General features: G+C 58.2%; 57 protein-coding genes and 1 rRNA gene (1 of these 58 running past the window's edge). 19 read left to right on the forward strand and 39 right to left on the reverse strand.

The features are described from left to right. Both rrf and ACNKH3_RS02990 read left to right on the forward strand, forming a co-directional pair. Positions 1 to 99 (forward strand): 5S ribosomal RNA (gene rrf / locus ACNKH3_RS02985); the annotation flags it as partial. Positions 100 to 359: 260 nt separating this feature from the next. Further along, positions 360 to 1,067: a hypothetical protein gene (locus ACNKH3_RS02990; RefSeq protein ID WP_417915750.1), complete on the forward strand. Its 708-nt coding sequence runs from the start codon at positions 360 to 362 to the stop codon at positions 1,065 to 1,067. A 68-nt stretch (positions 1,068 to 1,135) separates the two neighbouring features. On the opposite strand, the gene ACNKH3_RS02995 is transcribed toward ACNKH3_RS02990, so the two are convergent. After that, positions 1,136 to 5,035, reverse strand: coding sequence for a DUF3418 domain-containing protein (locus ACNKH3_RS02995; protein WP_420208193.1), 3,900 nt, complete (start codon positions 5,033 to 5,035; stop codon positions 1,136 to 1,138). 168 nt (positions 5,036 to 5,203) lie between these two features. Continuing rightward, a complete protein-coding gene (locus tag ACNKH3_RS03000; protein WP_417916793.1) occupies positions 5,204 to 5,368 on the reverse strand; it encodes a hypothetical protein in 165 nt (54 codons plus the stop codon). 355 nt (positions 5,369 to 5,723) lie between these two features. Between ACNKH3_RS03000 and ACNKH3_RS03005 the strand changes: the two genes are divergently transcribed. Continuing rightward, positions 5,724 to 6,800, forward strand: a complete 1,077-nt coding sequence (locus tag ACNKH3_RS03005) for a hypothetical protein (protein ID WP_417916794.1) — start codon at positions 5,724 to 5,726, stop codon at positions 6,798 to 6,800. Positions 6,801 to 6,836: 36 nt separating this feature from the next. Here ACNKH3_RS03005 and miaB read toward each other — a convergent pair whose 3' ends face one another. From miaB to ACNKH3_RS03050, 9 genes are all read right to left on the reverse strand, one after another. Next, on the reverse strand, positions 6,837 to 8,183 hold the full coding sequence (miaB, locus tag ACNKH3_RS03010) for a tRNA (N6-isopentenyl adenosine(37)-C2)-methylthiotransferase MiaB (RefSeq protein WP_420208194.1): 1,347 nt from the start codon (positions 8,181 to 8,183) through the stop codon (positions 6,837 to 6,839). Positions 8,184 to 8,765: 582 nt separating this feature from the next. Further along, on the reverse strand, positions 8,766 to 9,248 hold the full coding sequence (locus ACNKH3_RS03015) for a DUF3368 domain-containing protein (RefSeq protein ID WP_420208195.1): 483 nt from the start codon (positions 9,246 to 9,248) through the stop codon (positions 8,766 to 8,768). Next, the gene (locus tag ACNKH3_RS03020; protein WP_420208196.1) at positions 9,245 to 9,508 is read right to left on the reverse strand and encodes a UPF0175 family protein; all 264 of its coding nucleotides are present in this window, start codon (positions 9,506 to 9,508) and stop codon (positions 9,245 to 9,247) included. Before ACNKH3_RS03020 ends, ACNKH3_RS03015 begins: the two co-directional genes overlap by 4 nt. A gap of 33 nt (positions 9,509 to 9,541) precedes the next feature. After that, a complete protein-coding gene (locus ACNKH3_RS03025; RefSeq protein WP_420208197.1) occupies positions 9,542 to 10,021 on the reverse strand; it encodes a DUF3368 domain-containing protein in 480 nt (159 codons plus the stop codon). Beyond that, a complete protein-coding gene (locus ACNKH3_RS03030; RefSeq protein ID WP_420208198.1) occupies positions 10,018 to 10,284 on the reverse strand; it encodes a UPF0175 family protein in 267 nt (88 codons plus the stop codon). The genes ACNKH3_RS03025 and ACNKH3_RS03030 overlap by 4 nt, the downstream gene beginning before the upstream one ends. 55 nt (positions 10,285 to 10,339) lie before the next feature. Beyond that, positions 10,340 to 10,705 (reverse strand): type II toxin-antitoxin system PemK/MazF family toxin, encoded by a 366-nt coding sequence (locus ACNKH3_RS03035; protein ID WP_420208199.1) that lies wholly within the window; start codon positions 10,703 to 10,705, stop codon positions 10,340 to 10,342. After that, positions 10,699 to 10,917 (reverse strand): hypothetical protein, encoded by a 219-nt coding sequence (locus tag ACNKH3_RS03040; RefSeq protein ID WP_420208200.1) that lies wholly within the window; start codon positions 10,915 to 10,917, stop codon positions 10,699 to 10,701. Before ACNKH3_RS03040 ends, ACNKH3_RS03035 begins: the two co-directional genes overlap by 7 nt. Positions 10,918 to 11,103: 186 nt before the next feature. Then, on the reverse strand, positions 11,104 to 11,640 hold the full coding sequence (locus ACNKH3_RS03045; RefSeq protein WP_420208201.1) for a hypothetical protein: 537 nt from the start codon (positions 11,638 to 11,640) through the stop codon (positions 11,104 to 11,106). Positions 11,641 to 11,751: 111 nt separating this feature from the next. Further along, on the reverse strand, positions 11,752 to 12,207 hold the full coding sequence (locus tag ACNKH3_RS03050; protein ID WP_420208202.1) for a hypothetical protein: 456 nt from the start codon (positions 12,205 to 12,207) through the stop codon (positions 11,752 to 11,754). Between the two features lie 120 nt (positions 12,208 to 12,327). Here ACNKH3_RS03050 and ACNKH3_RS03055 point away from each other — a divergent pair, with 120 nt between their 5' ends. Next, the gene (locus tag ACNKH3_RS03055) at positions 12,328 to 12,540 is read left to right on the forward strand and encodes a hypothetical protein (protein ID WP_420208203.1); all 213 of its coding nucleotides are present in this window, start codon (positions 12,328 to 12,330) and stop codon (positions 12,538 to 12,540) included. Positions 12,541 to 12,546: 6 nt separating this feature from the next. On the opposite strand, the gene nifJ is transcribed toward ACNKH3_RS03055, so the two are convergent. Beyond that, entirely contained in the window at positions 12,547 to 16,122 is a 3,576-nt protein-coding gene (gene nifJ, locus ACNKH3_RS03060) for a pyruvate:ferredoxin (flavodoxin) oxidoreductase (protein ID WP_420208204.1), read from the reverse strand. Between the two features lie 520 nt (positions 16,123 to 16,642). Between nifJ and cmoB the strand changes: the two genes are divergently transcribed. The 7 genes from cmoB to ACNKH3_RS03095 all read left to right on the forward strand — a co-directional run bounded on the left by cmoB (position 16,643) and on the right by ACNKH3_RS03095 (position 21,059). Then, positions 16,643 to 17,653 carry a tRNA 5-methoxyuridine(34)/uridine 5-oxyacetic acid(34) synthase CmoB gene (gene cmoB, locus ACNKH3_RS03065; protein ID WP_420208205.1) on the forward strand — a complete coding sequence of 337 codons (1,011 nt, stop codon included), beginning with the start codon at positions 16,643 to 16,645 and terminating at the stop codon, positions 17,651 to 17,653. Between the two features lie 27 nt (positions 17,654 to 17,680). Then, positions 17,681 to 18,232: a hypothetical protein gene (locus ACNKH3_RS03070; protein WP_420208206.1), complete on the forward strand. Its 552-nt coding sequence runs from the start codon at positions 17,681 to 17,683 to the stop codon at positions 18,230 to 18,232. Between the two features lie 81 nt (positions 18,233 to 18,313). Continuing rightward, positions 18,314 to 19,384: a calcium/sodium antiporter gene (locus ACNKH3_RS03075; RefSeq protein ID WP_420208207.1), complete on the forward strand. Its 1,071-nt coding sequence runs from the start codon at positions 18,314 to 18,316 to the stop codon at positions 19,382 to 19,384. Next, positions 19,366 to 19,803: a hypothetical protein gene (locus tag ACNKH3_RS03080; protein WP_420208208.1), complete on the forward strand. Its 438-nt coding sequence runs from the start codon at positions 19,366 to 19,368 to the stop codon at positions 19,801 to 19,803. Before ACNKH3_RS03075 ends, ACNKH3_RS03080 begins: the two co-directional genes overlap by 19 nt. Then, entirely contained in the window at positions 19,800 to 20,132 is a 333-nt protein-coding gene (locus tag ACNKH3_RS03085) for a CGGC domain-containing protein (protein ID WP_420208209.1), read from the forward strand. The genes ACNKH3_RS03080 and ACNKH3_RS03085 overlap by 4 nt, the downstream gene beginning before the upstream one ends. Position 20,133: 1 nt before the next feature. After that, positions 20,134 to 20,769, forward strand: coding sequence for a class I SAM-dependent methyltransferase (locus ACNKH3_RS03090; protein ID WP_420208210.1), 636 nt, complete (start codon positions 20,134 to 20,136; stop codon positions 20,767 to 20,769). Then, the gene (locus ACNKH3_RS03095; RefSeq protein WP_420208211.1) at positions 20,766 to 21,059 is read left to right on the forward strand and encodes a J domain-containing protein; all 294 of its coding nucleotides are present in this window, start codon (positions 20,766 to 20,768) and stop codon (positions 21,057 to 21,059) included. Before ACNKH3_RS03090 ends, ACNKH3_RS03095 begins: the two co-directional genes overlap by 4 nt. Before the next feature lie 18 nt (positions 21,060 to 21,077). Here ACNKH3_RS03095 and ACNKH3_RS03100 read toward each other — a convergent pair whose 3' ends face one another. The 4 genes from ACNKH3_RS03100 to ACNKH3_RS03115 all read right to left on the reverse strand — a co-directional run bounded on the left by ACNKH3_RS03100 (position 21,078) and on the right by ACNKH3_RS03115 (position 25,939). After that, positions 21,078 to 21,536 (reverse strand): CBS domain-containing protein, encoded by a 459-nt coding sequence (locus ACNKH3_RS03100; protein ID WP_417916823.1) that lies wholly within the window; start codon positions 21,534 to 21,536, stop codon positions 21,078 to 21,080. After that, positions 21,530 to 23,164, reverse strand: coding sequence for an NAD(P)H-hydrate dehydratase (locus ACNKH3_RS03105; protein WP_417916822.1), 1,635 nt, complete (start codon positions 23,162 to 23,164; stop codon positions 21,530 to 21,532). The genes ACNKH3_RS03100 and ACNKH3_RS03105 overlap by 7 nt, the downstream gene beginning before the upstream one ends. 109 nt (positions 23,165 to 23,273) lie before the next feature. Further along, positions 23,274 to 24,908 (reverse strand): NAD+ synthase, encoded by a 1,635-nt coding sequence (locus ACNKH3_RS03110; RefSeq protein ID WP_417916821.1) that lies wholly within the window; start codon positions 24,906 to 24,908, stop codon positions 23,274 to 23,276. After that, positions 24,905 to 25,939 (reverse strand): DUF1176 domain-containing protein, encoded by a 1,035-nt coding sequence (locus ACNKH3_RS03115; RefSeq protein ID WP_420208212.1) that lies wholly within the window; start codon positions 25,937 to 25,939, stop codon positions 24,905 to 24,907. Before ACNKH3_RS03115 ends, ACNKH3_RS03110 begins: the two co-directional genes overlap by 4 nt. A gap of 204 nt (positions 25,940 to 26,143) precedes the next feature. Between ACNKH3_RS03115 and ACNKH3_RS03120 the strand changes: the two genes are divergently transcribed. Beyond that, complete coding sequence (locus tag ACNKH3_RS03120) at positions 26,144 to 26,590, forward strand: hypothetical protein (RefSeq protein ID WP_420208213.1); 447 nt, start codon at positions 26,144 to 26,146, stop codon at positions 26,588 to 26,590. On the opposite strand, the gene ACNKH3_RS03125 is transcribed toward ACNKH3_RS03120, so the two are convergent. Together ACNKH3_RS03125 and gatB are read right to left on the reverse strand one after the other, a co-directional pair. Continuing rightward, complete coding sequence (locus ACNKH3_RS03125; protein ID WP_420208214.1) at positions 26,579 to 27,988, reverse strand: NACHT domain-containing protein; 1,410 nt, start codon at positions 27,986 to 27,988, stop codon at positions 26,579 to 26,581. The two genes, ACNKH3_RS03120 and ACNKH3_RS03125, sit on opposite strands and share 12 nt — an antisense overlap. A gap of 31 nt (positions 27,989 to 28,019) precedes the next feature. Then, complete coding sequence (gene gatB / locus ACNKH3_RS03130; RefSeq protein ID WP_417916584.1) at positions 28,020 to 29,462, reverse strand: Asp-tRNA(Asn)/Glu-tRNA(Gln) amidotransferase subunit GatB; 1,443 nt, start codon at positions 29,460 to 29,462, stop codon at positions 28,020 to 28,022. 729 nt (positions 29,463 to 30,191) lie between these two features. Between gatB and ACNKH3_RS03135 the strand changes: the two genes are divergently transcribed. The 4 genes from ACNKH3_RS03135 to minE all read left to right on the forward strand — a co-directional run bounded on the left by ACNKH3_RS03135 (position 30,192) and on the right by minE (position 32,737). Further along, positions 30,192 to 30,530 (forward strand): cell wall hydrolase, encoded by a 339-nt coding sequence (locus ACNKH3_RS03135; protein WP_420208215.1) that lies wholly within the window; start codon positions 30,192 to 30,194, stop codon positions 30,528 to 30,530. Positions 30,531 to 30,862: 332 nt separating this feature from the next. Further along, positions 30,863 to 31,600 carry a septum site-determining protein MinC gene (gene minC, locus ACNKH3_RS03140; RefSeq protein ID WP_417916586.1) on the forward strand — a complete coding sequence of 246 codons (738 nt, stop codon included), beginning with the start codon at positions 30,863 to 30,865 and terminating at the stop codon, positions 31,598 to 31,600. A 30-nt stretch (positions 31,601 to 31,630) separates the two neighbouring features. Continuing rightward, complete coding sequence (gene minD / locus ACNKH3_RS03145; protein ID WP_417916587.1) at positions 31,631 to 32,446, forward strand: septum site-determining protein MinD; 816 nt, start codon at positions 31,631 to 31,633, stop codon at positions 32,444 to 32,446. Then, the gene (gene minE, locus ACNKH3_RS03150) at positions 32,447 to 32,737 is read left to right on the forward strand and encodes a cell division topological specificity factor MinE (RefSeq protein ID WP_417916588.1); all 291 of its coding nucleotides are present in this window, start codon (positions 32,447 to 32,449) and stop codon (positions 32,735 to 32,737) included. Here minE and ACNKH3_RS03155 read toward each other — a convergent pair. Continuing rightward, on the reverse strand, positions 32,734 to 33,423 hold the full coding sequence (locus ACNKH3_RS03155; protein ID WP_420208216.1) for a ferredoxin--NADP reductase: 690 nt from the start codon (positions 33,421 to 33,423) through the stop codon (positions 32,734 to 32,736). The two genes, minE and ACNKH3_RS03155, sit on opposite strands and share 4 nt — an antisense overlap. 189 nt (positions 33,424 to 33,612) lie before the next feature. Between ACNKH3_RS03155 and ACNKH3_RS03160 the strand changes: the two genes are divergently transcribed. From ACNKH3_RS03160 to ACNKH3_RS03170, 3 genes are all read left to right on the forward strand, one after another. Then, positions 33,613 to 34,251 carry a hypothetical protein gene (locus ACNKH3_RS03160; protein WP_417916151.1) on the forward strand — a complete coding sequence of 213 codons (639 nt, stop codon included), beginning with the start codon at positions 33,613 to 33,615 and terminating at the stop codon, positions 34,249 to 34,251. Positions 34,252 to 34,266: 15 nt separating this feature from the next. After that, a complete protein-coding gene (locus tag ACNKH3_RS03165; protein ID WP_420208217.1) occupies positions 34,267 to 35,085 on the forward strand; it encodes a hypothetical protein in 819 nt (272 codons plus the stop codon). A 121-nt stretch (positions 35,086 to 35,206) separates the two neighbouring features. After that, a complete protein-coding gene (locus ACNKH3_RS03170) occupies positions 35,207 to 36,079 on the forward strand; it encodes a M23 family metallopeptidase (RefSeq protein WP_417916153.1) in 873 nt (290 codons plus the stop codon). Here the strand turns inward: ACNKH3_RS03170 and tmk are convergent. The 20 genes from tmk to ACNKH3_RS03270 all read right to left on the reverse strand — a co-directional run. Next, entirely contained in the window at positions 36,033 to 36,638 is a 606-nt protein-coding gene (gene tmk, locus ACNKH3_RS03175; protein ID WP_417916154.1) for a dTMP kinase, read from the reverse strand. The two genes, ACNKH3_RS03170 and tmk, sit on opposite strands and share 47 nt — an antisense overlap. Beyond that, complete coding sequence (gene pdxA, locus ACNKH3_RS03180; protein ID WP_420208218.1) at positions 36,635 to 37,624, reverse strand: 4-hydroxythreonine-4-phosphate dehydrogenase PdxA; 990 nt, start codon at positions 37,622 to 37,624, stop codon at positions 36,635 to 36,637. The genes tmk and pdxA overlap by 4 nt, the downstream gene beginning before the upstream one ends. Positions 37,625 to 37,626: 2 nt before the next feature. Then, entirely contained in the window at positions 37,627 to 39,129 is a 1,503-nt protein-coding gene (locus tag ACNKH3_RS03185) for a right-handed parallel beta-helix repeat-containing protein (RefSeq protein WP_420208219.1), read from the reverse strand. Positions 39,130 to 39,384: 255 nt separating this feature from the next. After that, positions 39,385 to 40,053, reverse strand: coding sequence for a methylenetetrahydrofolate reductase C-terminal domain-containing protein (locus ACNKH3_RS03190; protein ID WP_420208220.1), 669 nt, complete (start codon positions 40,051 to 40,053; stop codon positions 39,385 to 39,387). Positions 40,054 to 40,081: 28 nt separating this feature from the next. Beyond that, the gene (locus ACNKH3_RS03195; RefSeq protein WP_420208221.1) at positions 40,082 to 40,504 is read right to left on the reverse strand and encodes a hydrogenase iron-sulfur subunit; all 423 of its coding nucleotides are present in this window, start codon (positions 40,502 to 40,504) and stop codon (positions 40,082 to 40,084) included. A gap of 10 nt (positions 40,505 to 40,514) precedes the next feature. Further along, a complete protein-coding gene (locus ACNKH3_RS03200; RefSeq protein WP_420208222.1) occupies positions 40,515 to 41,078 on the reverse strand; it encodes a 4Fe-4S dicluster domain-containing protein in 564 nt (187 codons plus the stop codon). Between the two features lie 141 nt (positions 41,079 to 41,219). Then, on the reverse strand, positions 41,220 to 42,587 hold the full coding sequence (locus ACNKH3_RS03205) for a hypothetical protein (protein WP_420208223.1): 1,368 nt from the start codon (positions 42,585 to 42,587) through the stop codon (positions 41,220 to 41,222). A 46-nt stretch (positions 42,588 to 42,633) separates the two neighbouring features. Then, positions 42,634 to 44,367, reverse strand: a complete 1,734-nt coding sequence (locus ACNKH3_RS03210; protein WP_420208224.1) for an ABC1 kinase family protein — start codon at positions 44,365 to 44,367, stop codon at positions 42,634 to 42,636. Positions 44,368 to 44,373: 6 nt separating this feature from the next. Continuing rightward, on the reverse strand, positions 44,374 to 44,712 hold the full coding sequence (locus tag ACNKH3_RS03215) for a phasin family protein (protein ID WP_420208225.1): 339 nt from the start codon (positions 44,710 to 44,712) through the stop codon (positions 44,374 to 44,376). A gap of 174 nt (positions 44,713 to 44,886) precedes the next feature. Beyond that, positions 44,887 to 45,939, reverse strand: coding sequence for a leucine-rich repeat domain-containing protein (locus ACNKH3_RS03220; RefSeq protein ID WP_420208226.1), 1,053 nt, complete (start codon positions 45,937 to 45,939; stop codon positions 44,887 to 44,889). Positions 45,940 to 45,951: 12 nt separating this feature from the next. Then, positions 45,952 to 46,353 (reverse strand): RapZ C-terminal domain-containing protein, encoded by a 402-nt coding sequence (locus tag ACNKH3_RS03225; RefSeq protein WP_420208227.1) that lies wholly within the window; start codon positions 46,351 to 46,353, stop codon positions 45,952 to 45,954. Between the two features lie 10 nt (positions 46,354 to 46,363). Further along, a complete protein-coding gene (locus tag ACNKH3_RS03230; RefSeq protein WP_420208228.1) occupies positions 46,364 to 48,145 on the reverse strand; it encodes a chloride channel protein in 1,782 nt (593 codons plus the stop codon). 16 nt (positions 48,146 to 48,161) lie between these two features. Continuing rightward, entirely contained in the window at positions 48,162 to 48,605 is a 444-nt protein-coding gene (locus ACNKH3_RS03235) for a hypothetical protein (RefSeq protein WP_420208229.1), read from the reverse strand. Further along, complete coding sequence (locus tag ACNKH3_RS03240; protein ID WP_420208230.1) at positions 48,506 to 48,781, reverse strand: DUF2442 domain-containing protein; 276 nt, start codon at positions 48,779 to 48,781, stop codon at positions 48,506 to 48,508. Before ACNKH3_RS03240 ends, ACNKH3_RS03235 begins: the two co-directional genes overlap by 100 nt. A gap of 57 nt (positions 48,782 to 48,838) precedes the next feature. Next, entirely contained in the window at positions 48,839 to 49,171 is a 333-nt protein-coding gene (locus ACNKH3_RS03245) for a HigA family addiction module antitoxin (RefSeq protein ID WP_420208231.1), read from the reverse strand. Continuing rightward, complete coding sequence (locus tag ACNKH3_RS03250; RefSeq protein ID WP_420208232.1) at positions 49,168 to 49,443, reverse strand: hypothetical protein; 276 nt, start codon at positions 49,441 to 49,443, stop codon at positions 49,168 to 49,170. The genes ACNKH3_RS03245 and ACNKH3_RS03250 overlap by 4 nt, the downstream gene beginning before the upstream one ends. Positions 49,444 to 49,488: 45 nt before the next feature. Further along, positions 49,489 to 52,248, reverse strand: a complete 2,760-nt coding sequence (locus tag ACNKH3_RS03255; RefSeq protein WP_420208233.1) for an NACHT domain-containing protein — start codon at positions 52,246 to 52,248, stop codon at positions 49,489 to 49,491. A gap of 9 nt (positions 52,249 to 52,257) precedes the next feature. Next, the gene (locus ACNKH3_RS03260; RefSeq protein ID WP_420208234.1) at positions 52,258 to 52,449 is read right to left on the reverse strand and encodes a ferredoxin; all 192 of its coding nucleotides are present in this window, start codon (positions 52,447 to 52,449) and stop codon (positions 52,258 to 52,260) included. A gap of 12 nt (positions 52,450 to 52,461) precedes the next feature. After that, a complete protein-coding gene (gene purF / locus ACNKH3_RS03265; protein WP_420208235.1) occupies positions 52,462 to 53,892 on the reverse strand; it encodes an amidophosphoribosyltransferase in 1,431 nt (476 codons plus the stop codon). Positions 53,893 to 53,992: 100 nt separating this feature from the next. Next, positions 53,993 to 55,004, reverse strand: the 3' end of a protein-coding gene (locus ACNKH3_RS03270) for an AsmA family protein (protein WP_420208236.1). The gene runs 3,971 nt beyond the window's last position; the window shows 1,012 of its 4,983 coding nt (coding positions 3,972-4,983); the start codon falls outside the window, past its right edge — the gene reads right to left on this strand; it ends in the stop codon at positions 53,993 to 53,995.

Raw genomic sequence — 55,004 nt, forward strand, 5'->3', positions numbered from 1 at the left:
GAGGATCCACCCGTTCCCATTCCGAACACGGAAGTTAAGCTCTCCAGCGCCGATGGTACTGCACGGGAAGCTGTGCGGGAGAGTAGGCCGCTGCCGAATCCTTGTTCAAGCCGTTCATCACAGCCCTCGCAGGCTGCGGTGAACGGCTTTTTTGCGTTCTGCGTAAGTGGGAGCAGGGGCAGAAGAAGCCTGCCGGGGCATCGAGGAAGCTGCTGGATTTGATGGAGAGGAAGGGTGTGAAAATTTTCCTGTAGCAAGTTCAAGTTTCGTATCTTTTTTATTGACATTCTCCCTCAAAAGGGGAAGAATGCAGTCTTCACGCAGAATGTCCCTCATCAAAACGAACAAGGTGAATCAAAATGAAACGTATTGTTCTGTCGATAGGTTGTGCGTTATTCCTTTCATTATCTATGACACGCCTCTCAATAGCGGCAGAAGCAAAAATTGCAACTGCGTTCATCTCCAAAGATAATGGCAAGTTTGAAATTCATGTCGAAGGAATTTCACCCAGTGATGTCGTCGGATTTTACGTGGATAACAGTAATATTGACAAACAATTGGCAAAAAAGAAAGCCATAGTCGAAAAATTTGGAGAGGGGTTCATAATGACCATAGATTATAACTTTGTGAAACAAGGGAAAATTTTTTATATAGATACGACACAGGGGTGGTTGAGCTACGAAATCAACGATGCGCTTGTTAAGATTGAACAGCCAGCTAAATATTCAGTGCAACCGCAGGCTCAGGCTTCATCAGTATCAAATAATGTTACGATTTATGGCCATACAAATTTCTATACGCCAAATAAATGGTGGGGATGTTCAAAATCAAACGCAAGTGGGGCATATATCAGAATACGGCGTGATCTTTATCCAGCGGTTGATTACGACACATATGCAAATAGTTCAGGAGACTACACCAAAACATATCCGAACCGCAGTGGGAGTAAAATCATTTTTAGTGTTAAAAAAAGTAGCGTGTCAAACTGGACGACCAAATATGTTTGCACCAAAGGGCCATGCGCATACAAAATTAATCTTGACCTTTACTCTCCTGGATGTAGGTAGCACCTAATTACATAGGCTGCGCAGATGAACATCTGCGCAGCCTATGTCCACCCATTTTCTTTTGTTTCTCACTCCACCCTCCGACACACCTCCTCGGCCTGCTTCCTCTGCGCGTCCAGCCGCTTTTCTGACACGGGAAACGCCGTGCCGATTTCCGGGGCGAAGACCGAGACCTTGAACTCTTCCACCATGCGCCGGAACAGGGCCAGCTCCTCGCGGCAGGCAGGGCAGCGCGGCCCGCTGTTCTCCTGCGTCAGCCGCCGCAGCTGCTCGATAAACGGCTGCACCCGCTTGGCTTTTTCGGCATCCTTCAGCGGAGCGTGCTCGGCCCGCTCAATGCGCTTGGCGAGGGCGAGCAGCCAGCGTTTACGCTCGGCCAGCTCCGCCAGTGGCAGCGCGGCGAGAAAATCCTGCGGCATCAGGCCCTCAAGGAGCTGCTGATATTCGGCAAAGCGGACATGTCCGCCGCCAACAGTGCCGCTGCGCTGGCGGCTCTGCGTCAGCACAGTCTGCGCCTGCCGCCGCACTGCGAGCAAGTCCATAATTTGATTGAGCAGGGCACGCGCTTGGCGCAATAAGCCCTGCTCCTTCAGGGCGGCGACAGTGGCGGCAAACTGCGCCTTGCTCGGCAGGCCATCCATCGTGTCTATCTGAAACAAGCGGTCAAGGACAGCAGCTCGCAGCAGTTCGTTGGCCGCCGCCGCACCGCCCTTCAAGCCCAGCGAGAGCCACGCTGCCGTCTGCCCGGCCACTGCTGCCTTGCACTCCCTGCTTATCGCCGGAATATCGCCCGGAAACTGGAGTCCGAAGAGGAAGCGCAGCCCGGAGCGGTTGAGCTGCTGTGCCTGCTCCGGGTCAGGGATATAGCGGAGCGCGACGCTCTGCGGCTGGCCGTTCTTTTCCTCAAGAAAAAGCGCAGGGTGATGCAGCCCGGTCATACGTTTCTGCGCATCGTGAACCGGCATGGGCGCAGGCGGCGTGTCAAACTCCCAGCTCGTCAGGCCCTTGCTTGCGGGCAGATTCGCGCCGCTGCTGGCAGGCGGATTGCCTTTCACGTTGGCTGTTTTCGGCAAGACGCACTGCTGCGCCAGCTCGTGGAAGCTGCGCGTGCAGAGCACAGGCTGGCCCTGTTCGTCGCACAAGCGGAAGCGCATCCGCAGATGTTGCGGCAAAGCGTCCAACTGCCAGTCCGCCCGCGTCACGGTCATCTGAAAGCGGCGGAGAATGGCCTGCTCCAAGGCCGGATAAAGCGAGCCATGCCCGACGCTGAGGCTGTCCAAAATGGCATCCGCCGCGTCTGGCAGCGGCACAAGCTGGCGGCGCAGACGCTTGGGCAGGCTGCGCAGCAAGGCCAAGACCTTCTCCGGCAGCAGGCCGGGCACCAGCCATTCAAACAGCGCGGGCGAGAGGGCCGCGCAGCAGGACGCGGGGATGTCCACGGTCACGCCGTCGTCCTCCTGCCCAGGCTGGAAGGAGTAGTGCAGCTTCAGGCGGCCCTGCGGCGTTTGCAGGGTCTCAGGAAAGCGATAGAGTGCCTCGCTGTCGGGCTGGTTGCGGCGGACATCCTCCTCTTTCATCCGCAGAAAAGCGTCCGCCTCCGCGCCCGGCTGCCGCTGCTTGGCCTTGTCACGGAGAAAGCGGTTGAGGGTGAAGCGGTCATAGACTTGGCCAAGCCGCTGCTCATAGAAATCGTACTGCGCCTGCTCGTCAACAAGCATTCCGCGCCGCCGCAGCCGCTCCTCCAGTTCTTCCAGCCGCCGCAGCAGGTCGAGATTGTGCTGCAAAAAGGGATACACCCCCTCCAGCCCGCCAGCAACCAGCGCGTCGCGGATGAAGATGGTGCGCGCCTCCTCAGCCGCCTGCTGGCTGATGCGCCCGTAGTTCACCTTGCGGTCGGCAGCGATGATCAGGCCGAAGAGCGAGACCTTTTCAAGGGCGACCACCTGCCCGGCCTTCTTCTCCCAGTGCGGGTCAGAGTACGACCGCTTGCACAAGTCACCGCCAAGTCGTTCCAGCCAGGCCACGTCTATGGTCGCGGCCATGCGGGCAAAGAGCTGCGAAGTCTGGACAAAATCCGTGGCCACCAGCCATTGCCCGCCCTTGTTGTACAGGCAGGAGCCGGGGAAGATCACTGCCTCGCGGTTGCCGCTGATGAGGTAGCTGTTCTTCTCCTTCTTCGTGGCGATGTTGCGCAGGAAACCGGCAGTGACGGCCTGATGCACCGCTTCCGGCGAGGCAGGCGCAGCCTCGTCCCCGCTCATCCGCATCAAGGCTGGGGCAAACTCCTCATGCTGCTTGAGAATGCGCAGGATTTGCTCATGGATGTCGAACCATTCCCGCATTCGCTGCCAGGAGCAGAAGTTGGTCGTGCAGAAGCGGCGCAGTTCACCGGATGATGGGGCGGAACCTGTAGGGGCAAAAGATTTTTTGCCCCTGCCATCCCGGCACGCATCCCCATCCATCGTAGGGGCGGTTCGCGAACCGCCCCTACACGCATCCCACAAGTTCACCAGCGTCAGCAGATCAGACCCCGGCGCGGCAAACTGGAGATGCGCCTGCCGCGCCTTCTCCTTCTTCTCCGCCGGGACAATGCGCGGGTCTTGAATGGCCAAAGCCGCCGCGATGATGCTCACTTCCCGCAGCGAACCCAGGTCCGCGCTCTCAATGATCATCCGGGAGATGCGCGGATCGAGCGGCAGCCGGGCCATGATCTTGCCGCGCTCGGTCAGGCGATGTTCAGGCGTGAGCGCGCCCAATTCCCGCAGCGTCCGGTAGCCGTCGCTGATTGACTGCGCTGCGGGCGGATCAAGGAAGGGAAACTGGCTGGGCGGCGGCAGATGCAGCGCGGTCATCTGGAGGATGACTTCCGCTAAGTTGGAGCGCAGCAGCTCCGGCAGCGTGAACTCTGGCCGTGCAAGGTAGTCCTCCTCGCTGTAGAGACGGATGCAGCGGCCCGGCCCGACGCGCCCGCAGCGGCCTTTGCGCTGATCGCAGCTCGCCCGCGAGACACGCGCCACCGGCAGGCTGGTGGTGCCGGAGCGCGGGCTGTAGCGGGAGATGCGGGCCAGGCCGGTATCAATCACCGTCTCGATGCCCGGCACGGTGATGGAGGTCTCGGCCACGTTGGTGGCGACAATGATCTTGCGCTGCTGTGCGGGCAAGAAGATGCGCCGCTGCTCGCCGCCTTGCAGACGGCCAAAGAGCGGCAAAACCAAGGCTTGACTCTCAAGCTGCTTCTTCAGCGCATCCGTGGTCTCAAGGATGTCGCGCTCGGTGGGCATGAAAACGAGGATGTCGCCGCCCGGCCTGCTCATCACCCGCCGCACCTGCTCGATGACCAGCCCGCTCAGGTCTTTGTCCGCCTCGTCCTCCTCCGAATCCGCGCCCGGCGGACAGTATTCGATGCTGACCGGGTACGTCCGTCCCTCCACCCGCACTATCGGCGCATCATTGAAATGCCGACTGAACTTCTCGGTATCTATGGTCGCGGAAGAGATGATCAGCTTGAGGTCGGGCCGCCGGGCCAGCACTTGGTGCAGGTAGCCGAGGAGGAAGTCTATGTTCAGGCTGCGCTCATGCGCTTCGTCAATGATCAGGGTGTCATAACGGCGCAGGTCGCGGTCGCCCTGCGTCTCGGCCAGCAGCACGCCGTCGGTCATGAACTTGATCTTGTTCTGCGGGCCTGTGCGGTCGCTGAAGCGGATCTTGCATCCGACCAGCTCCGGCGCGGCCAGCTCCTCCTGCACGCGCTCGGCCACTGAGATGGCGGCAATGCGGCGGGGCTGCGTGCAGCCGATCAGGCTCCTGCTTGCGGCCCGGCCTGCCTCCAAGCACATCTTGGGCAATTGCGTCGTCTTGCCGGAGCCAGTGTCGCCCGCGACAACCACGACTTGCTGCTGCTGAATGGCCCGGATGATCGCATCCTTGGCGGCGGAGATGGGGAGCTGAGGTGGGTAGTTTATGCGCATGATAGTCTGGACAGAGTGCGGTGCAGGATTCAGGCTGCCACTATACGGCCTTCCGCAGCAGGAGGCAAAGGAAATGAGGGCGTTGCTTCGTGGTTCTTGGTATTATATGGCAAGAAGAAGTGACTTTCTATCTTGAAGCCGATTATATCTGAGGAGAATATCATGGCATCACTGTCCATCCAGAGCGTTGACGAACAGCTTGCGGCTCTGCTGCAACAGCGGGCCGCAGCAGCGCGGAAGAGCGTCAGCCAGTTTGTTATAGACACGCTGCGGCAGCATCTCGGCCTTGATATGCCGTTCATCTGGAGGAGAAGTACAGATGAAGCGGGCCAAGATCTTTCTGGATGCCGATATCATACTCGATTTGCTCACACAGCGTGAGCCGCAACCACGTTGACAGCAAGAGCGGAGAGCAGATCATCAAGGGTTTCCTCTGCACGCTAACCCACCTCACCTGAACCCCTTTATGTCATCCGCCTGAACCTCTTCAGGCTGTTCACCTGAACTGCTTCAGGCAGATGATATGAACCCCTTCATGCTGGCAGCCTGAACCTCATCAGGTGAAACCGCCCTGTATCTGCCAGGCTGCCGCGCATTTTCGTTGACAAAAACCGCTGACCTGCTTAGGATGTTTTTTTACAGCATTTGCAAGGTCGTGTCACGCAGTCAACTCAACCGGAGAAGAGCTATGGCAACGATACAATGGCGGCCCGAAATCAATCCCCTGACCACACCGCAATCCTACCGCATCCGCTTTGCGCCCCGCAATGCGGCAGGCATCGAGGACATCGCCGCCGACATTGCCCGGCAGCATCCGAACTTCAGCAAGGCGGACATCCTGACCATACTCCGCGCCGAGGACGAGGCTGTTCAGGCCCGGCTGCTCAACGGCGAGCAGGTGACGAAAGAGGGCAGCTTCAGCTGGTATCTCTCCTTCACCGGCAGACTGGAAAGCCCGGACGAGCCGCTGCCGCCTTTGGACGACTGCCTTCAGGTCAATGTCCGCGTCTCGCCGCCGTTTCTCGCCGCCATCCGCCAGAACGCGCAGACCGAACGCCTGCCGATGGAGAAGAAGCTGCCGCTGATCAGCACGGCCAAAGACACCCTGCTGGAGCTGAAGGATGTGCTCAACCCGGCAGGCGCGCTCCAGCTCAACGGCGCTGACCTCTACTTTGACCGCACGCAGGACGGCAGTGAATGCGTGATTGAGGGCACCCAGAGCGGCAAAATCGTGCAGAAGCGGTTCATCAAGATCGAGGCCAGCGAGATCATCCTCATGCCGGAGCTGCCTGCGCAGGCGCATCCGTGGAACAACGAGCACACCATCTCTGTCACCACCCGCTACACTGAGCACGGCACGCTGCGCACCGGCGCCTACGAGCGGATGCTGCGCTCGCCGCTGACCTTGACCAACATGGGCCATCCGCATCCGCCGGAAACCGGCATTCTCACCGGCAGCGCGGCCAGCGCGTATGTCAGCGTCACCGGCGGCAGCGTGAGCGCGGATGAAACTCTGCGCATTCAAGTCATTCTTGATCTGCGGGCAGACGCGCTGCTCTTCAGCTTGCTCGACATGAAAGAAGGCGGCAGGGCAGGCGCGGCAATGACGGTCACTGCCAACGGCGAGCTGACCTTGCAGGGCTTTGCCGACTCAGCTGTGAGCAGCCTGACGGTGCGGGTGAATAATTACGCCGGATTGAAGGAGATGATCAGGAATGATTATGGCGGCAGGCTGGTGGATGTGCTGGATGTGAGAACGGCATAGGAGGCGCATTGCTGAAGTGGCGGCTGAACTTCTCAATTACTTTTCATGCGCCGCCAGCTCCCCCTTCAGTGAATGCTGCCCCGCATGATTGATCGTCACCATGACCAGATCACCGGGCTGGAGAGCATCCGGCCCGGCGAAATGCACAATGTGATTGCTGCCGGTGCGGCCCTGCACGCCTGATTCGCTGCGCCCTTCCACCATCACCTCGACGCTTCTGCCAAGGAAGTCCCGGTTGCGCTCCAAGCTGATCTCATCCTGCCGCGCCTGAAAGCGTTCCAGCCGTTCGCTCTTGACCTGCTCGTCCACCTTGTCGGGAAAGGCGGCGGAGCGGGTGTTGGGCCGGTCAGAGTATTTGAAGGAGAAGGAGCCGTGGAAGCGCACTGTCTCCAGCAGGCTCATGGTCTGCTCGAAATCAGCCTCAGTCTCGCCGGGAAAGCCGACAATCACATCCGTGCTCAGAGCGATGTCCGGGCGGAAAGAGCGCAGCTCGTCCACTTTCTCTAAGTACAGCTCACGGGTGTACTTGCGGTGCATCTGCTTCAGCACGGTGTTGGAGCCAGCCTGCACCGGCAGGTGGAAATGCGGACAGAGCTTGGGCAGCGCCGCAAAGCACTGCATCAGCTCTGTGGATAAGTCCTGCGGATTGGAGGTGGTGAAGCGCAGCCGCCGCAGGCCGGGCACTGCCGCTGTCATCTTCAGCAGCTCGGCGAAACTGACTGGCTGCTCCGCCACCGGATTGGTCGTGCCGTAGGAGTTGACGTTCTGGCCAAGCAGGGTGATCTCCCGCACGCCCCGGCTGACGAGCAGCTCCGCCTCCTCCAGTATGTCCGCGACCGGGCGGCTGATCTCGCGGCCCCGCGTGGTCGGCACAACGCAGTAGGCGCAGTAATTGTCGCAGCCCTGCATGATGGTGACGAACTTGCGGAATTCGGGCAGGGCAGGGGTGCTGCGCAGCAGCTTCTGGAAGGGCGGAATGACGAAGTGCTTGTCCAAGCCGCAGGCGGTCTCGCGCTTGCTTTTCCCCTGTTCCAAGCGTTGCAGCAGCTCCGGCAGCCGCCATATCTGCTGCGTGCCGATAACGATGTCCACGTGCGGCATCCGCTCGAAGATGCGCTCGCCCTCCTGCTGGGCCACACAGCCAGCCACAGCGATGCGCAGGCCGGGCCGCCGCCGCTTCTCCTGCCGCAGCGAGCCAAGCAGACTGAAGAACTTCTGCTCCGCCTTGGCCCGGATCGAGCAGGTGTTGAGGATGATCAGGTCGGCCTGCTCCGCGTCCGCGCCTGCAATGTAGCCATGCTGCGCCAAAAGCTGCTCCATGATCTCGGAGTCGCGCTCGTTCATCTGGCAGCCGAAGGTCTTGATGTGAAGATGTTTAGTCATGATGTCGTCGCCAAAAAAGAGGGCGGGCCAAGCAGCCCGCCAAAGCTCCGTCTCGCTGCGAGACACCTTCCTGCTGTGTCTCAGCCGCAAAACAGGAAGGTATTCTGATCTGTCTTTCCTGTCAAGGAAAAGCAGGGGCAGAGAGAGAGCATCAAAGACAAAAGCCCCTCCCGGTTTCCCGGAAGGGGCTTCTTCACCTCAGTCAGTCAGGACTTACGCCTGCTCCAGCGACTTGAACCTGCTCTGGAGGAACTTCCAGCTTCTCTCCACATCCTTCTGCGATGCTTCCATCAGCGCGTCGCACTGCGCTGGGTTTGCCAGCAAGTTGCCGCCCTAAATCGAGGAGCATCCGGTCGCCGAAAAGCTGAGTGACTACTATTGTTGCAACGTTAAGCTGACAGGTGTTGCAGGAGCAATGAGCTGCCTGAGCGAAGCCGAAGGCAGCGGCGGTTTCGGCTCCGCTCAACCGCCTTGACGCAATGGAGAGGGAACATCAACGTAACGTTGCAGGAACAGTAATTTGATGTACGGGGTCTCGCCGCAGCCGCACCGGAGCTGGCTGCCCTTGACCGTGGCCAGCTCCTATCGCACTGCTTCGCCCGCCATCTTCAGGGCATGATCAAGCAGAGTTGAGCTGAAATAAATCGTGGAGGCACGAAGGATTTCAATCTGCGGCTTGATGGACGAAAAGATTCCTTTTCTCTTCGCTTCAATCAGCACACCGAGGCTGCCGATCACTTTGATGTCGTTTAATTTCGCAATTCTCCTGCCTAATTTTTCGTCTATCAGCAGATAATCCGCCTGAAGTTTCTTGTATAAAACCATCGAACTCAATTCGCCTCTGTCCAATGAGCTGCCTTCAATGACTAAATAGGCAAGTTCTGCATTGACAACTTTACCGTGCAAATATTTTTCGAGCTGTTCTGAGCCGATTCTGTCTTCTACAGTTACTTCTTCGTAAACAGTGTCAGACACTTTGACTTCACCGAAAAGTTTATCAAGAACTTCCAAACAATCGCAGTTTGCCAAAGCTACAAGCGGCGAGGCATCAGCCACCACTATCATATCAATTCCTGATCAAGCATGGCGACTTCAGCTTCCAGCTCGTCAATGCTTTCATATGTCTGAGGTTCAACGCCTCTTTTTTTGCATTCATAGAGAAATTCAAAGCGATCTATCTCACCTATGAATTCAACTGCTGCGCCGGAGGAGATTTGTCCTGATCGGTACATATCTATGGCTGTGTTCAGCTTGAGCAATAGCTTCAATTCGTCAGGAGAGTGGTTGAGGACGTATTTCTCTGGGATATTTACTATTAATTCCATATAAATCTCCTTTAATTCATTCTGTCAAAAAGACTAATTTTCCCCCGCCGCCTGCAACGTCATCTCTATTATCTTCGCGCTTATTCTTATCTCGTTCAGCAGCAAGGTTGCGATTAACGGCTTTATCTCTCTGACTAATCCATCTTTTTTCGCTTTCAGCAAGATTCCCATCGTGCCGATCACATCAAGGTTATTCATTTTAGCGAATCTTCTTGCTTTTAAATCGTCAATTACGACGACAGAAGGCCGCTGTTCCAAGGCTAAGACTATTGCCTCCGCCTCTCCAGCTCCTATATCGTTTGACAGCATTGCAACTGCCAATTTGTTTTCCACATTTTTTATCTTGCCGTGCAAAAACAGCTTCAATTCTTTGGCGAATGGTTTCTCGGCTTGGGCTACTTCTTCAAAAACAGCAGCGGGAACATAGAATTTTTGATAGAGTTTTTCGAGCATGTCCAGCTTACCTATGACAGCTAAAGCTATCAAGGGCGAAGAATCAGCGATAACAATCATTGGTTCATCACTTGATTCACTTCTTCCGCAAAATCCTCTTCTTCATAGTTTATGGCTGGTATTTCGCATTTTCCAAGCTCAAACATGAAGTCAACTTTATTCATTCCGGCCAGCTCGGAAGCCTTTCCCATGGATAGCTTTTTTAGTCTGTAAAGCTCAATTGCGGCATACAGCCGCATATTTTTTATGAAATCGTTTTTCGTTTCATTCAATGTGTAGAGTATGTCTTCAGGCACATACAGCCTTAGCTCTGTTGTTTTCATACTCTTGTCTTTTTAGTAGTTACCGAAAAAAGTAGAGCTTCCAGCAGCCTGCGAACTATATTTCAATCAGCCCCAAGCTGATTTGCAAAGCGGCATCCACCTTTTTCATTGTTGATTGCTTCAACGTCCCCAGTTTTTTTATCAGCCGTTGCCTGTCAATTGATCGTATCTGATTCAGGAGGACGACAGAATCTTTCGTCATGCCTCCTTCAGGCGGGCGAACAAGCACTTCGGTTGGATACAAGCTGTCATCAAAGCGGCTGGTTATTGCGGCGACTATTGTTATCGGGCTGTATTCGTTTGAAACATCATTTTGGAGAATCAACGCAGGCCGTGTCTTTTTGATTTCAGTTCCAACTGTTGGATCGAAATTGACCAGAAACACCTCTCCTCTTTTTGGGCTTTCAGGATGAGCTACCATATTTTATCTTCCAGATTGTCCCATTCCTGAGAAAGCTTCAAGTCTCTTTCTGCCCGTTCCATTGCGCCTTGTTTAAGCTGTTCACGAATCTTTGATTTTCCGATATGATCGATGTAATACTTAACCGCATCTTCAATAAATCTTTTCTTGCTCATTCTGTCCGTCAGTTGTTCAAGCAGGTACGCAGTTTGCTCTGACAACGTGATATTCATCTTGTGATACATTGCATCCTCTTGGCAGGAAAGGCGGTTGAGCTACTGGCTGCAAGTATTATAGCAACAGGGGAGATTGAGGGCAACGGAAGGCGTGCAAAAGAGCGGGAGAAGAAGCTGCGGTGGTGAGTTTAGGCAATAAAAGCTGGGCTTCCAGTAAGAGGAAGCCCAATCTATGATATTGTATTACATAATCCATCCTTCAAGCGACACGCCGTTAAACTCACCGGTTACACTAGGTTTTGTACGTGTGATGACAACTTCAACCCAATAAAGATTGTCATTCATTTTTATGGAACCACATTTATCTATGCTATACGCCCATTGGCCCGATTGAGCAGAAGTTACTTTGCATACTTCCTTTCCGAGTGCACCATTTTCTTTGTTAAAAGAAAGGAGTCGTGCTTGCACTTTGAAATCATTTCCTGCACCGTCTGAGTCCTGATAAAAGAGTCGTAAAACAGTAGCATCACCTCCTGATACATTGTAGTTAAAGCTATTAATTGGACAAGTAAACACAAGAGGTTTAGTGCCATTTCCCTTGTACTTAACACGACCTCCACCTGTTACAGTCCAATAGTCTTGATTCCTAATGGTCTCATCAGTAGGAACGCATCCACCGCCGTTTGATTGCCAGTAAACTGAGCCGACGGCTTGGGCTAAAGCTGTCGATGCCAATAAAAAAAGAGTAAATACTATGCAACATATCCATTGCAGCTTCATTTTGATTACTCCTTACTTTGGTGAAAGTGATGTGGAAAAATCAATTTAACGTGATCAACGAAAAGAATAAAGCCGACTGTACTTCTGGGAGAAAAACAGGTAATCCATCCCCTACTCCCCGCCCGCCCCCGCCTCCTTCTTCTCCTTCTTATGCCCCGGTTTGAAAGCCTTCATGAAATCAAGCAACGCCTGCCCTTCCTCGGCAATTTCAGGATACGCCTCGGCGAAGTCGCGGATGCGGCGCGTGGTGTCGTACATCGCCTCCATGCACCTGTCCGTGGCCTGAAGCCGCTGATGATAGACGGAAAGATGGAGTTTGTCCAGCAGATGCTCGGCAGGCTCAAGCCGCTTGACCTCGGCCAGCCCATCCTCCAGACCGGCAAGTACGGCATCATCCAGCTTGAGGGTTTCCTTGTGCTTTTGGACGAAGCGGGCGGCATCATCGGCTATTGCTTGATAGCCGGGCAGGGCTTTGTGGAGGGACAGGATGTCGCCGCTGTCGAGCGGGGGCAGGATTTCCACGTTGAGCAGCTCGGCGACTTTTTCAAGATCGGTTTTTTCTGGCATAACGGGCCTCCTTGGCGGGATTTTTTGGAGAATGGCCAAGCGTAACTCTGCGGACTTGCTCTGTCAAGAAAAAAAGAGGCGGTTTCGCGGCAAGGGCAGGCGGGGCGCAGCGGCGGAAAAGTGTCTTCCGACTATGAGAAAATAGAAAAAATATACTTCCTCATAGGAAAAGCCTATGAGGAAACAGGCGCGGGCTATTTGCTCATCTCTTTTTCCTATGAGCAGACAGCGGCGGCCTATGAGGAAACAGAAAAAATTGATTTCCTCATGCTCGAAAATAAAAAGCCCCTCCCGGTGTTCCGGGAAGGGCCGTCCGCTTCAGACCTGCTTTAAGCCAGCTTACGCCTGCTCAAGCGACTTGAACCTGCTCTGGAGGAACTTCCAGCTTCTCTCCACATCCTTCTGCGAGGCTTCCATCAGCGCGTCGCACTGCGAGGGGTTCGCCATCTTCAGCTGACGGTAGCGGTTCTCGTTCAAAGCATACTCCGCGAATTTGAGGCTCGGCTCTTTTGAGTCAATGATCAGCGGATTTTTGCCCTGCTCTTCCAGAGAAGGATTGTAGCGGTAGAGCGGCCAATGCCCGCAGGCGACCGCCTTCTTCTGCTGCTCCAAGCCATGCGCCATGTTGATGCCGTGGTTGATACAATGCGCGTAAGCGATGATGATCGACGGGCCGTTGTAGGCTTCAGCCTCGTTGATCGCTTTCACGGCCTGCTGCGGGTTCGCGCCGAAGGCGATGCGAGCCACGTAGATGTTGCCGTAGGTGGAGAAGATCATGCCCATGTCTTTCTTGGCCATTTTCTTGCCGCCGGCGGCGAACTGCGCGACCGCCGCACGGGGCGTTGACTTGGACATCTGGCCGCCGGTGTTCGAGTAAACTTCCGTGTCTAAAACCAGCACGTTGATGTTCTCGCCGGAAGCCAAGACGTGATCCAAGCCGCCGTAGCCGATGTCATAGGCCCAGCCGTCGCCGCCGAAGCACCAGACTGATTTCTTGACTAAATAATCAGCGACTGGCAGCAGGCGGGCAGCAACCACGCTCTTGCTGTTTGCCAGAGCCTTCTTCAGCTCCTCAACCCTGCCGCGCTGGGCCTCGATCTCATCCTGGGTCGTCTGCGCGGCCTTGAGCATGGAATCAGCAAATTCCTGATTCACAATGCCCTCGGTCGCGGCGAGCTGAAGCAGCTCGGCGGCCTGCATGGCCAGCTTGTTGACGCTCTGCCTCATGCCGAAGCCGTACTCGGCGTTGTCCTCAAAGAGCGAGTTCGACCAGGAAGGCCCGCGTCCGTCAGCGCGCTTGCAGTAGGGCGTGGTCGGCAGGTTGCCGCCGTAAATCGAAGAGCAACCGGTGGCGTTGGCGATCAGCATCCGGTCGCCGAAAAGCTGGGTGACTAATTTGATGTACGGGGTCTCGCCGCAGCCGCCGCAGGCGCCGGAGAACTCGAACAGGGGCCGCTTCAGCTGGCTGCCCTTGACCGTGGCCGGGTCAATCAGACTGCTCTCCACTTCCGGCAGAGCCATGAAGACCTTCCAGTTTTTGCCGGAGGCAAGACGGACTTCCTCGCTGTTGGGGATCATCTTCAGCGCGGATTCCTCGGTTTTGTTGCCCTCGGCATCCTTCTTCCGTGCCGGGCAGACCACTGAGCAGAGCGTGCAGCCCACGCAGTCGGCGGTGGAAATCTGGATGGTGAACTTGCGGCCTGCGAACTGCTTGCCAACCGCGTCAACTGTCTTGAAGGACTCGTCGGCTCCGGCGGCAGCCAATGCCTCTGGCGTGGCGATCTTCATCCGGTTGCAGCCGTGCGGGCAGACCAAGGAACACTGGCCGCACTGGATGCAGGTTGCAGGATCCCACTCCGGCACCATCACCGCGATGTTGCGCTTCTCCCACTGAGTGGTGGCGGTGGGCCAGCGGCCATCGGCAGGCATCTCGGAAACTTTGATCTGATCGCCCTTGCCCTGAATCATCTTCGCGGTCACTTGCTTGACGAAATCAGGAGCCTCGGCAGGCACGGTCTCCGGCAGCGCGTGGCCGGTGATGGTGTTGGGCAGCTCAACTTGGACAATGTTGTTGACCGCCGCATCCACCGCGCCGTAGTTCATGTTCAGAACTTTGTCGCCCTTCTTGCCGTAGGTCTTCTTGATCGCGTCTTTGATCGCCTTGACTGCCTCATCCTTGGTCAAAATGCCGGAGATGAGGAAGAAGGCTGTCTGCATGATCATGTTGATGTGCGCGCCCAGACCCAAAGCCAGAGCCAGCTTGACCGCGTCGATGATGTAGAACTTGACCTTTTTCTCCAGCATCTGCTGCTGCACTTTGGCAGGCAGGTGATCCCAGATCGTGTCCTTGTCAAAGGAGGTGGTGAGCAGGAAGGTGCCGCCCTCTTCCAAGTTGGCCAGCATGTCGTAGCTGTCCAAGAAGGTGAAGTTGTGGCAGGCGACAAAGCTGGCCTTGCTGATCAGGTACGGAGCAACCACCTTGTTCTCGCCGAAGCGCAGATGGGAGACGGTCATCGAGCCGGACTTCTTCGAGTCATAAACGAAGTAGCCTTGGGCGGAGTTGCTGGTCTCGCCGCCGATGATCTTGATGGTGTTCTTGTTCGCGCCGACCGTGCCGTCTGAGCCAAGGCCGTAGAACATGGCCCGGTAGACATCCTCGCCCTCGATGTTGAAGGACTTGTCGTAGCTCAGGGAGCTGTAGGTCACGTCGTCGTTCGGACCAACACAGAACTTGTTCTTTGGCGCAAGCGCAGCCATGTTGTCATACACAGCCAGCACCATGGCCGGGCTGAACTCGGCTGAACCAAGGCCGTAGCGACCACCAACGATGATCGGCATGAACATGGCCGGGTTCGCCTCGGCAGCCTCGCTGACTGCGGCGCGGACATCGAGATAGAGCGGCTCGCCCGGCGCGCCCGGCTCTTTGCAGCGGTCAAGCACGGTGATGCGCTCAACAGTGGGCGGCAGGGCGTTGACCATTGCCTTGACATCAAAGGGCCGGAACAGGCGGACAACAACCATACCCACCTTGCGGCCTTCAGCCACCAGATGATCAATGGTGGCGGCGACAGTCTCGGCACCAGAACCCATGATCACGATCACATCGGTCGCGTCCGGTGCGCCGTAGTAATCAAAGAGGCGGTACTTGCGGCCAGTCAGGGCGGCGAACTTGTTCATCGTCTCCTGAACAATGCCCGGCACCGCGTTGTAATACTTGTTGACCGTCTCGCGGCCCGTGAAATACACATCCGGGTTCTGCGCTGTGCCGGACATGGAGGGCCGGTCAGGGGTCAGGGCGCGCATTCTGTGCTCGGTGATCAGCTTCTCGTCGATCATCGCCAGCATGTCCTCGTTGGTCAGCTGCTCGACCTTCTGAATCTCGTGCGAGGTGCGGAAGCCGTCAAAGAAGTGCATGAAGGGGATGCGCGAAGCCAGCGTGGCCTGGGTGGAGATCAGGGCCAAATCCTGCGCCTCCTGCACATTCTGCGAGCAGATCATGGCCCAGCCGGTCTGCCGCGCGCTCATCACGTCGCCATGATCGCCAAAAATCGACAGACCTTGGCAGGCCAGAGAACGGGCGGTGATGTGGAATACAGTCGGGGTCAGCTCGCCTGCCAGCTTGTACATGTTCGGCAGCATCAGCAGCAGGCCCTGCGAAGCGGTGAAGGTGGTGCAGAGTGCGCCGGTGGCTAAAGAACCGTGCAGCGAGCCGGCCACGCCGCCTTCAGACTGCATCTGGGAAATGGCCGGAACTGAACCCCAGATGTTCTTTTGGCCAGCCGAAGCCTTGACATCGGCCTCCGCAGCCATCGGCGATGAGGGAGTGATGGGGTAGATGGTGATGACTTCACTGGTGGCATAGGCGACGTGCGTGCAGGCCTGATTGCCGTCAATGGTGACCATTTTTCGCGACATGTAAATCTCCCTTAATCCTGAAGTTGACGTTCCGGCAGGGCGCCGTAAAGTATACAAACTGGACGCAAGTCTGCTGCGGTTCTGCAATTTGCAGCTTGCGGTGATTGCGTTTTGATGCTACAGAGAAAGACTGCGTTCCGGCGCGGCGGGCCGGACAGGCTGAAAAGAGCAGAATTTTATCATTATAGAGCATAATCGCCGTTTGCGCAAGAGAAAGAAGATTGCGGCAGACAGGTGCTCAATTTGCCTGTTGAATTCGTTATTTGTTTGTATTGTTAGCATTTTTTTGCCGCCGCCTGCTGAAGCCCTGCTTCAGGGAATTATCTGTGGAGTCGGCTTCTTTTTTGCAGATCATGTATCGGCATATTTACAATTTATTGTTTCATTTTTGATGAAATTAAATCAAAATACCTGAATCTGGCATTAAGCCAAGGCTTATATCAGCACTTTGGTCTGCTTTTTTATCTTCTCCATCCGTATTTTTTTAAAATTATATTTTTTCTAAAACTTGCTGACTCCCATGAATCTTTTTCAGCCCTTGTATCTCGACTTTTTTCCCACCGCTCTGAAGAACAGCATCAGCCGCCTGCATGAGGAAAAGCAGGCCTGGATCAGGCAGCCGAAGAAGGGTTTTCTCCGCTACCGCGAGCCGATGGAAGCTGCCGCGCATCTGCGGGCTTCCGGTCTTGATCTGAGCGGCGACGTGGTGCGCATCGGCAGCCGTGCTGATCTGAGCGAAAGCGAGCACGAGCAGGTGCTGCGTCTGCTGCGGACGCTCATGCCGTGGCGGAAAGGGCCGTTCTCTGTCTTCGGCATTGATATTGATGCGGAATGGCAGAGCTGGCGCAAGTGGAACCGCCTCCTGCCCGCCATGCCCGACCTGAAGGACAAAGTGATCGCTGACGTGGGCTGCAACAACGGCTATTACATGTTCCGCATGGCCGCACAGCAGCCGCGCATGGTGCTCGGCTTCGAGCCATACGCGCAGCATTATTTCACCTTCAATGCCCTCAACCGCTTTGCCGGGCTGGAGAATCTCTTCATCGACCTGCTCGGCATCGAGCATCTGCCGCTCTTCCCGGACTGCTTTGACGTGATTTTCTGCCTCGGCATCCTTTACCACCGGCCTTCGCCGATTGACGCGCTGCGCGAGCTGCACACCGCCCTCAAACCGGGCGGCTGCCTGCTGCTGGAATCGCAGTCCATCAGCGGCGAGGAGCCAGTCGCCCTGTTCCCAGAGAAAACCTATGCCAAGGTGCCGGGAACCTGGTTTGTGCCCACGCCGTCCTGTCTGCACAACTGGCTTCTGCGGGCTGGATTCACAGAGATCGAATGCTTCTGCCAGCATCCGATGAGCAGCGAGGAGCAGCGGCGGACAGACTGGATGGTTTTTGAATCCTATCAGGATTTTATTGACAAAATGAACCCGCTGCGTACAATAGAGGGGTATCCCGCCCCGTGGCGGGTTTTCTTCAAGGCCAGCAAGGCGGAACCGAAAAACCACGCCTGCCCCCTGCGGCGCAACCAATAACTTTCATTATTTATTCAAGGTGATTGCATGAAAGCGGCAGAATGCACATTATACCACGGCGGCCTCAAAGGCGCGGAAACTCTGTTCGGCGAGCTGGCCGAGCAATACGGCGCGGGCGAGGTCATTTTCACCTTTGAAGGCCACCGCCTCAACCGCGACCGCAACGCCGTGCTGCTCACCGAGGACGATCTCCAGCGCGGCGACATCAGCATGGAAATCGCCTCGCGGATGATGAACCGCACCTACTACGAGACCGAAAAGATCCGCCGGGTGCTGCAAGCCATTTTTCACATGGTCAACAAGGGGCATCAGGTCTTTGTCATCGGCGCGATTCTGGAGGACAACTCGGTCAAGGGCGGCACGGGCTGGGCGGTCGAGCTGGCCAAGCTCTTCAACCGGCCTTTGCATGTCTATGACCAAAGCCGCATGGGCTGGTTCACGTGGAAGGACGGCGCGTGGCAGCCGGAGGAGAAGCCGCGTATCTCCTACGACACTTATGTCGGTTCCGGCACCCGCTATCTCAGCGACGAGGGCAAGGCGGCCATCGAGCAGCTTTACGCCGACAGCTTCGGCGACTGAACGGGCTGCCTGTTCCTCCTTCCCAGCACGGGGATGCCTTCCGCGCATCCCCGAATTCTCAAATTTACGCAATAAGCGATCATGGTTATTCTGATGTTCATTCTCGGCTTGGCCTTTCTGATCATCGGGGCCGAAGTCTTGGTGCGGGGCGCGTCGCGGCTGGCGGCCCTGTTCGGCATTTCGCCTTTGGTCATCGGCCTGACCGTAGTCGCCTTCGGCACCAGCTCGCCGGAGTTCGCGGTCACCATCAAGGCCGCGATGACCGGCCAGGCCAGCCTGGCCTTGGGCAATGTCATCGGCAGCAACATCTGCAACGTCCTGCTCATCCTCGGCGTGGCGGCGATGATCGCGCCGCTGACCGTGGCCGCGCAGCTCATCCGCTTTGACGTGCCGCTGATGATCGGCTTGTCCGCGCTGACCGTGTTCTTCGCGTGGGACGGCAGCTTTAGCCGGGGCGAAGGAATCTTCTTCGTTCTCGGTTTGATAACCTACACCAGCTTTCTTGTCGTGCAGAGCAGAAAGGAAAGCGCGGCTGTGCAGGTGGAATACGCGGAGGAGTCCGGGGCGGTTGACAGCAGTTCCTTCGGCTGGCTGAAAAACCTCGCCTTTGTGGTCGGCGGCCTAGCTCTGCTGGTGCTCGGCTCGCGCTGGTTAGTGAGCAGCGCGGTGGTCATGGCCCAGCATTTCAAGGTCAGCGAGGCGGTGATCGGCCTGACCGTGGTCGCGGTCGGCACTTCGCTGCCGGAAATCGTCACCTCAGTGGTCGCCTCGCTGCGCGGCAAAGTGGACATTGCTGTGGGCAACGTGGTCGGCAGCAATATTTTCAACCTGATGGGCGTGCTGGGACTGGCCGGCATCATTGCGCCGGACGGTGTCGCCATCTCCTCCGGCATTCTCGGTTTTGATCTGCCGGTGATGCTGCTGACCACCTTCGCCTGTCTGCCGATTTTTTTCACCGGCAGCCGGATCAGCCGCTTGGAGGGCGCACTGTTTTTCGGCTATTACTGCGCCTACACCCTGCATCTGATCCTCACCGCCGCCGAGCATGAGCTGCTGCCGGGCTTCAGCATGGCCATGCTCTATTTCGCCCTGCCGCTGACCGCCGTGACGCTTTTCACTGTGGCGGCGCGGGAATGGAGAAAGAAAAAATGAGACGGCGGCTGCATCCGCTGCTGCTGGCCGGGCTGATTGGCACGACGGTGTCCGGCTCCCTTTTCGCCGGACAGTACGGCGCGGCGGTCTGGGGCCGCAGCGACATCTGGTGGACACCAATGGAGCTGGCCCTGCCGCTTCCGGCAGCAGCCAATGAATTTGAGCTGTATCTCGGCGGCGAGCTGATGCAGCGGCAGGTGGAGCGCGGCGCGCTGGCTGTGCAGAATGAAAACGGCGCCATGCGCCCGGTCGCGCCTGCTGAAATCAAAGTCCGCCTTAACAACTGGCAGAAAATTCGGGCAGAGCGGCTGCACGGCGCAGTCTTTGCCGCATTTTCATTGGGAATTTCGCTGACCTGCCTTGTCTTAGGCATTATAGGGCAAGTGCGGAGCAGAAAAGAAAACAGGAGCGCATCATGAAAAAAGTAGGCATCATCCGCTGTCAGCAGACCGAGGACATCTGTCCGGGCACCACGGATTTCAAAGTCGCGCCGATGGGCGAGCTGGGTTTTGAGCCGATCGGCCCGGCGGAGATCATCGGCTTTGTCAGCTGCGGCGGCTGTCCGGGCAAACGGGCCGTGGCGCGGGCGAAAATGCTGGTCGAGCGGGGCGCGGAGGCGGTCGCCTTCGCCTCCTGCATCAGCCTCGGCAAGCCGCTGGGCATGGTCTGCCCGCATTTTGAACTGATGAAAGAGGCGGTCGCCAAAAAGTTGGGGCCGGAGATTCAAATTCTCGACTACACGCACTGAATTGGAATCCAGCCCCTATCAGGAGCACGCTGTCCGCTACGACCGCTGGTTTGAGGACAAGCCGCTGGTTTATGCGGCGGAGCTGCGGGCACTGCGCTCCATGCTGCCGGATGACCGTACTTTGAGCGTCGAGATCGGCGCGGGCACGGGCCGTTTTGCCGCACCGCTGGGCATCCGCTTTGGCGTGGAGCCGTCTGCGGCAATGGCCGTCCTTGCCCGCCAGCGCGGCGTGGAGATCATCAGCGGCGTGGCCGAGGCCCTGCCGCTGCGGGACAGCTCGGCGGATTTGCTCCTGATGGTCACGGCGATTTGTTTCTTCCGCGATGCGGAGCAGGCCTTCCGCGAGGCATGGCGGGCGCTGAAGCCGGGCGGCCAGATCGTCGCGGCCATTCTCGACCGCAGCAGCCCGCTGGGGCAGATCTATGAGGCGAACAAGGCGGCCAGCCCGTTTTACCGGCAGGCTGTTTTCCGCACTGCCGGGGAAACCGCTGACTTGCTGGCGGCGGCGGGCTTTGCCAAGTTCAGCTTCTGCCAGACACTCTTCGGGCAGGATTTGGCCGCTGTCACTGAAGATGAGCCGATCTGCGCCGGACACAGCCAAGGGCTGTTCGCGGTCATCCGGGCGGCAAAGCCATGAAAATTGCTGAGGCCAAAGAACTGCTCCGTCTGCCGGAGCGGGCGACGATGGCGGAAATCAAAGCTAACTACCGCCAGCTTCTCCGCCAATGGCACCCGGACATCAGCGGCGGCGATCCGGCGGAATGCAATGAAATGACCCGAAAAATCGCCATTGCGTACAAGGTGGTCCTGCGTTATTGCAGCCAGTACCGCTACTCTTTCAGCGAAGAGGACATCAAAGAGAACGCCTCGGACGAGGAGTGGTGGGCCGGGCGTTTCGGTCGGGATCCGCTCTGGGGGAGAGGGTGACTGCGCTGAGGGACGGTTCTATTTTCCCTCCGCAATCATACGGATGAGGTCGGCCTTGCCGATCACCCCGACAAGCTGGCCGTTCCCGTCCAGCACCGGCAAGGTGTGCACTTTTTTTTCAGCCATCAGCGTGGCGATTTCCTCCACTGGACTGTCTTCACGCACAGTGATCGGATTGGCAGTGCAGATGTCCGCCACTTTAGTGCCTGCCATTTTCATCAGCTCCTGCTCCATTTTTTCCGGATCTTCCAAAAAAATAAAGGAGTCGAGAATGGCGAAGGCGGTGGGGATGTGCACTTTTTTGTTTTGAAAGATGAGATCGCTTTCCGTGACCACGCCGATCACCCGGCCCGCGCCGTCCAGCACCGGCGCGCCGCTGATCCGGTTGGCGGCCAGCACCTTGGCCAGCTCGCGGATTTCAGTGTCCAAGGTCACGGCGATCACATTCGCGCTCATCAGATCTTTCGCTGTCAGCATCTTGCTCCTCTCGGTCGCGCATGGTGTTCAAGCTGCATAAAGGCCAGCGGGAGTGCCGCCGCCACTTCTGAGGCAGTGTAGCCTAAGCGGCGGTTTTCAGCAAGCAGGTCTGCGGCTAGGCCATGCAGAAAAACGCCTGCCGCAGCCGCGTCCCGGAGCGGCCAGCCTTGAGCCAGCAGCCCGCCGATGAATCCGGCCAGCACGTCGCCCATGCCGCCGACAGCCATGCCGCTGTTGCCGCTGCTGTTGACCGCCCAGCCGCCTTTGTTCGAGCAGACCACTGTGCCAGCCCCTTTCAGCACGGTGATGATCTCCCGAGCATCTCTGATTTCCGCCTCGGCCAGCCAGTCCGCCGCCTTGAGCCGGTCGGCCTGAATTTCAGCCGGACTGAGGCCGGTGAGACGGGCCAGCTCGCCGGGATGCGGCGTGAGAATGCGCGGCCCGCCGCTGTCGGCCAAGGTGAGAACATCCTGCGCCAGCAGGTTGAGCGCGTCCGCGTCCAGCAGCATGGGCAGGCTGATCCGCCGGTGCAGCCGCCGCGTCAGCTCGCCGGTCTCCACGGCTGTCCCGAGGCCGGGACCAAGAACTACTGCGTCTTTGTCCGCAGCCAGCTCGACGATCAGCTCCCAGTCAGCGGCAGACAGGCAGTTGTTTGAGTGCGGCAGCGGCACGGTCATGGCCTCGGGCAGGGCGGTTGCAAAAATCGGGTTGAGATTCTTCGGCACGGCCAGCGTCACAAGGCCGCAGCCGCTGCGGAGCGCCGCCTGCGCCGCCAGCAGGGCGGCCCCGGTCTTGCCTTCGGACCCGGCAAGCAGCAGCAGGTGGCCGAACGTGCCTTTGTGGCCTGCTTTGGGCCGAGGCCGGAGCAGCGGGGCGACGCTGCGCCGGTCCAGCAGCCTGCCTTTCAGGCCGGCCTGTTCCACCGCCTGCGGCGGAATGCCGATGTCAGCCACAATCAGCCTGCCGACCGCCCCGGCGGCTGAACTTGCCGCAGCCCCGCCGTGCAGATAATGCCCTGGCTGCGGCAGGCTGAAGGTCACGGTCAACGCCGCTTCCACTGCGCCGCCCAGCGGCATTCCGGTCTGGCCGCAGAGGCCGGAGGGGATGTCCGCCGCCACAACCGACCAGCCCTGCTGGCTGCGCAGGCGGTTGATGAACTGGACAGCGGCTGCGAAGCGGCCTTCCAGCGGGCGGCTGAGGCCGATGCCGAAGAGCGCGTCAACCAAACTGTGCATGGGCCGGTCAAAATGCAGCTGACGGATGCGCTCTTCAAGCTGAGGCAGCTCATCTCCGCTGCGGACGACGCAGCGCGGCATGTCCAATTTCAAGCAGATGGAGGCGTTGACCGCCGCGTCTCCTGTCAGCTGCTCCGGCTCAACGAAAAAAATCAGCAGCGGCAGGCCGCCCCGTTGCAGAACGTGGCGGGCGATCACCAATCCGTCGCCGCCGTTGTTGCCCGGCCCGATGAAAATGCAGACGCTGCGGTCTGCGACCGGGCCGAAACAGGCTTCCATCTGATCAGCGGCGGCGCGGCCAGCGTTTTCCATCAGCACAATGCCGGGAATGCCGAAATCTTCCATGGCGGCCCGGTCAAGGGCCTGCATCTGCTTGGGTGAGGCAAGGCGCATCGGAATGTCTTGTCAGGATATTTTTTATTCGGCAGCGGTTTTGACATCAAAATGCCCTTCGTGACGAAGGATTTAAGCATGTCCTCAAGAACAGCAGCCTGCTCTCTGTTTAATCCAAAACCGCTATATGCGCCGCCACCGGCCAGCGTCTGCCATAGCCAAAGGCCTTGCTCGTCACCTTCAGGCCCAAGGCCGCCTGCTTGCGTTTGTGCTCGTTGCGGAGTATGCGGCGGATGATGCCGCGCACGGTTTCAGGCGCAAAGCCCCGCGCCGCAATTTCCTCCGCGCTGCAATGCTCCTCCAAATATGCGGCCAAGATCGGATCAAGTATCTCGTAGGGCGGCAGGTCGTCCTGATCGAGCTGATCCGGCTTCAGCTCCGCCGTGGGCGGTCGGGTAATGATTCGCTCCGGGATGACTTCGCCGTTGCGGTTCATCCAGCGGGCCAGTTCATAGACCATCACCTTGGGCAGGTCGGCCAGCACAGCGAGCCCGCCGCTCATGTCGCCGTAGAGGGTGCAATAGCCCACGGCCATTTCCGATTTATTGCCGGTGGAAAGCAGCATCCCGCCGAACTTGTTCGACAAGGCCATGAGCAGATTGCCCCGGATGCGGGCTTGGATATTCTGCTCAGTCACGTCCTCAGCCATCCCGACGAAGAGCGGCGCGAGGGCCTGCTGATAGGCCGTCATCGCCCCGGCAATCGGGATGATCTCAAAACCGCAGCCGAGATTGCGGCTCAGGGCCTGCGCGTCGTCAATGCTCATCTGCGCGGTGTAGGGCGAGGGCAGGGCCACGCCGAGCAGGTTCTCCGGGCCAAGGGCGAGCGCGGCCAAAACCGCTGTCACCGCCGAGTCTATCCCGCCGGACAGGCCGATCACCGCCTTGCGGAAACCGGTTTTGTGGAGATAATCCCGCAGGCCGAGCACCAGCGCAGCCTCGACTTGAGCGATGGAGTCTTCCGGCGCGGCGCAGACCGGCCCGCCGTGGCGCAGCTCGTCCGTGTCAATCAGCAGCATATCCTCGCTGAAACCAGCCGCAGCGGCGCAGATTTCGCCCTGCCGATTCACCGCCGCTGAATGGCCGTCAAAAATGAGCGAGTCTTGGCCGCCGACCTGATTGACATAAAGCAGCGGCAGGCCGTGCCGCTGGCAGAGGCTGCCGAAAAGCCGCCTGCGCTCGCCGAGCTTGCCGTGATGATAGGGCGAGGCGGAGATGTTGATGAGCAAATCCGGCGGACGGCCTGCCCGGCACAGGGCCTCCACCGGGTCTTGGCTGTATTGCCCCTGCTGCCAGATGTCCTCACAGACAGTCAGGCCGAGGCGCAGGCCGCCGAAGCTGACCGGCAGCGCAGGGCCGCCCGGCTCAAAATAGCGGCTCTCATCAAAGACATCGTAAGTGGGCAAGAGCTGTTTTTGCATCCGCTGCACGACCTTGCCTCGGTGGATGAGCAGGGCGGAGTTGTGCAGCGGCTTGCCCGGCCCGCTGCGCCGCTCAACCGCGCCGACGATCACGCCAGTTTCGCCGACAGCGGCAATCAGCTTGTCCAAAGCCTGATCGTGGGCCTGAAGAAAATCGCGGCGTTCGAGCAAATCCTGGGGCGGATAGCCGCACAGGGCCAATTCTGGGAAGATGGCCAAGCCGCAGCCAGCCTGCTCCGCCTGTTTAAGCCGTTCAAGCAGCAGGGCAAGGTTGCGCTCGAACGCGCCGATGGTCGGGTTGGTTTGAATGAGGGCGGTTTTCATTTTGGCGGCTCGTTTTTGTTCACCACCTTGTTGACAAAAGTCGGCAAGTCCCACGCCCCGCCAGCAAAAAAATTCCTGCACATGTCTGTTGAGCTTTCTTCGGCCTTCTCAAACGTCTTGCCTGTCCATACCCATGAGGCGGTATACCAGCAATCCCCCAGCCCTCTTCTCTTTTGGGCGGCGTATATAACGCCATCACTGTAGTCATTGGCACTGTCTTCCGCAACAGGCTGAGGATTGAATGGTGCTTTGTCATTAATAATCCAGAACGAAAACCCTTGGTTGTAGGCACTTCGCCAAGCCAGCTGGCTCACAAGCAGCATGTTCTTGCTCAGTCGGCTAATTGATCTGGATTCCTTGCACGTTGCCTTGTCTATCAGTTCGTCACAGTTAGCATCCAAAAATGTTGTCAGCGCAGCGAGTGTCTTTTTATCTTGCTTTGTCGTTGGCGGGATATGCGGAACAGTCAGCGTTTTCATAGGCAGCGGCGGCAGCACCGCCTCTTCCGGCTTGCGGCCTTTGCCGATCAGTGCGCCAGGAGTGCCAGTCCGCCCCTGCTTTTCATCCATTTTCAGCAGAACCGCCTTCATTCCAGCCAAAGAGAGCACCCATTTCTGAATGCCAGAACTGAGCAGGAGTTCATCGCTGTCGGGCATGATTGCCAGCAGCTTGTCCGCCTCGTCCTGCGCGACCTTGCCGATTTTAAATTTTGGAAAAATCAGACTGCCGACTTGCAGGAGCAGTTCCGTTGGTTCTCCGCCGCCGCCTTCCGCATTGGCAAGAAGTTGCAGCTCCATCGAGACAGGCGTGTTCGGCCCTGCCGTGCGGGTCAGCAGCATCGAAACCGGCATCTCGTAATTGTCTTCTGACTGATAGCCAGCGGCGCGGCAGGTTCTGGTGTTGTCGCAGGCCAACTCCCAGTCCTTATGACTGAAAATGCCCATGTCATCATCGGCGGCACTGTTCTGCGCGGCAGCAATAATACAGAATGCTGCCGCAATTCTGACCGAACAACTCGTTGCTGCATCCATGCTGACCTCAGGGAGGAATGATGAGACCGCTGACACAATACATGGGACATAATTACCGTTGCGCGGCTGGAGATGTCAACTGAATTTCAGATGAATGCGTGATTCAGCGTAAGATGCTGACAGGTGACGCAACATGCCAAGCGAAGAGGCTTTCATCTTGTTCCCATTCTGTTATGAAGAACCTAACACTATAGCGAAGCACTATTGAAATTTATTGAAAAATATGCAGCAGCTTGGTCTGTTGCAAACCATCGCCCATTTCGATCAGGAAAAGACGGGCGCAACAAAGTGCAGATCGAGGTAAACACCGCCTTTGCGCCGCTTGCTGTTTGGCCGCATAAAACTTCAGTTCGGCAAAATTCCTCTGCGGTACGGCAGAACTCTTTTGCTGCCGAACAAAACCCGTCTTCAGCTCGGCAGCATCTCTTTGCTGTCAAACAGCATCCTTTTGGCACTCGGCCAAACTTCTTTGCATCTTGCCCAAAGCCATTTTCTGCCGAGCAAGATCTCTTTCCGGCTCGGCAGAACTTCTCTTTTGTTTGGCAGAAACCTTTTGCGGTCAAGCAGAACTTCTTTCTTGCCGAGTGCAATTCGATGCGGGTTTCGCAGGGGCGGTTCGCGAACCGCCCTTACTTTCCGTCAGTATGCTGAATATGTTCCATGCGGGCGCGTCCAGCCTGGAGCAGGTCTTCTAATATCAAATAGTTTTTTTGAGATAATGGCATCATCTGTCATTTCGATAAGATTCCAAGGAATAATACCGTTTGAAAGTTCAAGAAAGCGCAGAAGTTGATCAGTTGGACGGACAGGTTCTAATGCAGATAGAGCGTTGTTAATTATGCCATAGGCAACAAGATATTCCTGAATGGTGTAGTGACTGAAACGAAAGGCTCGTTCAGAATTCCGGTTCAGCAACGAACGTCCGCCCAGCTCGAATTTTTCGAGCCAAGCAATATTTTCGTCAGCAAGAATCAATTTCTGAAGTTCTTCCTCAAAAATTACTCGCGTTTCCTGCCGCTGCATCCGTTCTGCAACCAACATGCAAGCCCTTAAAAGTTCTTTTCGTTCTGGCAATCGCTCGCGACCAAAGATCCAATCATTACTCCGTGCCCGCAGCTTGCGTACCTCGCGGTCAAGCCACTCATTGACAAGGGATTGATATACAGTGTAGGCATTCCACTCTTGCTGTGGATTATCTACCTCAAGCAATTTGTCTAAATGCTGTAGTAACATAGGGCGTATCCGCAAATCCTGCATCTGCTTGATCAGATGCGCTGCTTTCTGCCGCTGCTGGCGGATTTTCTTCGCCTGCAAGAACAGCCGGTGCCAGAACGTCAACGGCAGCTTTTTCTCTATGAACTCCTGCACCTGCTCATTGCTGAACGGCGAGAGATAGAGCACCGGGCAGTGATAACCGGACAGCACCTTGATTTCCGGCCTGCCAAGGCTGTCCGTCTCCATCTCCGGGAAAAACTGGGTGCGGCTGGAGATGATCACCCGGCGGAAATCCTCGCTGGCGGCAAGCAGCTCCAGCAGCCGCTCCTTGATCCGCTTCCACGCCTGCCGGTCTTCGTCCAGCGCGTCGAGGAGCAGAAAGGTCTCGCCTTTGTTCGGCAAATCGCGCACCCGCTGCAAGGTGTCGTCGCCGAGCTTGAAGAGCTGGCAGCTGTATTTCTGCGGCCAGAAGCTGGTCAGGTGCATCAGCTTGAGCATCAGCAGGAGCGAGGTCTTGCCCATGCCCGCGTCGGAAAGGATGAACATCTGATGCCGCCCGTCTTTCTCCAAGGGCAGCTTGCCCTGAAAGAAACCGTTGATGCGCTCAAAGGCGGACTGCTGTGCGCACACCACCAAATCATCTTGGCGCGAATCTGCCGGGTTTCTGTCCTGAAGCTGCGGCACCACATAGACATCCTTCAGCACGTTCGGATCAACGAACTCATCCCGCAGCCGGTCAAACTCCTTGGCCCGCTCGCCGCTGATCCGCTCAAGCTGCTTCCAGAGCGGCTTGACCCATTCCGCTTTGACAAAGGCCATTGCTTCCAGAGCCATGATTTCCCCTCCGTGCCGCGCTTCTGCGAACTTACGCGCCTGTCTCTGTCCCCTGTCCCAACGCCTCCAGCAGCAACTTGTTCGCCAATTGCGGATTGGCCTTGCCCTTGGTCTGCTTCATGAGCTGGCCGACAAGGAAGCCCATGACCTTGGTCTTGCCCTCGCGGTACTGCTGCACCTGCTCCGGGTTTGCGGCGACCACCGCCTGAACCGCAGCCAGCAGCTCGCCCTCGTCACTCATCTGCACCAGCCCTTTCTCTTTGACGATTTGCTCTGGGTCGGTTCCGCTGGCGAGCATCTCGGCAAAGACGGTCTTGGCAATCTTGCCGGAAATGGTGCCTTTCTCCTCCATCGCCAGCAGGGCAGCTAACTGGATAGCCTGCACCTTGCATTCGCCGATCTGCTCCGGCGCATACTCCCGCAGCAGCTCCGTGCAGATGAAGTTGCTCACCTTTTTGGGGTTATTGAAGGCAGCGCAGACCTGCTCGAAGTAGTCCGCCAGCTCGCGGGAAGCGGTGAGAATAGCCGCCGCCTCTTCCGGCAGGCCAAGCTGTTCGATGAAGCGCAGCCGCCGCTGCTTGGGCAGCTCCGGCAGGCTCTGCCGCAGCCGCTCAATCCACGCCTCGTCAATCACGACCGGCACCAAGTCAGGGTCGGGGAAGTAGCGGTAGTCGTGCGCCTCTTCCTTGCCGCGCATCGCCTCGGTACGGTTTGTATCTGGATTCCAGAGCAAGGTGGCCTGCGTCACCTTGCCGCCGTCAAGAAGGATGTCCCGCTGCCGCCGCTCTTCGTATTCCAAGGCAAGCTGCACATTGCGGAAGGAGTTCATGTTCTTCAGCTCGGTGCGGGTGCCGAGCTTCTCTTGGCCTCTGGGCCGCAGGGAGATGTTGGCATCGCAGCGGAAGCTGCCTTCCTGCATGTTGCCGTCGCAGATGTCCAAGCAGCGGACTATGGCGTGCAGCTGCTTGAGATAGGCCGCCGCCTCTTCCGGCGAGCGCAAATCCGGCTCGCTGACGATCTCCAGCAGCGGCGTGCCGGTGCGGTTGAGATCAACGTAGCTCTTCGGCTCGCGTTCGTCATGAATCAGCTTGCCTGCGTCCTCCTCCATGTGGGCACGGGTGATGCCGATGGTCTTCTTCTCGCCGTTGACTTCGATCTCCAAGCGGCCATGCTCGGCAATCGGCAGCTCGAACTGAGAAATCTGATAGCCCTTGGGCAGATCGGGATAGAAGTAGTTCTTACGGGCAAAGCGGTTCTCTCGGTTGATCTGCGCATCCACGGCCAAGGCCAGCTTGATGCCGTTCTCCACCACCTGCCGGTTGAGCACGGGCAGCGAACCCGGCATTCCGAGACAGACCGGGCAGGTCTGGGTGTTGGGCGGCGCACCGAACTCTGTCGAACAGCCGCAGAATATCTTGCTCTTGGTCTTCATCTGGGCATGGACTTCCAGCCCGATCACGGTTTCAAATTCCATAATGTTATCCTATTAAAGAGTGGCAGCTTGTTTTTAAAACATTTCGGCAACCATATACTATTTTCAAATTAAGCAGGAAAAAATTGAAGGGTGTATTTTATAAAAAAATTTTACGTGCAACGCACTATAGCGGCAGTGTGCTGCGCCTTTGTGCGCAATTTTATTTTATGCAGATATCTTTTTATCGAAGCAAGCAAAAATTCCATCGCCGTTTGCGCAGAGACAGGCTAGTGCCCATAACAATGGATTTTAATTGCGATTGACAAAACTTACAAGAAAAAACGAAAAAATTGATATTGTTATTTGCATCTGTGCTGCGTTTATTTTGTTGAATGACTTGCCTCTGGCCCCAATGTGCTGATTTTGCAGCAGCCTGATGTCAGCCAAACAGCAGGCCGAACTTCAAGTTTTTTCATTTAATGGTTTGGAATTAAAAGGAAAAAAATAAACAGAAACAACTCTTCGGCCTGTGTTTAATTTAAAAATATTTAATATTTAAACAAGTTGCATAATTTTAGCCCGCAAAAAATCTGCGTCTGCGTGCAGTTCAGATGAATTGTTTCGCGAAAAACAAAATAATGCTTGTTTTTCATAAAAAAGCAAGTATAATTTTCACGCAGATTGTGACAAAAAGTGATCAAACGGTGATCAGGCGATGACCGAGAATGATCGAAGATGAGCAGAAAATAACGGTTTGTTTTTATGAGTTTTCTTGAAGGACTGCTGTGGTTGAGCCTGAATATCTATCATGAAGCCCGCAGCGAGCCCCAGATCGGTCAGCTTGCCGTCGCCCATGTCACCCTCAACCGGGCCAGCCAGAGCAAGCAGACCGTTGAGCAAGTGGTCACGGCGCCAAAGCAGTTCAGCTGGACTTTTCTGCAAAAGTCCTACGTGCCAAAGGAAACCGACATCTTCGTGGACTGCATTCAGACCGCGATGAAGGCCATGACCAGCAAAGATTTCACTAAAGGCGCGACGTTCTACCACCGCCATGACGTGCGGCCCAAATGGGCGCAGAGCAAAACTTATGTCGCCAAATACGGCGAGCATCTGTTCTATCGCAACTGAAAAAGCCGCCGCCTGAGCAGCGGCCAGCCGTTGAAAACAGCTGTTCCGGTCCGCCGGACGGCTGTTTTTTTTTTCCTCCTCCAAGGCGGAGGAGGAAAAAATCAGGCCGCTGCACTTCCGGCTGGACGTAATTGGCAAACCGGTTATTATGAACAGAAGGCCGCCCTGCGCCGCCGCTGGCCAACAATTTGTTCCGACGGCATGAAACATCTGAAAGGGCTGCCATTCTGCCACAGGATGAAAATGAAGGATGGCGGCTGACTTGCATTGCATCCTGACAGCAATTCCTGCCCAAAAGAATAAGGAGCGGCGCAGCCGCCACAGCGAACGACATGCCCCATTCCGTCCTCAAGGCCGGCGGCGCAGCCTTTGATCTGAAAGGTTCGGCCTTCACGATTCTGGTTCTCACCCTGCGGAGCAGCGATCTGGACGCAGTGGCGGAGCAGCTGGCGGAAAAAGTGCGGCAGGCTCCTGATTTTTTTCATCACGCGCCGCTTGTGATCAGCTTTGGGCATCTTGATGAGGATGCGGCGGAGCGTGTCGATCTTGCTCTGTTGACCGATATTGTGCGGATGCAGGGCTTCATCCCTGTCGGCATCGCCGGAGGGTCTGAGGAGCAGAAAAAACAGGCCGCCGCGCTGAAGCTGGCAGCATTGGCGGCGCGGGCGGGCGGCAGGCCGCCGCAGGACGAGGATCCAGCCGGGGAGCCTGAGCCGGAACCAGCCGCCGAGCCGCCGGGCCGAGAGCCGTCTGTCATCATCACCGAGCCGGTGCGCTCCGGCCAGAGCGTGGTCATTGCGCAGGGCGACCTGACAGTGCTGGCCTCAGTCGGCTCCGGGGCGGAAATCGCGGCACCGGGCAATATTCATGTTTATGGCGCGCTGCGGGGCCGGGCCTTCGCCGGCTGCGAAGGCAGCCAGACCGCCCGCATTTTCTGCCAGCGGCTGGAGGCGGAGCTGCTTTCCATTGCCGGAGCGCATCTTGTCAGCGAAGATTTTCCAGCCCAGCTGCGCTCCAAGGCTGTGCAGGTCCGGCTGCACGGCGGCAGACTGCATGTCATGGCCTTGTAACGATTTCATCCGCATTCAGGAGGAGCAAATTTGACCAAAATAATCGTAGTCACCTCCGGCAAGGGAGGGGTCGGCAAAACCACCACCAGCGCGGCCTTCGCCATGGGCTTGGCTTTGGAAGGCTACAAGACGGCGGTCATCGACTTCGATGTCGGCCTGCGCAATTTGGACTTGGTCATGGGCTGCGAGCGCCGGGTGGTGTATGATTTTGTCAATGTGATCAACAAGGAGGCTCGGCTCAACCAAGCCTTGATCCGTGATAAGCGCACAGAAAATCTGCATATTCTCCCTGCCTCGCAGACCAAGGACAAGGAGTCGCTGACCATGGAGGGCGTGGAAAGCGTCCTTAATGAGCTGAAAGAGGCAGGTTTTGACTACATTGTCTGCGACTCGCCGGCAGGCATCGAGCACGGCGCGTACATGGCCATGTATTTCGCCGACGAGGCCGTCGTGGTCACCAACCCGGAAATTTCCTCGGTGCGCGACTCAGACCGCATTCTCGGCCTGCTGGCCAGCAAGACCAAGCGGGTTGTGGAGAGCCGCCCGCCGGTGAAAGAGCATCTGCTGCTCACCCGCTATTCGCCGGAGCGGGTGCTGAAAGGAGAGATGCTCTCTGTCAAGGACATCCAAGACATCCTCTCCATTCCTCTGCTGGGCGTCATCCCGGAGTCTGAAGCGGTGCTGACCGCGTCGAACCAAGGCGTGCCGGTGATCGCCAACCGCAGCAGCGACGCGGGCATGGCCTACCACGACTGCGTGGCCCGTTTCCTCGGCGAGGAGATTGAAATGCGGTTCATTGACCCGAAAAAGAAAGGCCTCTTCAGCAAATTCTTCGGGGGCAACTAAATGGGCTTATTTGACTATTTCTATGCCAACCGGAGATCGGCGGAAGTGGCCAAGGAACGGTTGAGCATTCTGATCGCCCGTGACAAAATCCAGCGCAACCGGCCCTCCTTCCTGCCGCAGCTTCAGGACGAGCTGCTCGCGGTGATCAAAAAATATGTCGATATTGATCAGGACGACATCTCCGTCCGGCTGGACCGGGGCGAGGACTGCGAAATTCTGGAGCTGAACATTGCCCTGCCGGAGAAATCCTGCCGCGAGGAAAAAGTCGGAACGACGGAGCGTCTGCCTTAGGCGTAGCCGAGAAAGCGGTCAGTGCGGACCTGTTCCGGGCTGACACCCAGCGCGGCCAGCTGCGTCTCCACGGCTTTGACCATCACCGGCGGCCCGGAGATCAGAAAGGTTGCGGCGGCCAAATTTTGCGTTTCAGCTCGGATGATCTCGGCGCTGATCAGCCCGGCATAGGCGTTCAGCCTGCCGTCCGTTTTTTGCAGCACGTGCGCCAGCCGGAACTGCGGCAGAGGCAGCCCGGCCAGCTCCTCAGCAAAGGCGATGTCGCTTGCATCAGCATTGCCGTAGATCAGGGTGACGCGGCGGCGGTCGTTCTGCCGCGCCATGTCGGCCAGAATGCTGCGGATCGGCGTGATGCCGATGCCGCCTGCGATGCAGACAAGCTCATCGGCAGCACCCTCCGCTGAAAAATGCCCCAGCGGCCCCTTGGCCATCACCATATCACCGTGCCGCAGGCTTTCAAGTGCCTGGCAGTAGGCCGAACCGGTCAGCCGCTTGGTGAATTCCAAAAAATCCCGCGCCGTCCCGTCGCTGAAGGAGAGCGGATGCACCAAGCTGCCGCCCGGCTTCGGCCAGAGCAGCATGTACTGCCCTGCGGCAAATATGAAGCCCGGCGGGCGGCTGAAACGACAGCTGACCGCCTTGGGCGTGCGGACTATCTGTTCGATGAAGCGCAGTTCTATGGCCATAAGCGGCGGTTTCTCCCTGCGGCGGCGTTCTGCCCCGCGAAGCGCATGATGTCGCGTTTCCCATTATACCACATTGTCCGGCTTGAGCAAGCCCGGTCTGGCCAGCAGCAGCCTTTCCAAATCCTCCGCCCTGTGCTATAATCTTCCTTGCCTGTCCTCATCAATCATCGCCAAAAAAGGAGCGGAGCCATGTCTCACGATCAGATCAACGCCGAGCTGAAAGCCTTCAACGACAATCTCGCCGCGTTCATGAGCCGCAGGCCGACAAAGGAGGAGGTTCCGCCTGGCGCGTCCGGCTGCGGCGCCGCGCCTGTTTTTGATCAGGCCGCGCTGGAGCGGCATGATTATGTTGCCGCCCGCGACCTGCTGCGCAGCCAGGCGGCGGCCTCCGGCGAGCTGGACGAGCGGGCCAGGGCGCTGTTCATAGACAACGACCGCGCCGACAAGATTGTTGACGTTTACGGCCAGACCAGCCTGCGGGGCATGGAGGACAGCGGCCTGATGAGCGCGCGGCTGCCGGAGCAGCCATGGTCAGACGACTACTGGGGCCTTTACCTCGGCGTGCTGGGCAAGCGCTACGCTGACAGCAATTTCCCCAAGTCCACTGACTGGAAGGTGAATTTCGACTATATCCAGCGCAGTCCAGCGGCGGCTGTCCTCGCGGGCGGCGATCAGGCTGCGGTCAACCGGCTTTCGCCTTCGGAGAAATACGACATTCTGGTCGGCGACCCGCAGTTTTCGCTGACCAAGCAGATGTGGGAGGAAGGCAGGCGCTACTACGAGGGAAGCGGGCAGGTGGAACTGTGGATGGGCATCTGCCATGGCTAGGCTGCTGCGGCCTACATGCTGGACAGGCCGGTCAATGCCGTTACTGTCTTGGCGGCGGACGGTCTGACGCGTCTGACTTTTTATCCTTCTGACATCAAGGCCTTGGCCTCGCTGCTCTGGGCAAAAGTCAGCCCGAAAGTCAGATTCATCGGCGGACGCTGCAACGACAAGAATCCGCAGACCGATCCGCAGACCGGGCGCATCCTCGCCCAGCACTGCTTCGACACCAATCCCGGCACCTGGCATTTAGCCATGGTCAATCAGATCGGCGTGTCCCAGCGCAGCATGGTCATGGACGCGACCTATGATTACGAGGTCTGGAATCAGCCGGTGCTGGCGTACAGTTGCAGCTATTTCAACCCGGCCAGCGGCGCGGCGGTCAATTCGCTGACCGAGGCGACAGTCCGCAGGGCGCAGTTCAGCAATGACAAATTTGCCGCCTACCGGGGGCCGCAGACCGACAGCATCGTCGGCATTGCGATGGAGGTGGAATACCTTGTTGAAACCGCGCCGTCGCAATTCGCCCCGGACGGCCCGCACCGCGACCGGGTGACGAAAGTCCGCTATCTGTACGATCTGGAGCTGGATTTCACCGGCAAGATCATCGGCGGCGAGTGGTATCAGAACGCCCATCCTGATTTTCTCTGGACACCGGCCAAAGGCGCACGCGCCCTGCCGTCGTGGGAGGCCCGCAACACCGTCCGCCCGGAAGACTGGCAGGAAGGACAGTCTGTTCCTGAGATGTGGCGGCAGATCGCTGCCATCACTTCGGAATACTCCAAAACGCCGATGGCGGCTGTCACTGAGCGGCTGATTCAGCTGTCGGGCCGCTGAAGTCTGTCGGCCTCCTGCCGCAAAATTGTTCTGCCGCATTTCCGCCGCATCCCGTATAATAACTCTTGTGCTGCGGCGGCAAGGAAGGGGGCTGTCAAGACAACCTGCTGAAAAAAAAATTATGTGGAGAATCATCGCGGCGGTGCTGCTCGCGGCCTGGCTGCCGTCCGGCTGCGCGGCGGCAGGCAAAAAACAGATTGAGCAGACCGCTGCGCCTGCGCGGACTGAGTTCTGCTGGCCTTTGGCTGATTTCAGATATTCCCGCTGTCAGCCAACCGGCGCGTGGCTGGCGCCAAGAGGCAGGAATTCCCATCATCTCGGCGTGGACATGTTCGCTCCGATTGGTCGGCCTGTGCGGGCAATTGCCGACGGCGTGGTGCATGACATTTCCACCAGCGGCTGGGGGCCGGGCAACGTCGCGGTCATGCTCCGGCACCGGCTGGCGGATGGCCGCTGGTTCATCGCCCTTTACGGGCATATCAGGAATGTGAACGGACTGCGCAAGGGCAGCCATGTGCAGGGCTGCCAAACTGTGGGTTTGGTCGGGCCGTACCGCGCCGGTTCGCATCTTCATCTGGGGATCATTGCTCCAGGCAAACTGCCGCATGCGCCTTATGGCACCAGCAAACGCGGAGATCACAACAACTTCATCGATCCTGTCCGTTTTCTGCAAACTGGCCTGCCGGAAGCCGGAGGATGCGTCAGTCAAGCTGAGGCCGCCGACCGGCCTGCCGCGTCAGAGCCTGCTGAGGAGACGAGGAAAGCCGTCAATGCGCCTGTGCTGACCAGCACGAAAAAAGTTCATAGCAAGAAGACTGCCGCTGCCAAAAAATCTTCCGCCAAGAAAAAGCCTGCGGCTAAGGTCAAACAGGTGAAGCGCAAAAGCAAGTCAGCGGCCCGCTCTGCGAAAAAACCTTCTTCCAAATCTTCCAAAAAAACGCCGACGCTCAAAGGCGGCTCAAAGCGTTCCGTATCTGGTCGCGCACGGAAGTGACAGGCTGAACAGCATCAATTCGGCAAATCCAAGGCTCAGCAAACGAAGCAAAAATCTCGGAAACCCGCCGCAGGTAAGAAAGCTGCTCAAAGGCGTTGACCTGCCCGCCCCGGCTGCTGATCCGCTCGGCGGACAGCTCCGGCGGCATGGTCAGGAGAATGACCAGATCGGGCTGCGGCGCGAAGCGGTTGCGCTGGAGGATTTGTTTGACATCCAGCCCGTTCGCGCCCTGATAGGCGGCGGTTGAATAGTAATAGCGGTCCGTCAGCACTGTCCGCCCGGCATTCAGCGCAGGCCGGATTACGTCCTTGACATGCAGCTTCCTGTCCTCGATGAACAGCTCCAGCTCCTCCTCCGGCGTGCAGGCTCCCCGATTGACGTACAGCTCGCGGATGCGGCGGCCATAGACGCTGTCGGTCGGCTCGCGGGTTGCAACCACATCCTCGCCCTGCGCCCGCAGCCAGTCGGCCAGCAGCTTGATTTGAGTTGACTTGCCTGTGCCGTCTATGCCCTCAAAGGCGATCAGGGTTCCTGTCCGTGATATTTTTCTTTTTCTCATCTCGCTCTGTTGCGGGCGATATCCATTGCCATCTGCCACGCCGCCCGCAGGCTGGCCGCGTCGGCGCAACCTTTGCCGGCAATGTCGTATGCTGTGCCGTGATCCACTGAAGTGCGGACGATGGGCAGGCCCAGCGTCACGTTCACCCCGTCTTGGAAGTGGAGCAGCTTGAAGGGGATCAGCCCCTGATCGTGATACATGCAAACCACTGCGTCAAACGCGCCGTTTGCCGCTTTATAGAAAACCGTGTCCGGCGGCCACGGCCCGCTCACCTCCGCCTCGCCCTCGTATCGCCGTACCGCAGGCTCGATGATTTCAATCTCTTCCCTGCCGAACATGCCCTGCTCGCCGCTGTGCGGATTGAAGCCGGCCACGGCGATGCGCGGCTTTTCCACGGCAAAATCGCGGCGCAGCGCGTCAGCGGTCATGCGGATGCAGCCGAGAATATTTTCAGCAGTCAGCCGCTGGCTGACCTCGGCCAGCGGCTCGTGGATGGTGACCAAGACCACCCGCAGCCGCGTCCCGGCCAGCATCATCCGGTAGCGGCTTGCTCCGGTCAAAGTAGCCAGCATCTCGGTGTGGCCGGGATGCCAGATGCCTGCCTCGTTCAGGGCTTTTTTTGAGATCGGACAGGTGATGACCGCCGAGAAATCCCCGGCCAGCGCGCCTGCGGCGGCCCGGCGGATGTATTCAGCCATTGCCGTCGCGCTTTCCTTGGTCGGCTGGCCCCAGCTCAGCTTGTCAGCATCAAGCTGCGACAATTCCAGCACCGGCACTGTGTCGGGCGTGACATCCTCTCCCGCGTTCCAAGCGACAGGCTGATTCCTGCTGCCCAGCAAAGCGGCGGCGCGGGTCAGCACGCCAAGGTCGCCGAGCACGACCGGAGCGGATGGAACTTCGGCTTCGCTCAGGCTGTCAAAAAAGCGGAGGATGATTTCCGGGCCGATCCCGACCGGGCAGCCCATTGTGATTGCGGCAGGTTTCATGATCACAGCAACAGGTGATAGACCGCAGGCAGCCAAGGCGCATCAGCATCTTGTGTTCCGCCAACAGCATATTCATGCGCACCGATATCCACCTGTCCGCCGCTGATGCGTGGCGTTCCGGCATGATCAAAAGGAAATGGCTCGGCAGTGTCACCGTCGCCGTCCTGATCAAAGCTGTCCGCAGGCAGCGCAGCATCCGCGCCGCTGTCAACGGCGGGCGAGGCTCCCTGAAGGCGGAAATCGTCATTGGCCCCGTTCACAAACAACGGATCAGCTTTCGCATCTGCTCCGGCATTGACCCGGCTGTTGTCCGCTGACCCCATGTCGCCCCAAAGCAGGTTGTCGCTGACGACCGCCCCGGAGACTCCGGCTGGAATGTCGTAAATTTGATATCTGCCATTCTGCCAGGCGATGTTGTTGCGGATGCTCAGACCGGTGATGCTGGGATTCGCGACATGCACCGCGCCAAACCAGTTGACGCTCACACCGTTGCGGGCAAAGGTGTTGTTGACCACCAGAATGTCCTCCAGCGGCTCAATCCCGGTATAGCCGGTGTCGTCAGGGAAATAGAGACCTGCCCGGTAGTTGTCATGCACTATGTTGTTAAAGACGCGGATATTGCGCAGCAGCCCGCCGCGCTCTGAGCCGATGTAGAGGGCGTGGGTGTTGATGTGATGAATATGGTTGCTGTGCACATCAATGTTTTCGGTGAGCTGATCCCAAGCGTCAATGTAAATGCCGGGCCGGTTGATGCGCAAATCCCAGACCTCGTTGTGATGCACCGAGCCGTTCTTTGATCCCTGCTTGATATCAATACCCTCGCCGCCGCTGGCACCCGAAGAGCCGTTGTGAACCCTGTTTTTGCACACCTCAAAGCGGTTTACTCCGGCTACAGTGATCATTTCATTCGGGCCGCCCAAATTGGTGTCCTCCACGTCATTGCCGTCAATCAGGATGTCAGCAGATGGCAAACCGGGCTGGCTGCTTTTAGTGAAGACTTGGATGCCGGACGAATCGGTGTGCAACACATGATTTTTTTCAATGATGATATGGCGGGAATTTTCCACATAGATACCGATACCTTCTGCGTTGTCATCCACGTTTTTTACAGTGAGGCCAGAGATGCGGATATACTCTTTGTTGCGGATATTGATCAGCCCGCCTACCGGCAGCACGGCATTGCCGCCGTCGAGCACTGGCGCATGGCCGGGATAGGCGGTAAAAGTGATCCAGCCGGAGACAGAATTGCCGGAGTTGGCCGGTGCCAAGTATTTTACGGACGAGTGATTGTTGAGGGCGTAAGTGCCGTTTTTGATATAGACCGTGTCGCCTGCGGTCAACGTTGCCGCCGCCTTCTGCACGGTAGCCCACGGCGCGGCTTCATCCCCGGAATTCGCATCATTTCCGGCTGCCACGTCAACATAATAAACTGTCGCCCCAGCAAGTTGCGTGCTGCCAAGCAGCGCGGCGCAGCCGAAGAAAAATGAAAAAAGTATATTGCTCATAGCAGTCTCTCTGTTCATATTCAATAAAAACAATTTTTTGTCATTTCGATGACATCGATCCATACGGGAGATCTTGCCTTTACTGTCGCTATTATAGAATATAATTCGCCTGTTTTACAACTTGTTTCAAGCTAAAAGAATTATCTACGCAGCAATAAAAAATTAATTTGATAAATTCAAAAGCCAGTTAACGCAAACAGGGACTCAGCCTGCGCCGAGTCCCTGCCGTGTTGTCACTGCTGCGGGAGGCCGCCCTTACACGGTCAGATCCTCGCGCACCCGCTTGCGCGGCCCGCCGTGCCCGGCAGTTGACCAGTCGCGGACAGGCGCGGCGGCGGTCAGCTCCTGCTGGCGCTCCAGCCTGCCCATGCGGTCATAAATCATCTGCCAGACGCAGTCGGTCTCAGTGTTGATCTCGCAGCGGCCGTTGGCCGAGCCGCCGCAGGGGCCGTTCATCAGGCTCTTGGCGCAGCGGGCCACCGGGCAGAGGCCGCCGGTGAAATGCAGCACGCAGTGGCCGCAGCCCGCGCACATCTCTTTCCATACGCCCTGCTCGGCGGAGCCGCCGAAGAAGGTGGTGTTGAGCGCCGGGTAGACATGCTCGGCGGGGCGCAGGTTGGCGATGAAGTTCACGCCCACGCCGCAGGCGGTGGAGAGGATCGCGTCGTACTGGCCGGCGTATTGGTCCAAGCCGTCGATGTACTCCTTGTCGCACTGGCGCACGAGCGAGGCTGTGGCCACTTCCGCCTCCCTGCCCTCCTTGCGCAGGCCGAGGCGCACCAAGGAGGCGAGGATCTCGGCTTCGCGCTCGCCGCCTGCCGAGCAGACAGTGACGCAGCCCTTGCAGGCCAGCACGAGTATCTTCCTGCTGTCCCGCAGCATCTTCAGTATTTCCGCCAGCGGCTTCCGTTCAGCTACTATCATGGGTGTTCTCCTCAAACAGGTCTTGGTGTCAGGCCGCCTTGCGGCAGAAGGGGCTTTTCCCCAGCCTGCTGGTCAGCGCGTTCATCTCCTCGGCGGCGGCGATGAATTCCGGGTGCAGTCCGCGCTCCAGATGATACATGCGCGCCCGGTCCTCCTCAACGCCCATCTCGGCCAGCGCCTTGCGCACTGCGGCGACCCGCTTGGCCGCGCGCTGGCTGCCTTTGACGTTGTGGCAGCCCTCAGCCGGGCAGCCGACCACGTAGACCGCGTCCGCGCCGTCCTCAAAGGCCTTGAGCAGGTCTGTCTCCTCCAGCTTGCCCGTGCAGGCCAGCCGGGTCAGAGTGATGTTGGCCGGGAAGTTCAGCTCGCCCAGCACCTTGCCGCCCTCGGCGCAGCTCTGCGCTGCGGCGTAATGGCAGGTGAAAAGCCGGATGTCCGGTGTGAAGCTCATGGCAGCCTCCTTAGTTCGCGCCGCAAGCAGCCAAGAGCCGCTCGTCTTCGGACTGGTTGAGAGTGATGGCCTGGGCCGGGCACTCGCCCGCGCAGATGCCGCAGGCGCGGCAGGCCGCAGGGTCGATGTGCGCTGCGCCGCCCGCGTCGATCTTGGGCACGCCCCACGGGCAGACGCGGACGCAGGTCAGGCAGGAGACGCAGAGGTCGCGCTCGACCTTGGCGGCCTTGCCCTTCGCCACGAGCTGGTCAGAAGTGACATGGCCTTTCTTCAGGGCCAGACCGCGCAGCACGGTCATGATGTCGGCGAATCCGACATTCTGAGGGCACACGGGCACGCAGCTCCGGCAGCCGGAGCAGTGCCAGATCAGCTCGGAGGAGAGCAGCCGCTCCTCCATGCCCATGCGGATCATGTGGATGATCTTGCGGGGATCATAGGCGGGAATTGCCATGCTCACCGGGCACGCGCCGGAGCACGCGCCGCAGGCGAAGCAGGAGTTGAGATGCCCGCCGCCGGGTTCAGCGGCCACTTCGGCGCTGAAGCGGGGATTCATTGCAAACACTTTCTGAGACATGCGGCAGCCTCGCTGGACAGTTGCGTTGCCGGAGCAACAATATAGGGAAATACGAATGAGCGGATTCAGTGTGCGACCAGCAATAACTAACGCATTTTGGCGGGTTTGTCAATGAAAGGCTGCGGCAGGCGGCGTTCTCCGCTACTCATAGCGGGCAGCCCAGATGTTCCGGTTCGTGCCGTCATCCTGCTCCCAAACCGCGATGGCCTTGCCGTCCGCGTCAATCATCACATGCGGATTCTGCGCGTCGCCGATATTGTTTTTCTCTATCAGCTGAATATCCTGCCAGCCTGCGCCGGGCGCATGGCGGGCAGCCCAGATGTTCCAGCGGATGCCGTCGTGCTGCTGCCAGACTGCGGCTGCGCCGCCTGCCGCGTTCATGGCAATCTGAGGCTGCTTCGCATCGCCTGCGTCGTTTGTCTCCAAAAGCTGCGGCGCGCTCCAGCCTGCGTCAAGCGTGTATGACGCTGTCCAGATATTCACGCGGGAGCCGTCAGACTGCTGCCAGACAGCAAGCGCGTTGCCCTCCTCATCCATAGCGACATCAGGATTTGCTGCGCCGTTGACAGCATCCGTTTCAAGGAGCTGGGCCGTGCCCCAGCCGGTTCCGGCGGCATAGCGGTTGACCCAGATGTCGCCTCCGACCAGCGGAAGAGCAGTCCGCTGCCAGACGGCAATGACATTGCCAGCCTTGTCTGCGGCAAGCTGGTGGCCAGCGGAATTGGAAAGCTGAACTGGATCAGCGGTCTCAATCAGCTGGCTTTTTCCCCAGCCTGCGCCTAGTTCATACCGCTTGGCGGCAAGATAAAAGGTGTTAACCAGCCGCTGCTCCCAGACAACCAGCAGATTGCCGGACGCATCAGCGGAGGAAAGAGCGGTTCTCTGCTGTGAGTTCGCTTCAATCTGGACTGGCGCACTCCAGCCTGCGCCGGGTTCATAGAGGCTTGTCCACAGCACGCTGAACCTCATGCCCTCGGTCCAGAAGGCGGCGGCATTGCCTGCCTCGTCCATGACCACGCTCTGCGGCTCGGCAAAATTAGAGCTGCCGCTGATCTGAACAGTCTCGCCGCAGCTGTCTGCCGCCGCACATATTTTGGCATAGACCGCCGCATCGTCATTTGCGTCGTATTCGCTCCAAGCGACAGCAAGGCTGCCTGCCGGACTCATCGAAACCACGCTGTTGCCGCCGCCCAGCAGACCTGCCGCCTTCCAGCCAACGCCTGCCGTATATTGTCTGCACCATGTGCCGCTGCCGCTTTTGCGCCACAAGGCCAAAGCGTTCCCTTGAGCATCGGCAACGATGTCAGGGGAATACGCATAATCAGCCTCGTTTTCAACAAGCTGCGGCGTGCGCCAGCGCGGCCCGGAAGGCGGCGGCGCGGAATTTTTAGTCAAAACAGAAGGCATGACCAGCTTCAGCACATTGGCGGCGGCATCGCATGGCAGGAGCGGCAGGAACAGCGCAATCAGCGCCGCAGGTTTCGCAAAAAAAGAACAGGGTGTCATCATGCGCCTTGAAAGCTGTTTTTTATTCTGAAATCCTGGCCGCAGCCGATCATACCTTGCCCTTGCCCTGCCGGAGGATGGAAATCAGCAGGCCGAAGCCCATGCAGCCCGCCAGCAGGAAGCCCGCCACGCCGATGATCGGAATATCGTGCCATTTCGGCTTGATGCCTGACAGCACGACCAGCGAGGAGCCGATGATCAGGGCGGCCAAGACGATGGCGTAGGCGATCCGGTTGGAAACCCGGTACAGCGCCTTTTCCAAAGGCCGCAGGCCGTGATGCTCCAGCTCCAGCCGCACCTTGCCTTGGCGGAGCATGGCCAGCACGCTGCGGGTCTCGGCAGGCAGGTCGCGGAACAGATGCAGATACTGCGCTCCGGTGTCCGCCGCCTCTGCGGCCAGCCGCCGGGGCGAGACCCGCTCCATCTTGATTTTGCGGATGAAGGGCTTGGCCAGCGAGAGCATCTCAATCTGCGGATCGAGCATCAGGCCCACGCCCTCTGCTGTGCCCAAGGATTTGAGCATCAGATAGAGGCCCGGCTTGAGGAACATTTGATGGCGGCTGAAAAGCCGCAGCAGCTCCCAGTGAATCCTGCCAATCTCCAAATCGCCGATGGACAGGTGCAGGTAGCGGCTCATGAAGTCGCTGATGTCCAAGGACAGCGCGTCACGGTCAAACTCGCCCTGCTGAACGGTCATCTGGAGCAGGCTGGCAGTGACCCGGCTCTCGTCGCCGGAAACAATGCTGGCCACCAGCTCAATGAAGGTCTCCCGGTCTTTGAAAAGCAGCCTGCCCATCTGGCCGAAGTCAATGAAGCAGACCACGTTGCCGGGCAGAAAGAAAATGTTGCCGGGATGCGGGTCGGCATGAAAAAAGCCGTGGGTGAAAATCTGCTCCATCACCAGCCGGGCGCCGCGCTCGGCCAGCAGAGTCAGGTCGTGGCCTGCGGCCCGCAGCCCCTCGATGTCTGAAGCCTTGATGCCGTCAATCCGCTCCATGACCAGAATGCGCTGGGTGGAGAGGGCCGGGAAGGCTTCCGGCACATAAAGTTCCCGGCAGCCTGCGAACTGGCGGGCGAAATGCTGAATGTTGGCCAGCTCGATGGTGAAGTCGATCTCCCGCGACAGGCTGCGGGAGAACTCGCGGACTATGGCCGTGGGCCGGTGGCCCTGCACCTCCTCCAGATGGTCCTCCATCAGCTGGGCGATGCGGGCCAGTATCTCCAAGTCAATGGAGATGATGCGTTCCAGCCGGGGCCGCTGCACCTTGACCACCACCTTGCGCCGCCGTTGGCCGCCCTCCGCGTCCCGCAGCTCCAGCCGGGCATGGTGCACCTGGCTGATCGAGGCCGCCGCCACCGGCTCCCGGCTGAACACAGCAAAGATCTCATCCGGCTCTTTGCCCAGCTCCTCTAAAAAAATCTGCCGCACCTCCTCGTAGGGGAAGGGCGGCACCTCGTCCTGGAGCTTGGCCAGCTCTTTCAGGTAATCTGGCGGCACAAGGTCAGGCCGCACCGAAAGCAGCTGGCCAAGTTTGATGAAAGTCGGCCCCAGCTCCTCCAAGGCCATGCGCAGGCGTTCAGGCCGGGAATGCCGGAGCAGCTGCTCCTGCTCCTTGTCCCTCTGCTTGTTCCGGCTGAAGAGCTGAAGGCCGTAATGATCCAGATGCAGGTGTTCAGCCAGATCGCTGAAGCCGTAGCGGAACAGCACCCGCAGAATCTGCTGATAGCGGTTCAGGTGCCGGAAGGTCCGGTTGAACACGCCGAACTGCCTGATGCTGACCATCGGCCTCTACGCGGCGGCTCCGCTGTCCTGCTGGCAGCCGCAGCCCTGCTCCTTGCGCAACGCGGCTTCCAGCTCCTCGACCTTGCGGCGCAGCTCCGCCACCTCGTCGGCGCTGGCAAGATGGCACTGCTTGACCTTCTCCTCCACCTTGCGTCCGATCCACTGCTCCAGATTGCCCTTGGCGACATCGGATTTCTTCAGCAAATCATCGACAAAGGCTTTGCCCTCCTCGACTGACAGACAGCCCTTGTCCATCAGCTCCTTGCGCATCTCCTCAAGTTTCTCGCGGGTCAAAAACGCCGCGCCGATGCCTGCGTACATCATGTTCTTCAACATGTCTTTCATGCTCCGTCCTCCTGAATTTGAAATTGCGCGGCAGCTGTCACGCCGCCGCGCCTGCAAAAAAATACCCGATTTCCCGCTGTCCGCACAAGGGAATAAGGGCATCAGACCGCCGTCTCGGCAAAATACTCCCGCACCGCCTCGATGCCCCCTGGCTCTTGGCTGCCTTGCTTGCGCTTATAGCGTCTCGGCAAAATACTCCCGCACCGCCTCGATGCCCTGCCCGGCGACCTCCGGCGGCGGCGAGACCAGCGGGTTGTTGTCTAACAGCAGTTCGGCCAGATTGGCGAGCTGAGTGATTTCCGGCGGCAGCTCGCTGAGATGGTTGCTGTGCAGGTTCAGCTCGGTCAGCTCCGGCAGGAGCAGGAGCACGGGCGAGAACGAGTTGAGATTGTTGCCGAAGAGGCAGAGCGATTCCAGCCCCCGCAGCCGGGCGATTTCCGGCGGCAGCTCGCTGAGATGGTTGCTGTGCAGATTCAGCTCGGTCAGCCCGGTGAGCTGGAAAATTTCCGGCGGCAGCTCGGTCAGCTCGTTTCTGCCAAGACAGAGAGCGGTCAGGTTCGTCAACCGGGTGATTTCCGGCGGCAGACGGCATAGCTGGTTGCCGCCAAGGTAAAGGCGAATCAGGCTGCCCAGCTGGCCGATTGTCGCTGGCAGCTCGGTCAATCTGTTGTCGAGAATGGAGAAATCGGTCAGCTTGTCCAACATGCCGATTTCTGGCGGCAGGCTGGCCAAGCGGTTGCCGTCAAGATTCAGCTCGCGCAGCTCGGTCAGCTGAAAAAACTCCGCAGGCAGCGCGCTCAGGCGGTTGCCGTTGAGCGACAGCTCTTGCAGGCGGGTCAGTTGGCCGATCTCCGGCGGCAGCTCGGCAAGCTGATTGTCGTTGAGATTCAGGGCGGCCAGTTTGGTCAGACGGCCAATTTCCGGCGGCAGTTCCGTCAGCCGGTTGTTGAGCAGGTACAGCTCAGTCAGGCAGCTCAGTCCGCTGATTTCCTTGGGAAGATAGCGCAGGCCGCAGCCGCCGAGGTTGAGGGATTTCAGTTTGGTCAGCCGCCCGATGTCCGGCGGCAGCTCAGTCAGGCAGTTGCCGCGCAGGTTCAGCTCGGTCAAACTGCTCAGTCCGAAGAGTTCGGACGGCAGTTCTTTGAGCTGGGTGCCGATGAGATTGAAACGGACCGCCTTGCTGTCTGCGGCTCTTTGGATTGCCTGAAGCAGCTCTTCGTGGGTCATCTTCGTTCTCCTTTAGGGCAAATTAGTTGTTGTTTCATCATCTCTCCGCCCGATATCCCGATGAAAAGCCTCCAGCGCATCGCCGTGCGCCGCCTCGGCTATGAAACGCCGCAGATGCTCGGTCACAGCCACGGAACGGTGCCTGCCGCCGGTGCAGCCCACCGCGCAGCTGAAGTCCTCGCGGCCCGCCTGCCTGTGACTTTCGAGCAGGAAAGCGAGAAACGGCTCCAGGCGGGCGAGAAATTCGCGCCCAGCCTGGCTTTTCAGCACGTATGCCGCCACAGGCGCTTCCAGCCCGCTGTGTTCCTTCAGCTCCGGCACCCAGTAGGGGTTGGGCAGGAAGCGGACATCCAGCACTGTGTCCGCCTCTGGGCGGCCATATTTGAAGCCGAAGGAAAAAAGCCTGATTTTCATCGCATCCTCCTCATGCGGACGCGCAGAGGATTCTGATCTCCTCCGCCTTTTCGCGGATGCCGCGCCGCAGCACCTCGCTGTTGTAGGCCGAGATCGCATCCCGGCGTTTCAGCATCCCCAGCACCCATTTGTCCTGCATGTTCTCGACCACCGGAATTTCCTCAATGCCTTTGATGTCAAAAAGCTGGATCGCGTCAAAGAGATTATGGTCTGGAGTCAGAGCGATGACATCGCGGCTGCAAATCGAGCCGACTAAATGACAGCAGCGCTGCTCGTCGTCATGAATGATGTTTTTCACATCCTGCATCGAGACCACACCGACCATGTGTCCGGCATGATTGACCACCGGGAAATAAAACGAGTCGGTGGCCAAGGCGAAGAGGTTGAGCAGGTGGTTGATGTTCGCGGTCTCGCTGATGAAATCAACATCTTCGGTGATTGCCTTGCCGACCTTGATGGATTTAAGGACGGCGACTTCGCGGCCATGATGGATGTCTATGCCTTCGCGGGTGAAATCCACCGTGTCAATGGAATCGCCATACAGTTTCTCTGAAACCACTGTGCCGAGAATGGCGGTGAGCATCACCGGGATGATGATCAGGTAATTGCCTGTCATCTCAAAGAGGAGGAAGATGGCGGTCATCGGCGCATGGGTGGCGGCGGCGAGAAAGGCGCCGATGCCCACGGTGGCGTAGGCCCCGGCAGTCGCGGTCTGCTCCGGCAGCAGGGCATGGGCCACGCTGCCGAAGGCTCCGCCAATCACCGCGCCGATGAAGAGCGATGGCGCGAAAACCCCGCCCGACCCGCCGGAGCCGAGGGTCACGGCAGTGGCGGCGGACTTGAGCAGGATCAGGGCGGCCATCACGCCCAGCTCGCCCTTGCCTGCCAGCACTTCCTCAATGTATTCATAGCCGTCGCCCATCACCTGCGGAAAGAGGATGCCGACGCAGCCGACCATGAAGGCGCCGAGGATCGGTTTGAGCTGGCCATGCAGCGGCAGGGCGGCGAAGCGGTCGCGGATGAAATAGAAAGAGCGGATGTGCAGCACGGCCAAGATGCCGATCAAAACGGCCATCAGGCTGTAGAGCGGCAGTTCCACCAGCGGATTGACCATGTGATAATCCGGGATGGGAAAGGCCGCCACCTCGCCGTACCAAGCCCGTGAGACCACCGTAGCCATAGCCGAGGCGATCACCAGCGCGGAGAAGGAGGAGATCTCATAGGTGCCTAAGAGGATGATCTCCGCCGCAAAGAAGACCCCGGCCAGCGGCGCGTTGAAGACTCCGGCCACGCCGCCTGCGCAGCCTGCGGCCACATAAACCTTCATCCGCACGCCGGAGACCCGCAGCCGCTGGCCGAACTGCGAGCCGAGCGCGCCGCCGATCTGGGCGATCGGCCCTTCCACGCCAGCGGAATTGCCGCTGCCGATGGTTAACGCTGTGGCCGCGATCTTGATGAAGATGTTCCGGGCCTTGATCACCCCGTTTTCCAGATTGATCTTGCGGAGGAATTTGGTGAAGCCGTAGCCGTTGACCTTGCCGGGAAAAAGCAGCGAAAGCGGAATCAGCAAGACCATGCCGCTCATCGGCAGGAGCGGCAGGAGCAGGCTGCGCCAGCCGCCCTCGCCGACGCGCAGCAGCTCGTAGCCCTGAACAAAAAGCCGTTCATGCACCAGCTCCAGCGTCTCGCGGAAGAGGATGCTGAAGGCTCCGGCGAGCAGGCCGATCAGGGCGGCTGTGAGCAGCACGGCGGTCTTCTCGCCGGGTAGAAACACTTTCAGTTTGGCAGGCATGGCAATTCCGTCAGAATCAAAAAATGCGGCAGGTCAGCGGAGCGGCAAGGCAAAAATAGCCGACAATTTTATCGGTATTATCGAGCAACACTTCTTTGCGGTTCGGAAAAACATCTTTGTTGTCTAACCGGATTTCTTTTCTGATCAAGAGCGCTCCTTTCCGGTCAATTAACGCTTCTTCGTTGTTTAACAAAACTCCTTTGCTGTTAATCAGCACTTCTTCTTTGCCGAACCAAACTCCTTCCTTGCTAAACAACGCTTCTTTGCTGCCGAACAGCACTCCTTGCCGGTTTAACAACACTCCTTTCTTCCCGAACAAAATTCGATGCTGCTTTGACCGGGATGAAAATTTTCCCGCCGCTACATTTTCCCGGCCAAACCACCCTTCTTCGCTTGGTGATCCGCTGGAATCATCTCGGCCAGCAGGGTTTCCGGGGCGATGTCCTGCTCGTTTGGCCAAGTCACGGCTCCGAACAGAATGCCGACCTGATTGAAATACTGCACATTCCGCAGCTCTTGAAACACACCGCGATGCAGATAGGGCTTCAGGTCGAAGATGCCTTTTTGGCTGTTTTCCAGCTCAACATAAATGCGATACTCTTCAAGAGGCTGAACAAATTTCACATCCCAGTGCATGACAAATCTACAGCTTCCCGGCCAAGCTGCCCTTTAGCCCAGCCCATGTTTCGCTTTTCAAGCGCAGGATGCGCCTTGTTGCGCCGCCGTCTCAATTCGTGCCAGTTCATCCCGCATGTTGGCTTCAGCGTGCCACAGGTCATACGCCTGCTGCATCCGCAGCCACAAGCCAGGGCCGTTGCCGACAAAGTTGCCGATTCTGAGAGCCAGCTCCGCTGTTACCGGACGGGCGCAATGCAGCACCCGTTGCAGCTGCTGCCGGGAAATGCCGAGCCGCCGGGCGGTCTCACTGACAGAAATGCCAAGGGAAGGCAGCACATCCTCCCGGAGGATTTCGCCGGGATGCGTCGGCGGACGCAGCGCAGATTGCCTGACAAGCTGTTCAGTCATGATTTCAAGTCAATGGGGTGTCGAGTAGGGGCGGAAAATTTTCCGCCCCTACAGCTTCTCGGCCATGCTTTTTCCCGGATGGAATCCAAGGTGGTTTCTCTGTCCTGCCAGAGACCGGCGAAGGCGAAGAAATCCGGCGGCTCATGCTGAGATTCCGCCGCAGCTTCAGCGTGGCTGGCCTTTACCGAGTCAACAAAATCAAGAGCCGCCAGCAGCTCAAGCAGCATTTTCGCCTTTTCTTTGTCCCTGACTTGGATGACGATTTGCTCCATATCAATCTCCAGTTTGCGAGAGTAGGGGCAGTTCGCGAACTGCCCCTACAGCTTCCCGGCCAAGCTGCCCTTGGTGATGTCCCAGCCCATGTGCGCTGAAAGCGAACGCACAGCCTCGTCTATTTTGTCCGGGGGAATACCGGCTTCTTCTGCGGCTTCTTGGATATGCTCTGGGGGGATAGGTTGGCGTGGGTCATGCCACATGTCGAAGTTACTTCCTGGGTATTGCTGGAATACAAATTCGCCAAAACGGGAATGCTGTTTTCCTACCAAAAAAGCACCTGTATTACTAATGGTATAAAACTCTTTAATTAGTTGACTAGTTTTTTCATCAGGCCAATATGTTGATAATAATTTTAATGCTGGACAGCAAAATGTTTCGTTTTCAGCTCTCTGTATACGTTCTATGAGTATTTGGCGAGTACGCGCATCTTGCCAATGTGCTGCCAATGCTTCAAGTCCTCCATCACGAAAAGAACAGCTATCAGAGAAACAAAAATATTCAACCCATTGTCGCTGTTGAAAAATAATTGCCAAGAAAATAGGCCATAGATATTCGATAAAAGAATTTTTTGGCCGTTGCTTGTCAAAATGAAATACGGTCTTGCCAGGCCATTTATTACCAACAGCCTTCGCTGCGTCAAGTAGCTGTTCAACAATTTCTCGTTGTCTTGAATGGCAAGATTCATTAATAGGTTCCACTAAAAAACAATTAATTACACTTAATAACAAATCAGATCCTATCTTTTCTTCAATCAGATTTAGGTTTCCAGCTTCACTCAAACACCAAACCGCCAGAAGCAACTCCGGCAACTCTGTTTCCCCGTCCCACTTCTCCAAATCCACACGCTCAGTCAAATGCTCAATAATCTTCCCGGCAAATGACTCATCAACCTGCCCGCAGATCAGGCGCAGCACCTCCTGCCAGTCGTCTTCCCGGCAATGCTGGTCATAGAGCGCAAGCAGGCCGTCAATGTCTAAGCTGCGTTTTTTCTCAAACTGATCAACAAACTCAGCCGCGCAGAAATATTCCAGAAAGGTGCGGTGAACAAAGCCGTAGCTGTCGCTGCCGAGAAAGCAGAGAATGAAATTGCGCTGGCGCAGTTGTTCAACCAAGGCGTTGGCAGCTTTACGGGCTTGCGGAAAGCGCAGCTCGGTCAGCAGATATTCCTCAATCAGCTTGATGAGCCTCTCGCCCTGAATCAGGTTGGCGGCATTGCTTCCGGCGGTCTGCATTTCAAGAGCCACTTTGCGGAGTATCGCCGCCTTGGCCCGCAGATCAATCTCCGCGCTCAGACTGGGAAAATCAGACAGAAGTTTCGCTTCGGTGTCCCACTGCTGCAAGAGCAGCTCCGCCGCCTTTTCGTAGAGCCGCGCCCGGTTGCGGGGCAGCTCCTCCTTGCGGTTGATGATCGCCATCAAGGTGAGCAGGAGCGGATTGCCCGCCAGCAGCTTGATGGGCCGCGAATCGGCGATTGCCTTGGCCAGCCGCTGCCGCTTGCGCTCCGCCTCCTCGTGGTCGCTGAAAGTGATCTGGTGCCAGAGCTTGAGGAATGCCTCGATCTGGCCCTCGTCAAAATCTTGCAGCATGAAGTCGCGGAACCCGGCATCGCGCAGCCGCTCCGGTTTGTAGCCCACCACCCGCGAGGTGAGGATAATCCGGGCATCGGGGTAATCGTTGCTGAAGCGGAAGATGTCGTTGACCGCCAGCTCGCGCTGCTGCGGATCAAAGATTTCGTCGAGGCCGTCCAAGAGAAGCAGGACGCGGCCCGGCCTGTGCAGCAGGGCATCAAGCGCGTTCTGGTTAAAGCGGTGCCAGTTCCGCGCATGATGCAGATAGGCGATGAAGCTCTTGCCGCTGAGGCATTCCCACTGGTTATAGTCGCGCAGCTCAATCAGCAGCGGCAGCGGCGCGGTCGCCCGGCGGGTCGCGTCCTCATCCCGCGCCCATTCCAAAGCCAAGCAGCGGAGCAGGGTTGATTTGCCGGAACCAGGATCGCCGAGAATCACCAGCCGTTGCAGCTGCTGATCAGCGCAGACCTCCAAAACCGGACGCGGCTGCTGCTCGAAATAAGGCCGCAGCTGCTCCTGCCGCTCTTCGTCGCCTTTGGGCAATTCAAGATGGCGCGGCTGGAACTTCTCGCATTCCCGCGCCGACTGCGGCACAAAGACGCTCCAGAGGCGGACAGCGTTGTAGGACGCGCCGTCGGTGTCCAAGCAATCAAGATTCAGCCTGCCGAACTTTTTCAGCAATGCCTTGGCATACACATCAAGATCAAAATCCGGCTGCGGGCCGATGCTGCTTGCAAGGGCTTCGTCCGCCTTGACCGCCGCATTTTGCGCGAAGATTGCCTTCAGCTCCGGGATGCTGTTGCGGATTTCCCCTGCCTTGTGGCTGAAGCGTTTGCTGATCCTCTGCCATGAAAAATCTTGCGGCAATTGCGGCGCATCCAGCACGTGCTGCCACGCTTGAGCAAGAACGGCTGAATCAAGCTGTTCTCCTTGCAGCAACGCGGCGATAGAATCCGTCACTTCCGGCTGCTTGAGAAATGCCGACACCGCCCGCTGCATCTGAATCAGCTCTTCACGTTCGGTGTCTTCATCCAAACCCAGCTCGTATTCAAGCAGATCAAGCAGTTCTTTGATGATTTTCTTCATCGCCTTGGCCAGAGCATCCCGATGCAGCAATGATAACGAGCCGAAACCAGCCTTGATGATTATTTCCTTCACCAACTCTTGCGCAAGGTCTTGACCAAAAGCCGTCCAAGTGACAATACCCAACGTTGTCAGCACTCCAGAAACCATGATCGCTTGCTATTCCTTCACCGCAATGCACTTCTCCGGGCAGAACGCCGCCGCCTGCCAGACCGCGTCGGTGATTGCAGGTGCAACCATCACCAGCTCCGCCTTTTCCATCATGCTGTCCATGCGAAAGACTTCTGGACACATTTCCACGCAGGTGCCGCAGCCGCTGCACCGGTAGCTGTCGATTTCTATCGCCGCCATCGCGTCCGCTCCTCAGCAGCCGGTTTTGCAGCCGCAGATGCCGTCCAGACAGTCCTTGGTGAAGGTGACATCCGGGGCGATCGGATATTTGCCGTCAAAGCAGGCGAGGCAGAAATCCTCCTTCTTCAGGCCGGTGGCCTCGACCAAGCCGTCCAAACTGAGATAGGTCAGCGAGTCCAGCTCCATATGGTCGCGGATGGCGGCGATGGAGATTTTTGCCGCAATCAGCTCTTTCGACGAAGGAAAATCAATGCCGTAATAGCAGGCGTGCATGGTCGGCGGGCAGGAGACCAGCAGATGCACCTCTTTGGCTCCGGCGTTGCGCAGAGCGTGGACCCGGCTTCTGCCCGTGGTGCCGCGAATGATCGAATCCTCGATTATGATCACGCGCTTGCCCTCAATCAGCGGACGCACCGGATTCAATTTAACCCGGACGGAAAAATCCCGCATGGCCTGCGAAGGCTGAATGAAGGTCCGGCCCACGTAATGGTTGCGGATCATGCCCATTTCCAGCGGAATGCCCGATGCCTGCGAATAGCCAATGGCTGCGTAGTTGCCGGAGTCCGGGAAGGGCATGACGAAATCCGCGTCAATTTTCGCCTCGCGGGCGAGAATTTCTCCCATCCGCTTGCGGGTGGTGTAGACGTTGCAGCCGAAGATGTCGCTGTCTGGGCGGGCGAAATACACCTGCTCGAAGATGCAGAAACTCCGCTGCTTGGCTGGCCACGGAAAGACGGACTCTACGCCGTGCTGGTTGATGATCAGCACCTCGCCCGGCTGCACGTCGCGGACGTATTGGGCATTGATCAGATCAAGAGCGCAGGTCTCGGAGGCCACCACGTGTGCCCCGTTCTCCAGACGGCCCAGACAGAGCGGGCGGAAGCCGTTCGGGTCACGCACCGCAATCAGGGTGTCCGGGGTCATGAGCAGGAGCGAGTACGCGCCCTGAATGCAGGCGAACGAGGCTTGAATCGCCGGAACCAGACCGAGGTGCATGTTGCGGGCCATCAGCTGGATGACGATCTCGCTGTCCATTGTGGTCTGGAAAATCGAGCCTTGCTGCTCCAGCTGATTGCGCAAGGCCATTGAGTTGACCAAATTGCCGTTGTGGGCCACGGCCAATTGCAGCCCCTGATGCGTGACAGCAAAAGGCTGGCTGTTGATGATTGAGGACTCGCCGGTGGTGGAATAGCGCACGTGCCCAGCGGCCAAGTGCCCGGAGAGCTTTTGCAGGCTGGCCTCAGTGAAGACCTCCGGCACCAAGCCCATCGCCTTGTGGACGGCCATGCGCTGGCCGTTGCCTGCGGCGATGCCCGCGCTTTCTTGGCCCCGGTGCTGAAGGGCGTAGAGACCGAAATACGTCAGCTTGGCCGCGTCGTCGTGGCCGTAAATGCCGCAGATGCCGCACTCATGGGCGGGCTTGCTCCGTTCAAGATGTTCCATGGTCGATCTCGTTCTGGTGATTGGGTTGCGCCGCCGGAGGCGCAGGGAAGCTTTTCTGTCCCCAACTATACAGCGGCCTGCCGGAATACGCTGCCGTTTTTCACCAGAACGGCACCGGCAGCAGCTCAACTTTGGCCCCGCAGGCCGCGCTCTCCTCAATGCGCACCCGCTCAGCCGGGAGCTTGAGCCTGCTGACAAGATGCTGCCGCACCACCTCGGCCCGGACGCGGGCCAGCTCCGGCAGAACATGGTCCGGCAGCGCGTCCTGCCGGGCCGCCAGCGGCTGCAAATCCTGCCGCGCCCGGATATCCGGCAGCATGTCCTTGATGATCGGCAGGCCCGCTCTGTTCAAAGTTTCCTGCCGCTGCGCCTCCTGAGCCAGCAGCCGCTCCATCTCCTCTCTCCGGCGGCGGTTTTCCGCCTCCAGCTCCTGCCCGCCCGCCTTCCGCAGCTGGTCAAGCAGCGCGTTCGCGTCCGCCTTCTGATCATAGCAGCCCTTGACCGCCCAGCCGAGATGCGGACGCAGGGCGGAGAGGGCGCGGAGACCGTCCAAACCTTCCATGAAATCCGGCACCTTGTCGCCGGGAATGAAGTCTGTCTTTTTCGCTTGGGCCAGATTGGGTGCGAGCCGCTCCAGCAGCTCCCACGGCGTGGCCACGCTTTGCAGACGGAGCCGCTGAAGCTGCTCGACGGCGGCCTTGCTCACCGCCGCCTCGTCCGCCGCAGCTGGCAGCTCTTGGAGCGGCAGACTGAACGCGCCGTCCGTGTCTGTGAGCAAGGCCAGAACAAGGGCGCAGTCTGATTCCGGCAGCGGCCTGAAGCCGGAGAAATTCAGCCGGTCTTCCTCTGCTGACACGGTGCGGCTGATTTTGCCATGGCTGCCGTCCAAGGAGAGCTGCCGGGCCAGCTCTTTGCCCGCGCTGACCAAAGGCAGCTGTTCGGCCATGAGCTTGTCAACCGCCGCCTCCTGGCTGCCGACATTGCCGCTGACCGCAAAATTGCCGCCGTTCAGTGTTCCGGCCAGCGAAAAGACCGCCGCTGAGCCTGCCTTGACCGGGGCGAAGCTGCCTTCAAGGCCGCTGAACCGGCTGCCGCCGCGTTCAAAGCTGCCG

The organism is Candidatus Electronema sp. JC (assembly GCF_048287365.2).
In the GTDB taxonomy this organism is placed as follows: domain Bacteria; phylum Desulfobacterota; class Desulfobulbia; order Desulfobulbales; family Desulfobulbaceae; genus Electronema.

Excerpts from the sequence above, each read along its gene's own strand:
- ACNKH3_RS02990 (WP_417915750.1), top strand. The coding sequence starts at position 360 with ATGAAACGTATTGTTCTGTCGATAGGTTGTGCGTTATTCCTTTCATTA.
- ACNKH3_RS02995 (WP_420208193.1), bottom strand. The coding sequence starts at position 5,035 with ATGCGCATAAACTACCCACCTCAGCTCCCCATCTCCGCCGCCAAGGAT.
- ACNKH3_RS03005 (WP_417916794.1), top strand. The coding sequence starts at position 5,724 with ATGGCAACGATACAATGGCGGCCCGAAATCAATCCCCTGACCACACCG.
- miaB (WP_420208194.1), bottom strand. The coding sequence starts at position 8,183 with ATGACTAAACATCTTCACATCAAGACCTTCGGCTGCCAGATGAACGAG.
- ACNKH3_RS03015 (WP_420208195.1), bottom strand. The coding sequence starts at position 9,248 with ATGATAGTGGTGGCTGATGCCTCGCCGCTTGTAGCTTTGGCAAACTGC.
- ACNKH3_RS03020 (WP_420208196.1), bottom strand. The coding sequence starts at position 9,508 with ATGGAATTAATAGTAAATATCCCAGAGAAATACGTCCTCAACCACTCT.
- ACNKH3_RS03025 (WP_420208197.1), bottom strand. The coding sequence starts at position 10,021 with ATGATTGTTATCGCTGATTCTTCGCCCTTGATAGCTTTAGCTGTCATA.
- ACNKH3_RS03030 (WP_420208198.1), bottom strand. The coding sequence starts at position 10,284 with ATGAAAACAACAGAGCTAAGGCTGTATGTGCCTGAAGACATACTCTAC.
- ACNKH3_RS03035 (WP_420208199.1), bottom strand. The coding sequence starts at position 10,705 with ATGGTAGCTCATCCTGAAAGCCCAAAAAGAGGAGAGGTGTTTCTGGTC.
- ACNKH3_RS03040 (WP_420208200.1), bottom strand. The coding sequence starts at position 10,917 with ATGAATATCACGTTGTCAGAGCAAACTGCGTACCTGCTTGAACAACTG.
- ACNKH3_RS03045 (WP_420208201.1), bottom strand. The coding sequence starts at position 11,640 with ATGAAGCTGCAATGGATATGTTGCATAGTATTTACTCTTTTTTTATTG.
- ACNKH3_RS03050 (WP_420208202.1), bottom strand. The coding sequence starts at position 12,207 with ATGCCAGAAAAAACCGATCTTGAAAAAGTCGCCGAGCTGCTCAACGTG.
- nifJ (WP_420208204.1), bottom strand. The coding sequence starts at position 16,122 with ATGTCGCGAAAAATGGTCACCATTGACGGCAATCAGGCCTGCACGCAC.
- cmoB (WP_420208205.1), top strand. The coding sequence starts at position 16,643 with ATGAATCTTTTTCAGCCCTTGTATCTCGACTTTTTTCCCACCGCTCTG.
- ACNKH3_RS03070 (WP_420208206.1), top strand. The coding sequence starts at position 17,681 with ATGAAAGCGGCAGAATGCACATTATACCACGGCGGCCTCAAAGGCGCG.
- ACNKH3_RS03075 (WP_420208207.1), top strand. The coding sequence starts at position 18,314 with ATGGTTATTCTGATGTTCATTCTCGGCTTGGCCTTTCTGATCATCGGG.
- ACNKH3_RS03080 (WP_420208208.1), top strand. The coding sequence starts at position 19,366 with ATGGAGAAAGAAAAAATGAGACGGCGGCTGCATCCGCTGCTGCTGGCC.
- ACNKH3_RS03085 (WP_420208209.1), top strand. The coding sequence starts at position 19,800 with ATGAAAAAAGTAGGCATCATCCGCTGTCAGCAGACCGAGGACATCTGT.
- ACNKH3_RS03095 (WP_420208211.1), top strand. The coding sequence starts at position 20,766 with ATGAAAATTGCTGAGGCCAAAGAACTGCTCCGTCTGCCGGAGCGGGCG.
- ACNKH3_RS03100 (WP_417916823.1), bottom strand. The coding sequence starts at position 21,536 with ATGCTGACAGCGAAAGATCTGATGAGCGCGAATGTGATCGCCGTGACC.
- ACNKH3_RS03105 (WP_417916822.1), bottom strand. The coding sequence starts at position 23,164 with ATGCGCCTTGCCTCACCCAAGCAGATGCAGGCCCTTGACCGGGCCGCC.
- ACNKH3_RS03110 (WP_417916821.1), bottom strand. The coding sequence starts at position 24,908 with ATGAAAACCGCCCTCATTCAAACCAACCCGACCATCGGCGCGTTCGAG.
- ACNKH3_RS03115 (WP_420208212.1), bottom strand. The coding sequence starts at position 25,939 with ATGGATGCAGCAACGAGTTGTTCGGTCAGAATTGCGGCAGCATTCTGT.
- ACNKH3_RS03125 (WP_420208214.1), bottom strand. The coding sequence starts at position 27,988 with ATGGCTCTGGAAGCAATGGCCTTTGTCAAAGCGGAATGGGTCAAGCCG.
- gatB (WP_417916584.1), bottom strand. The coding sequence starts at position 29,462 with ATGGAATTTGAAACCGTGATCGGGCTGGAAGTCCATGCCCAGATGAAG.
- minC (WP_417916586.1), top strand. The coding sequence starts at position 30,863 with ATGCCCCATTCCGTCCTCAAGGCCGGCGGCGCAGCCTTTGATCTGAAA.
- minE (WP_417916588.1), top strand. The coding sequence starts at position 32,447 with ATGGGCTTATTTGACTATTTCTATGCCAACCGGAGATCGGCGGAAGTG.
- ACNKH3_RS03155 (WP_420208216.1), bottom strand. The coding sequence starts at position 33,423 with ATGGCCATAGAACTGCGCTTCATCGAACAGATAGTCCGCACGCCCAAG.
- ACNKH3_RS03160 (WP_417916151.1), top strand. The coding sequence starts at position 33,613 with ATGTCTCACGATCAGATCAACGCCGAGCTGAAAGCCTTCAACGACAAT.
- ACNKH3_RS03165 (WP_420208217.1), top strand. The coding sequence starts at position 34,267 with ATGCTGGACAGGCCGGTCAATGCCGTTACTGTCTTGGCGGCGGACGGT.
- ACNKH3_RS03170 (WP_417916153.1), top strand. The coding sequence starts at position 35,207 with ATGTGGAGAATCATCGCGGCGGTGCTGCTCGCGGCCTGGCTGCCGTCC.
- tmk (WP_417916154.1), bottom strand. The coding sequence starts at position 36,638 with ATGAGAAAAAGAAAAATATCACGGACAGGAACCCTGATCGCCTTTGAG.
- pdxA (WP_420208218.1), bottom strand. The coding sequence starts at position 37,624 with ATGAAACCTGCCGCAATCACAATGGGCTGCCCGGTCGGGATCGGCCCG.
- ACNKH3_RS03185 (WP_420208219.1), bottom strand. The coding sequence starts at position 39,129 with ATGAGCAATATACTTTTTTCATTTTTCTTCGGCTGCGCCGCGCTGCTT.
- ACNKH3_RS03190 (WP_420208220.1), bottom strand. The coding sequence starts at position 40,053 with ATGATAGTAGCTGAACGGAAGCCGCTGGCGGAAATACTGAAGATGCTG.
- ACNKH3_RS03195 (WP_420208221.1), bottom strand. The coding sequence starts at position 40,504 with ATGAGCTTCACACCGGACATCCGGCTTTTCACCTGCCATTACGCCGCA.
- ACNKH3_RS03200 (WP_420208222.1), bottom strand. The coding sequence starts at position 41,078 with ATGTCTCAGAAAGTGTTTGCAATGAATCCCCGCTTCAGCGCCGAAGTG.
- ACNKH3_RS03205 (WP_420208223.1), bottom strand. The coding sequence starts at position 42,587 with ATGATGACACCCTGTTCTTTTTTTGCGAAACCTGCGGCGCTGATTGCG.
- ACNKH3_RS03210 (WP_420208224.1), bottom strand. The coding sequence starts at position 44,367 with ATGGTCAGCATCAGGCAGTTCGGCGTGTTCAACCGGACCTTCCGGCAC.
- ACNKH3_RS03215 (WP_420208225.1), bottom strand. The coding sequence starts at position 44,712 with ATGAAAGACATGTTGAAGAACATGATGTACGCAGGCATCGGCGCGGCG.
- ACNKH3_RS03220 (WP_420208226.1), bottom strand. The coding sequence starts at position 45,939 with ATGACCCACGAAGAGCTGCTTCAGGCAATCCAAAGAGCCGCAGACAGC.
- ACNKH3_RS03225 (WP_420208227.1), bottom strand. The coding sequence starts at position 46,353 with ATGAAAATCAGGCTTTTTTCCTTCGGCTTCAAATATGGCCGCCCAGAG.
- ACNKH3_RS03230 (WP_420208228.1), bottom strand. The coding sequence starts at position 48,145 with ATGCCTGCCAAACTGAAAGTGTTTCTACCCGGCGAGAAGACCGCCGTG.
- ACNKH3_RS03240 (WP_420208230.1), bottom strand. The coding sequence starts at position 48,781 with ATGCACTGGGATGTGAAATTTGTTCAGCCTCTTGAAGAGTATCGCATT.
- ACNKH3_RS03245 (WP_420208231.1), bottom strand. The coding sequence starts at position 49,171 with ATGACTGAACAGCTTGTCAGGCAATCTGCGCTGCGTCCGCCGACGCAT.
- ACNKH3_RS03250 (WP_420208232.1), bottom strand. The coding sequence starts at position 49,443 with ATGGAGCAAATCGTCATCCAAGTCAGGGACAAAGAAAAGGCGAAAATG.
- ACNKH3_RS03255 (WP_420208233.1), bottom strand. The coding sequence starts at position 52,248 with ATGGTTTCTGGAGTGCTGACAACGTTGGGTATTGTCACTTGGACGGCT.
- ACNKH3_RS03260 (WP_420208234.1), bottom strand. The coding sequence starts at position 52,449 with ATGGCGGCGATAGAAATCGACAGCTACCGGTGCAGCGGCTGCGGCACC.
- purF (WP_420208235.1), bottom strand. The coding sequence starts at position 53,892 with ATGGAACATCTTGAACGGAGCAAGCCCGCCCATGAGTGCGGCATCTGC.